Origin of the sequence: Rhizobium sp. YTUHZ045, from assembly GCF_051124255.1 — a bacterium.
In the GTDB taxonomy this organism is placed as follows: domain Bacteria; phylum Pseudomonadota; class Alphaproteobacteria; order Rhizobiales; family Rhizobiaceae; genus Rhizobium.
On the sequence record NZ_CP101433.1, the window covers coordinates 1 to 56,314 of the forward strand.

General features: G+C 61.0%; 54 protein-coding genes and 4 pseudogenes (1 of these 58 cut by a window edge). 38 read left to right on the plus strand and 20 right to left on the minus strand.

Going from position 1 to position 56,314, the window contains the following annotated elements; all coding sequences use genetic code 11:
* From repA to repC, 3 genes are all read left to right on the plus strand, one after another.
* Complete coding sequence (gene repA / locus NMA58_RS22035) at window positions 1–1,194, plus strand: plasmid partitioning protein RepA (protein ID WP_097600607.1); 1,194 nt, start codon at window positions 1–3, stop codon at window positions 1,192–1,194.
* Between the two features lies 1 nt (window position 1,195).
* Window positions 1,196–2,197 (plus strand): plasmid partitioning protein RepB, encoded by a 1,002-nt coding sequence (gene repB / locus NMA58_RS22040; RefSeq protein WP_430957433.1) that lies wholly within the window; start codon window positions 1,196–1,198, stop codon window positions 2,195–2,197.
* A gap of 154 nt (window positions 2,198–2,351) precedes the next feature.
* Window positions 2,352–3,656: a plasmid replication protein RepC gene (repC, locus tag NMA58_RS22045; RefSeq protein ID WP_430957434.1), complete on the plus strand. Its 1,305-nt coding sequence runs from the start codon at window positions 2,352–2,354 to the stop codon at window positions 3,654–3,656.
* A gap of 45 nt (window positions 3,657–3,701) precedes the next feature.
* Here the strand turns inward: repC and NMA58_RS22050 are convergent, their stop codons facing one another.
* On the minus strand, window positions 3,702–4,715 hold the full coding sequence (locus NMA58_RS22050) for a substrate-binding domain-containing protein (protein WP_430957435.1): 1,014 nt from the start codon (window positions 4,713–4,715) through the stop codon (window positions 3,702–3,704).
* A 269-nt stretch (window positions 4,716–4,984) separates the two neighbouring features.
* On the opposite strand from NMA58_RS22050, the gene NMA58_RS22055 reads away from it, so the two are divergent.
* The 6 genes from NMA58_RS22055 to NMA58_RS22080 all read left to right on the plus strand — a co-directional run bounded on the left by NMA58_RS22055 (window position 4,985) and on the right by NMA58_RS22080 (window position 11,080).
* Window positions 4,985–6,247 carry an ABC transporter substrate-binding protein gene (locus NMA58_RS22055; RefSeq protein WP_430957436.1) on the plus strand — a complete coding sequence of 421 codons (1,263 nt, stop codon included), beginning with the start codon at window positions 4,985–4,987 and terminating at the stop codon, window positions 6,245–6,247.
* A gap of 66 nt (window positions 6,248–6,313) precedes the next feature.
* On the plus strand, window positions 6,314–7,300 hold the full coding sequence (locus NMA58_RS22060) for a carbohydrate ABC transporter permease (protein ID WP_430957437.1): 987 nt from the start codon (window positions 6,314–6,316) through the stop codon (window positions 7,298–7,300).
* On the plus strand, window positions 7,300–8,130 hold the full coding sequence (locus NMA58_RS22065; protein ID WP_221127071.1) for a carbohydrate ABC transporter permease: 831 nt from the start codon (window positions 7,300–7,302) through the stop codon (window positions 8,128–8,130). The genes NMA58_RS22060 and NMA58_RS22065 overlap by 1 nt, the downstream gene beginning before the upstream one ends.
* A gap of 11 nt (window positions 8,131–8,141) precedes the next feature.
* Window positions 8,142–9,167 (plus strand): ABC transporter ATP-binding protein, encoded by a 1,026-nt coding sequence (locus NMA58_RS22070; RefSeq protein WP_183698316.1) that lies wholly within the window; start codon window positions 8,142–8,144, stop codon window positions 9,165–9,167.
* A gap of 62 nt (window positions 9,168–9,229) precedes the next feature.
* Complete coding sequence (locus NMA58_RS22075) at window positions 9,230–10,015, plus strand: ThuA domain-containing protein (RefSeq protein WP_430957438.1); 786 nt, start codon at window positions 9,230–9,232, stop codon at window positions 10,013–10,015.
* A gap of 27 nt (window positions 10,016–10,042) precedes the next feature.
* Entirely contained in the window at window positions 10,043–11,080 is a 1,038-nt protein-coding gene (locus NMA58_RS22080) for a Gfo/Idh/MocA family protein (RefSeq protein ID WP_085781620.1), read from the plus strand.
* Between the two features lie 28 nt (window positions 11,081–11,108).
* On the opposite strand, the gene NMA58_RS22085 is transcribed toward NMA58_RS22080, so the two are convergent.
* From NMA58_RS22085 to NMA58_RS22105, 5 genes are all read right to left on the minus strand, one after another.
* Window positions 11,109–11,501, minus strand: a complete 393-nt coding sequence (locus NMA58_RS22085) for a DUF4112 domain-containing protein (protein ID WP_434713938.1) — start codon at window positions 11,499–11,501, stop codon at window positions 11,109–11,111.
* 156 nt (window positions 11,502–11,657) lie between these two features.
* Window positions 11,658–12,731, minus strand: coding sequence for an alcohol dehydrogenase family protein (locus tag NMA58_RS22090; protein ID WP_434713939.1), 1,074 nt, complete (start codon window positions 12,729–12,731; stop codon window positions 11,658–11,660).
* Window positions 12,732–12,744: 13 nt separating this feature from the next.
* Complete coding sequence (locus NMA58_RS22095) at window positions 12,745–14,124, minus strand: aspartate aminotransferase family protein (RefSeq protein WP_434713940.1); 1,380 nt, start codon at window positions 14,122–14,124, stop codon at window positions 12,745–12,747.
* Between the two features lie 25 nt (window positions 14,125–14,149).
* Window positions 14,150–15,646: an NAD-dependent succinate-semialdehyde dehydrogenase gene (locus tag NMA58_RS22100; protein WP_434713941.1), complete on the minus strand. Its 1,497-nt coding sequence runs from the start codon at window positions 15,644–15,646 to the stop codon at window positions 14,150–14,152.
* 120 nt (window positions 15,647–15,766) lie between these two features.
* Window positions 15,767–16,264 carry an Lrp/AsnC family transcriptional regulator gene (locus tag NMA58_RS22105; RefSeq protein WP_434713942.1) on the minus strand — a complete coding sequence of 166 codons (498 nt, stop codon included), beginning with the start codon at window positions 16,262–16,264 and terminating at the stop codon, window positions 15,767–15,769.
* A 100-nt stretch (window positions 16,265–16,364) separates the two neighbouring features.
* Here NMA58_RS22105 and NMA58_RS22110 point away from each other — a divergent pair, with 100 nt between their 5' ends.
* The 10 genes from NMA58_RS22110 (at window position 16,365) to doeB (ending at window position 25,968) form a co-directional block, all read left to right on the plus strand.
* The gene (locus tag NMA58_RS22110) at window positions 16,365–17,750 is read left to right on the plus strand and encodes a PLP-dependent aminotransferase family protein (protein ID WP_434713943.1); all 1,386 of its coding nucleotides are present in this window, start codon (window positions 16,365–16,367) and stop codon (window positions 17,748–17,750) included.
* Window positions 17,751–17,872: 122 nt separating this feature from the next.
* Entirely contained in the window at window positions 17,873–18,658 is a 786-nt protein-coding gene (gene ehuA / locus NMA58_RS22115; protein ID WP_210631913.1) for an ectoine/hydroxyectoine ABC transporter ATP-binding protein EhuA, read from the plus strand.
* Between the two features lie 56 nt (window positions 18,659–18,714).
* On the plus strand, window positions 18,715–19,563 hold the full coding sequence (ehuB, locus tag NMA58_RS22120; protein WP_221127062.1) for an ectoine/hydroxyectoine ABC transporter substrate-binding protein EhuB: 849 nt from the start codon (window positions 18,715–18,717) through the stop codon (window positions 19,561–19,563).
* Between the two features lie 76 nt (window positions 19,564–19,639).
* Window positions 19,640–20,299: an ectoine/hydroxyectoine ABC transporter permease subunit EhuC gene (ehuC, locus tag NMA58_RS22125; protein WP_434713944.1), complete on the plus strand. Its 660-nt coding sequence runs from the start codon at window positions 19,640–19,642 to the stop codon at window positions 20,297–20,299.
* Window positions 20,300–20,303: 4 nt separating this feature from the next.
* Window positions 20,304–20,963 (plus strand): ectoine/hydroxyectoine ABC transporter permease subunit EhuD, encoded by a 660-nt coding sequence (gene ehuD / locus NMA58_RS22130; RefSeq protein ID WP_434713945.1) that lies wholly within the window; start codon window positions 20,304–20,306, stop codon window positions 20,961–20,963.
* 1 nt (window position 20,964) lies between these two features.
* Window positions 20,965–21,744 carry an ectoine utilization protein EutA gene (gene eutA, locus NMA58_RS22135; RefSeq protein ID WP_434713946.1) on the plus strand — a complete coding sequence of 260 codons (780 nt, stop codon included), beginning with the start codon at window positions 20,965–20,967 and terminating at the stop codon, window positions 21,742–21,744.
* A gap of 4 nt (window positions 21,745–21,748) precedes the next feature.
* On the plus strand, window positions 21,749–22,750 hold the full coding sequence (eutB, locus tag NMA58_RS22140; RefSeq protein ID WP_434713947.1) for a hydroxyectoine utilization dehydratase EutB: 1,002 nt from the start codon (window positions 21,749–21,751) through the stop codon (window positions 22,748–22,750).
* Window positions 22,747–23,739, plus strand: coding sequence for an ectoine utilization protein EutC (gene eutC / locus NMA58_RS22145; RefSeq protein WP_434713948.1), 993 nt, complete (start codon window positions 22,747–22,749; stop codon window positions 23,737–23,739). Before eutB ends, eutC begins: the two co-directional genes overlap by 4 nt.
* A 32-nt stretch (window positions 23,740–23,771) precedes the next feature.
* A complete protein-coding gene (gene doeA, locus NMA58_RS22150) occupies window positions 23,772–24,953 on the plus strand; it encodes an ectoine hydrolase DoeA (protein WP_434713949.1) in 1,182 nt (393 codons plus the stop codon).
* A gap of 7 nt (window positions 24,954–24,960) precedes the next feature.
* Window positions 24,961–25,968, plus strand: a complete 1,008-nt coding sequence (gene doeB / locus NMA58_RS22155; protein WP_434713950.1) for a N(2)-acetyl-L-2,4-diaminobutanoate deacetylase DoeB — start codon at window positions 24,961–24,963, stop codon at window positions 25,966–25,968.
* Window positions 25,969–26,011: 43 nt separating this feature from the next.
* Here the strand turns inward: doeB and NMA58_RS22160 are convergent, their stop codons facing one another.
* A complete protein-coding gene (locus NMA58_RS22160; protein WP_434713952.1) occupies window positions 26,012–27,829 on the minus strand; it encodes a methyl-accepting chemotaxis protein in 1,818 nt (605 codons plus the stop codon).
* Between the two features lie 239 nt (window positions 27,830–28,068).
* Between NMA58_RS22160 and NMA58_RS22165 the strand changes: the two genes are divergently transcribed.
* Together NMA58_RS22165 and NMA58_RS22170 are read left to right on the plus strand one after the other, a co-directional pair.
* On the plus strand, window positions 28,069–28,317 hold the full coding sequence (locus tag NMA58_RS22165) for a type II toxin-antitoxin system VapB family antitoxin (protein WP_430957442.1): 249 nt from the start codon (window positions 28,069–28,071) through the stop codon (window positions 28,315–28,317).
* Window positions 28,314–28,727, plus strand: coding sequence for a type II toxin-antitoxin system VapC family toxin (locus tag NMA58_RS22170; RefSeq protein ID WP_430957443.1), 414 nt, complete (start codon window positions 28,314–28,316; stop codon window positions 28,725–28,727). The genes NMA58_RS22165 and NMA58_RS22170 overlap by 4 nt, the downstream gene beginning before the upstream one ends.
* Before the next feature lie 105 nt (window positions 28,728–28,832).
* Here the strand turns inward: NMA58_RS22170 and NMA58_RS22175 are convergent, their stop codons facing one another.
* From NMA58_RS22175 to NMA58_RS22210, 8 genes are all read right to left on the minus strand, one after another.
* Window positions 28,833–29,081: a hypothetical protein gene (locus NMA58_RS22175; protein ID WP_430957444.1), complete on the minus strand. Its 249-nt coding sequence runs from the start codon at window positions 29,079–29,081 to the stop codon at window positions 28,833–28,835.
* A gap of 243 nt (window positions 29,082–29,324) precedes the next feature.
* Window positions 29,325–30,410: a DUF5666 domain-containing protein gene (locus NMA58_RS22180; RefSeq protein WP_430957445.1), complete on the minus strand. Its 1,086-nt coding sequence runs from the start codon at window positions 30,408–30,410 to the stop codon at window positions 29,325–29,327.
* Complete coding sequence (locus NMA58_RS22185) at window positions 30,407–31,300, minus strand: DUF6502 family protein (protein WP_430957446.1); 894 nt, start codon at window positions 31,298–31,300, stop codon at window positions 30,407–30,409. The genes NMA58_RS22180 and NMA58_RS22185 overlap by 4 nt, the downstream gene beginning before the upstream one ends.
* 152 nt (window positions 31,301–31,452) lie before the next feature.
* The gene (locus NMA58_RS22190) at window positions 31,453–31,827 is read right to left on the minus strand and encodes a DnaT-like ssDNA-binding protein (protein WP_430957447.1); all 375 of its coding nucleotides are present in this window, start codon (window positions 31,825–31,827) and stop codon (window positions 31,453–31,455) included.
* A gap of 10 nt (window positions 31,828–31,837) precedes the next feature.
* Window positions 31,838–32,884, minus strand: a complete 1,047-nt coding sequence (locus NMA58_RS22195; RefSeq protein WP_430957448.1) for a flagellar hook-associated family protein — start codon at window positions 32,882–32,884, stop codon at window positions 31,838–31,840.
* Between the two features lie 2 nt (window positions 32,885–32,886).
* Entirely contained in the window at window positions 32,887–34,347 is a 1,461-nt protein-coding gene (flgK, locus tag NMA58_RS22200; RefSeq protein WP_430957449.1) for a flagellar hook-associated protein FlgK, read from the minus strand.
* 13 nt (window positions 34,348–34,360) lie between these two features.
* Entirely contained in the window at window positions 34,361–35,653 is a 1,293-nt protein-coding gene (locus tag NMA58_RS22205) for a flagellar hook protein FlgE (protein WP_430957450.1), read from the minus strand.
* Between the two features lie 317 nt (window positions 35,654–35,970).
* Window positions 35,971–36,840, minus strand: coding sequence for an EF-hand domain-containing protein (locus tag NMA58_RS22210; protein ID WP_434713954.1), 870 nt, complete (start codon window positions 36,838–36,840; stop codon window positions 35,971–35,973).
* Window positions 36,841–37,002: 162 nt separating this feature from the next.
* Here NMA58_RS22210 and NMA58_RS22215 point away from each other — a divergent pair, with 162 nt between their 5' ends.
* The 11 genes from NMA58_RS22215 (at window position 37,003) to NMA58_RS22265 (ending at window position 47,316) form a co-directional block, all read left to right on the plus strand.
* Window positions 37,003–37,650 (plus strand): TetR/AcrR family transcriptional regulator, encoded by a 648-nt coding sequence (locus NMA58_RS22215; protein WP_430957452.1) that lies wholly within the window; start codon window positions 37,003–37,005, stop codon window positions 37,648–37,650.
* A gap of 209 nt (window positions 37,651–37,859) precedes the next feature.
* Window positions 37,860–40,043, plus strand: a complete 2,184-nt coding sequence (locus NMA58_RS22220; RefSeq protein ID WP_430957453.1) for a DUF1217 domain-containing protein — start codon at window positions 37,860–37,862, stop codon at window positions 40,041–40,043.
* A gap of 357 nt (window positions 40,044–40,400) precedes the next feature.
* Complete coding sequence (locus NMA58_RS22225; protein WP_430957454.1) at window positions 40,401–41,240, plus strand: transporter substrate-binding domain-containing protein; 840 nt, start codon at window positions 40,401–40,403, stop codon at window positions 41,238–41,240.
* Window positions 41,241–41,402: 162 nt separating this feature from the next.
* Complete coding sequence (locus NMA58_RS22230) at window positions 41,403–42,065, plus strand: amino acid ABC transporter permease (RefSeq protein ID WP_085781605.1); 663 nt, start codon at window positions 41,403–41,405, stop codon at window positions 42,063–42,065.
* A 5-nt stretch (window positions 42,066–42,070) separates the two neighbouring features.
* The gene (locus NMA58_RS22235) at window positions 42,071–42,730 is read left to right on the plus strand and encodes an amino acid ABC transporter permease (protein WP_430957455.1); all 660 of its coding nucleotides are present in this window, start codon (window positions 42,071–42,073) and stop codon (window positions 42,728–42,730) included.
* Between the two features lie 11 nt (window positions 42,731–42,741).
* Window positions 42,742–43,512 carry an amino acid ABC transporter ATP-binding protein gene (locus NMA58_RS22240; RefSeq protein WP_430957456.1) on the plus strand — a complete coding sequence of 257 codons (771 nt, stop codon included), beginning with the start codon at window positions 42,742–42,744 and terminating at the stop codon, window positions 43,510–43,512.
* A gap of 156 nt (window positions 43,513–43,668) precedes the next feature.
* The gene (locus NMA58_RS22245; RefSeq protein WP_430957457.1) at window positions 43,669–44,418 is read left to right on the plus strand and encodes a GntR family transcriptional regulator; all 750 of its coding nucleotides are present in this window, start codon (window positions 43,669–43,671) and stop codon (window positions 44,416–44,418) included.
* 4 nt (window positions 44,419–44,422) lie between these two features.
* The gene (locus NMA58_RS22250; protein ID WP_430957458.1) at window positions 44,423–45,208 is read left to right on the plus strand and encodes a transporter substrate-binding domain-containing protein; all 786 of its coding nucleotides are present in this window, start codon (window positions 44,423–44,425) and stop codon (window positions 45,206–45,208) included.
* Window positions 45,209–45,285: 77 nt separating this feature from the next.
* Window positions 45,286–45,957 carry an amino acid ABC transporter permease gene (locus NMA58_RS22255; RefSeq protein ID WP_085781600.1) on the plus strand — a complete coding sequence of 224 codons (672 nt, stop codon included), beginning with the start codon at window positions 45,286–45,288 and terminating at the stop codon, window positions 45,955–45,957.
* On the plus strand, window positions 45,954–46,613 hold the full coding sequence (locus tag NMA58_RS22260; protein ID WP_183698308.1) for an amino acid ABC transporter permease: 660 nt from the start codon (window positions 45,954–45,956) through the stop codon (window positions 46,611–46,613). Before NMA58_RS22255 ends, NMA58_RS22260 begins: the two co-directional genes overlap by 4 nt.
* Window positions 46,591–47,316 (plus strand): amino acid ABC transporter ATP-binding protein, encoded by a 726-nt coding sequence (locus NMA58_RS22265; protein ID WP_434713956.1) that lies wholly within the window; start codon window positions 46,591–46,593, stop codon window positions 47,314–47,316. The genes NMA58_RS22260 and NMA58_RS22265 overlap by 23 nt, the downstream gene beginning before the upstream one ends.
* A 244-nt stretch (window positions 47,317–47,560) precedes the next feature.
* On the opposite strand, the pseudogene NMA58_RS22270 reads toward NMA58_RS22265, so the two are convergent.
* A pseudogene (locus NMA58_RS22270) lies at window positions 47,561–47,851 on the minus strand (PspA/IM30 family protein); the annotation flags it as partial.
* On the opposite strand from NMA58_RS22270, the pseudogene NMA58_RS22275 reads away from it, so the two are divergent.
* A pseudogene (locus NMA58_RS22275) lies at window positions 47,845–48,084 on the plus strand (glutathionylspermidine synthase family protein); the annotation flags it as partial. The pseudogenes NMA58_RS22270 and NMA58_RS22275 overlap by 7 nt on opposite strands.
* 42 nt (window positions 48,085–48,126) lie before the next feature.
* On the opposite strand, the pseudogene NMA58_RS22280 reads toward NMA58_RS22275, so the two are convergent.
* From NMA58_RS22280 to NMA58_RS22295, 4 genes and pseudogenes are all read right to left on the minus strand, one after another.
* Window positions 48,127–48,421 (minus strand): annotated as a pseudogene (locus tag NMA58_RS22280) (type II toxin-antitoxin system RelE/ParE family toxin).
* Window positions 48,418–48,648, minus strand: a complete 231-nt coding sequence (locus NMA58_RS22285; protein WP_183698306.1) for a type II toxin-antitoxin system ParD family antitoxin — start codon at window positions 48,646–48,648, stop codon at window positions 48,418–48,420. The pseudogene NMA58_RS22280 and the gene NMA58_RS22285 overlap by 4 nt, the downstream one beginning before the upstream one ends.
* Before the next feature lie 133 nt (window positions 48,649–48,781).
* Window positions 48,782–49,129: pseudogene (locus tag NMA58_RS22290) on the minus strand (PfkB family carbohydrate kinase); the annotation flags it as partial.
* A gap of 50 nt (window positions 49,130–49,179) precedes the next feature.
* A complete protein-coding gene (locus tag NMA58_RS22295) occupies window positions 49,180–49,632 on the minus strand; it encodes a helix-turn-helix domain-containing protein (protein WP_434713958.1) in 453 nt (150 codons plus the stop codon).
* A gap of 346 nt (window positions 49,633–49,978) precedes the next feature.
* On the opposite strand from NMA58_RS22295, the gene NMA58_RS22300 reads away from it, so the two are divergent.
* From NMA58_RS22300 to scpA, 5 genes are all read left to right on the plus strand, one after another.
* On the plus strand, window positions 49,979–51,181 hold the full coding sequence (locus tag NMA58_RS22300; protein ID WP_430957460.1) for an MFS transporter: 1,203 nt from the start codon (window positions 49,979–49,981) through the stop codon (window positions 51,179–51,181).
* Window positions 51,182–51,474: 293 nt separating this feature from the next.
* On the plus strand, window positions 51,475–52,314 hold the full coding sequence (locus tag NMA58_RS22305) for a MetQ/NlpA family lipoprotein (RefSeq protein ID WP_434713959.1): 840 nt from the start codon (window positions 51,475–51,477) through the stop codon (window positions 52,312–52,314).
* 88 nt (window positions 52,315–52,402) lie between these two features.
* On the plus strand, window positions 52,403–53,488 hold the full coding sequence (locus NMA58_RS22310) for a methionine ABC transporter ATP-binding protein (RefSeq protein WP_434713960.1): 1,086 nt from the start codon (window positions 52,403–52,405) through the stop codon (window positions 53,486–53,488).
* Window positions 53,469–54,122, plus strand: a complete 654-nt coding sequence (locus tag NMA58_RS22315) for a methionine ABC transporter permease (RefSeq protein ID WP_434713961.1) — start codon at window positions 53,469–53,471, stop codon at window positions 54,120–54,122. Before NMA58_RS22310 ends, NMA58_RS22315 begins: the two co-directional genes overlap by 20 nt.
* Window positions 54,123–54,238: 116 nt before the next feature.
* Window positions 54,239–56,314, plus strand: the 5' portion of a protein-coding gene (gene scpA / locus NMA58_RS22320; RefSeq protein ID WP_434713962.1) for a methylmalonyl-CoA mutase. 63 nt of this gene lie beyond the right edge of the window; the window shows 2,076 of its 2,139 coding nt (coding positions 1–2,076); the start codon lies at window positions 54,239–54,241; the stop codon falls past the right edge of the window.

Consider the following 56,314-nt stretch of genomic DNA (forward strand, 5'->3'; position numbering starts at 1 on the left):
ATGCAGCCGAGGCTTGCTCTCCAAGACGATCAAGAGCATCTCCCGTCACTTCTGGCAACAGATGCGCAGGAGTTGTCCTATCAACTTCAGCAGCATCAGGCGAAAATCTTTCCCCCTTTGTCGCAAAAGACGATCAGGACATTTTCTCCGGCGGAGGCTGCGGCCTTCATCGGCATCGGCGAAGGTTATCTCCGGCAGGTGGCCGCTGATGGCCATGGTCCGGATCCGCTGGCAAACGGTCGACGGCTCTATAGCGCAACCGACATGGACCGGATCCGCCGGGTCCTCGACGAGCGGAACGGCACGCCGAAATATGTGCCGGCCCGCAGGCCGGGCGAAAAGCTCCAGATCGTCTCCGTGATGAATTTCAAGGGCGGCTCGGGCAAGACCACGACCGCGGCCCACTTCGCGCAATTCATGGCGCTCCGGGGCTACCGCGTCCTTGCCGTTGACCTCGACCCGCAGGCGTCCCTGTCTGCTTTGTTCGGCCATCAGCCGGAATTCGACGTCGGTGAGGGCGAAACGATCTACGGCGCGATCCGCTATGACGATCCGCGCCCGATCGCCGACATCGTGCGCGCCACCTATACGCCGAACCTGCATCTCATTCCCGGCAATCTCGAATTGATGGAATTCGAGCACGAGACACCGAAGGCCATGACGTCGGGCAGGGCCGAGACGATGTTCTTTGCCCGCATCGGCGAGGTGCTGACCGATATCGAGAGCCTTTACGACATCGTCGTCGTCGACTGCCCGCCGCAGCTCGGCTTCCTGACAATGTCGGCGCTCTGCGCCGCGACCTCGGTGCTGATCACGGTTCATCCGCAAATGCTCGACGTCATGTCGATGTCGCAGTTCCTGACGATGACCAGTGAACTCATGTCTGTCGTCGAGAAGGCCGGCGGGCGCACCAGCTATGACTGGATGCGCTATCTTGTGACGCGGTTCGAACCGAATGACGGGCCGCAAAGCCAGATGACCGGCTTCATGCGGGCGATCTTCGGCAATCGCATGCTCCACAACGCGATGGTGAAATCGACGGCCGTTTCCGATGCCGGCGTCACCAAGCAGACACTCTACGAAGTCGAGCGCTCGCAATTCACACGCGGAACCTATGATCGGGCGCTCGAGTCGCTGAACCTCGTGAACGGTGAGATCGAAGCGCATATTCGCTCCACCTGGGGAAGGAGATAGGATGGCGCGCAAGAACCTGATCGAATTTTCCGCACCGAGCCCGGCGAGGGCGGAAGCGGTCGCGCCGCGCGAAAATCGTCCGATTGCCGGCTTCGTGCCGCAGGAGCGCAGTGGCGGGCCGGTCGGCGGCATTACCAAGACACTCGGCAACATCACCGAGAAGATGGAGCGCGCCAGCGCGCTGGAGCGGCAGCTTGCCGCGGGCCAGATGATCGTCGAGCTCGATCCCGGCGTGATCGACGCGTCTTTCGTCAGCGATCGCCTGGCGATCGATGCTGGCGAACTCGCCGAGCTGGTCGAACAGATCCGCGAGCATGGGCAGCAGGTCCCGATCCTCGTGCGTCCGCATCCGGAAGCCAAAGGCCGCTATCAGGTTGCCTATGGCCATCGCCGCCTGGCGGCCACGAGAGAGATCGGCATCAGAGTCCGCGCGGTCGTCCGTGACCTGACCGACGGCCAGCTGGTCGTCAGCCAAGGCCAGGAAAACAGCGCCCGCACCAATCTCTCCTATATCGAGCGCGCGCTCTTCGCGTCGCGGCTGGAAGAACGCGGCTTTGCCCGCGACGTCATCATGGCGGCGCTGAGCGTCGACAAGGCGGCGCTGTCGAGGATGCTGATCGTAATACGGCAGGTGCCGTTGGCGCTCATCAACGCCATAGGTGCTGCGCCTGATATTGGCCGGCGGCGATGGCTGGAACTCGGCGAGCAGCTCGAAAATGCCGATGTCGAGAAGATCATCGCGGAGTTGTCCGCGGACGACGCGCGGAAGATGACGAGCGACGAGCGGTTTCACCGGGCATTCGTTCTGGCAAAGAAAAAGGCCGCGGCATCGAAGCCGGCAGTCGTCAAATCCGAGGTCAGCGGCGTGCCGGTGACCGTTAAAAAAACAGCATCCGGCGCAACCTTTGTCTTCGACGGCAAGACTGCGCCCGGTTTCGACCAATTTGTCCAGGAACGGCTACAGGGCCTGTTCCAGGAGTTCAAAAAGCACAGAGGAGCGTAGCGCGCAAAAGAAAAAGGCCCCCAACGACGCCGTCGTGGAAGCCCTTCTCAGATCTTAAGCACATCGAGAATCGCATTTCCACGAATCACAGTCAAGCGTCTTAGGCACCAAAGTGGTGGACTGTTTTCTTTTGCCTGAACGAAGGTGAAGGCAAATGGAGAGTGGATATGTGACGACGCCCTTTGGGCGGCGGCCGATGTCGCTTGGCATGCTGGCAAGCCAGCAACTGGCCGAGAGCATCGAGCCGGGGATAAGACGCAGCAAGTGGAAACTGTTCAGGGCGATCTGCGAGGCGCGGCCGGCGCTTGGTGTGACCGATCGGGCGCTGACGGTGCTCGATGCGCTGCTGACCTTCTATCCCGATGACGAGATTTCCGAGGAGAAGGGCCTGATCGTCTTTCCCTCGAATGCGCAGCTTTCGCTTCGCGCCCGGGGTATGACGCCGGCGACGCTGCGGCGGCATCTTGCCGTGCTGGTCGAGGCTGGCCTGATCCTGCGCAAGGACAGCCCGAACGGAAAGCGCTATGCGCGTCGCGACAGGGAAGGGGAGATCGGTGAGGCCTTCGGCTTCAGCGTCGCGCCACTGCTGGCGCGCGCGGTTGAAATCGAAAACCTGGCCGCCGAGGTGGTTGCCGATCGAGAACTCATCCGAGCGACCAGGGAGCGCCTCACCGTGTGCCGGCGGGATATCTCGAAGCTGATCGCAGTAGCGATCGAGGAAGGTGTGCCTGGCGACTGGGAGCAGATGTCGCTGATGTTTCGCGGTCTCGTACGCAGGATTCCACGCGTCGCGGGGGCCGAGGAATTGGCGTTACTGCTCGACGAGATGGGGCTGCTGCGCGACGAAGCCGTCAACCTGCTGGAAAGACATATAAAATTACAAAAATTAGACGCCAATGAGTCTCAAACTGAGCGTCACAAACAGAATTCAAACCCCAACTCCACTTCTGAACTTGAACCAAGCTTCGACACGAAGCAGGGCGCGAAGCCGGCGACCGATAACGACCCGGTCGCCGGCCCGCAGGACGAGCGAAGATTGAAACATCCGGCATCGGCCGGCGCAATAAGCGGCAGGAAATCCGGCGCGGCTGAACCAGCGGCGGGACATACGCTGAAATCCTTCCCGCTTGGTCTGGTTCTTCAGGCCTGCCCGCAAATTCTCGACTATGGGCCGGGCGGAACGATCGGCAACTGGCGCGACCTGATGTCGGCTGCCGTCGTCGTCCGCTCGATGCTCGGCGTCAGCCCCTCGGCCTATGAGGAAGCCTGCGCCGGCATGGGGCCGGAAAACGCCGCGACGGTGATCGCCTGCATTCTGGAAAGGGGCGGACACATCAATTCGCCCGGCGGTTATCTCCGCGATCTCACCCGCAGGACCGAGAGAGGCGAATTTGCGATCGGCCCGATGCTGATGGCGCTGGTGCGGGCAAATGGTGGAGTGCGGCGCGATGCCGGCTGATGGACTTCGGCTGCAGCACAGTCGTGCATCGAGTGGTTGCTCTCATCAGGGCGGCGGCGCGGTACTCTCCCGCAGGATCAGCTCGACTGGCCACAATTCGTGGATCTCGTCTGCGGGGCGGCCAGCGATGAGCTGTAGTGTCAGCTCGGCGCAGCGCGTGCCCGCGGCACGCATGGAAGATCGTGTGGTCGAAAGCGACGGGACCATATTCTCGGCCGTCAGATAGGGGAAGACGTCGTCATGGGCGATGACGGAAACATCCTGCCCCACTGTCATCCCAAGCGAACGGACGGCACGGTAGACACCAAGAGCTGTCATGGTGGAACCGGCAACGATGGCGGTCGGGGCATTGGCGCTCTCCAGAAAAGAGCGGGCGTGGCGAAAGCCGCTCTCGTCGGAAAATTTATCGCAGACCATCAGGCTGGGATCTGCGGTGAGCCCACGCTCCTGATGGGCTATCCGAAAACCCTGTTCGCGATGGATTGAATAGGTCTTGCCACGCAGGCCATTGATCATCCCGATGCGCCGGTGCCCGAGATCGAGCAGGTGTTCGGTCACTCTGCGCACGGCATTTTCATTGTCGATATCGAGCCAGGCATGAACGTGCTCGGTCTCCGAGCGGCCGTGGACCAGAAAAGGCACGCCGAGGCTGTTCAGCATTTCGATCCGCGGGTCTCTGGGGCGTGGCGAATGAATGATCACGGCGTCTACCCGGCGGCTTTCGACCAGGCGCCGGTAGGCCTGTATCTCGTCGTCGTCATTATGCGCGGTAATAGGTGTGATGAGAATATCCGTATCGGTCGTTTCCAGGCGCTGCGCCATCCCCGACACGAATTCGGCAAAATGAATTTCTCCTGAACGCCCCATCATGACGCCGATCGCTCCGGCTCTTCCAGTCTTCAGGCGCACGGCATTGATATCGGGGCGATAGCCAAGCCGCATTGCTTCGCTCGCAACCCGGGCGCGCGTGGCTTCGCTCACCTCCGGATAGCCGCTAAGTGCGCGGCTTACCGTGGTCGGAGAAAGCCCAAGCTGCTTTGCAAATTCACGAAGTTTCATCGATGTCTTCTTTGTCCGGGAAATCAATGGACGATGCGTTGATGATGCGCAACGGGCAAGTGCTGATTCAGTTCAGATTGAAAACGGTTTCAATTATGTGACGTTTAAATGTCGGCTGCGGATGCCGAATATACGCCCTTATCCGCGCAGCATGGCTATTATTATCATACAAATACAACCTCCAGAAGCTGGTTTTGGTGTCTTGACGTCATCAAAGCCTTCTGCGATGTTCCGTTTGCCAAATCGATTTCAATTTCTGGGAGGAGATTATGAAAAACTTTGCTCTGGCCTTATCCGCGATTGGACTTGCTTTCGCGGCCGGCCCCATCCACGCCGCAGAAATTTCGTTTGCCGCGAACACCACCGGGAAAAACGTCGAATTCCTGAACAAGCAGCTCGCGATTTTTGAGAAGGAGACCGGCAATCAGGTGAAGCTCGTCACCATGCCATCGTCGAGCAGCGAACAGTTCTCGCAATATCGCTTGTGGCTTGCCGCGGGGAACAAGGACATCGACGTCTATCAGACCGATGTCATCTGGGCGCCGCAGCTTGCCGACCAGTTCATTGATCTGAAGGAGGCCACCAAAGATGTGGCTGGCCAGTTCTTCCCGTCGATCATCGCTTCGCAGACCGTAAATGGCCGGCTGGTGGCGCTGCCGTTGTTTACCGATGCTCCGGCGCTGTACTACCGAAAGGACCTGCTCAAGAAATATGACAAGCTGCCGCCGAAGACCTGGGACGAGATGGCCGCAACCGCCAAGGAGGTCCAGGATAAAGAGCGTCAGGCCGGCCAGAAGGATCTTTGGGGCTACGTCTTCCAGGGCAATTCCTATGAGGGGCTGACCTGCAACGCGCTGGAATGGGTGAAGTCGTCGGGGGGCGGCCAGATCGTCGAGCCGGACGGCACGATCTCGATCAACAATGAGAAGGCGGCAGCAGCGCTCGAACGCGCCAAGGGATGGATCGGCACGATCTCGCCGCCGGGCGTGCTCGCCTATCAGGAAGAGGAATCGCGTGGTGTCTGGCAGACCGGTAACGCCGTCTTCATGCGAAACTGGCCCTATGCCTATTCCCTCGGCAACGGCGCCGACAGCGCCGTGAAGGGCAAGTTCGACGTGATGACGCTGCCGGTTGCGGCCGCCGGCGACAAGCCATCCTCGACACTCGGCGGCTGGAACCTGGCGGTGTCGAAATATTCGGAAAAGCAGGAAGCAGCCATCGCGCTCGTCAAATTCCTGGCGTCGAAGGACGTGCAAAAGGCTCGCGCCATCGAGCTGTCCAATCTGCCGACACTGACCGACCTTTATGACGACAAGGATATTGCCGCCGCGCAGCCCTTCATGCCCAACTGGAAACCCATCTTCCAAGATGCGGTGCCGCGTCCTTCGGCGACAGCCAAGGTGAAATACAACGAAGTGTCCTCGAAGTTCTGGACGGCAGTGCACAATACGCTGTCCGGCAGCGGCTCGGCCGCCGAGAACCTCGAGCTCCTGGAAGCCGACCTGACGGCCCTTAAGGGCGACGCCTGGTGAGTGGCGGGACCGGCGGCCGAGAGGGCGTCGGTCCAGTCTCCGGAGGGCTAAACGGAAAGGCGTTTCATGACTGAAATCGTAGTTCCACAAGCAATTGAACCCAGGGTTTCCAAGCTCAGAGCCTCTACCGAGCTGCGATCCGAGCGCGTCCGGTCCGCCTGGATTTTTCTGGCGCCGACGCTGTTGATCCTGGCAGTTGTCGCGGGCTGGCCGCTGTTCAGAACCATCTATTTCAGCTTTACGAATGCGTCGCTCAACAACCTTGGCAATGCGCAGTTCGTCGGCTTTGCCAATTATTTGTCGTGGGTGACGCTGAAGAGCGGAAAGACCATCTATCGCGGCCTGCTGGCCGATCCGATCTGGTGGACTGCCGTCTGGAACACTGCCAAATTCACCCTCCTTTCGGTCGCGATCGAGACTGTGCTCGGCTTGATCGTCGCGCTGGTGCTGAACGCGCAGTTCGTCGGGCGTGGCATCGTTCGGGCCGCAATCCTCATCCCGTGGGCGATTCCGACCATCGTCTCGGCCAAGATGTGGGCCTGGATGCTCAATGATCAGTTCGGCATTCTCAATGATATTTTGCTCGGTTTCGGCCTGATCAGCGAGAAGATCGCCTGGACCGCAAATCCGGAAACGGCGATGGTGGCCGTGCTGATCGTCGACGTCTGGAAGACGACGCCCTTCATGGCGCTTCTGATCCTCGCCGGCTTGCAGATGGTTCCGGGAGATATTTACGAAGCGGCGAAGATCGATGGCGTCAATCCGGTCAAGGTTTTCTGGCGTCTGACGCTGCCGCTGATCCGGCCGGCCATCATGGTTGCCGTGATCTTCCGGATGCTGGATGCAATGCGCATCTTCGATCTGATCTATGTTCTGACGCCCAACAATGCTCAGACGAAGACCATGTCGGTCATGGCGCGCGAGAACCTGTTCGACTTCGACAAGTTCGCCTATGGCGCCACCGCCTCGACGGTGCTTTTCCTCATCATCGCCTCTGTCACCGTCCTCTATATCTGGTTCGGCCGCGTTAAGCTCGGCGGGGAGGAACGCTGATGCTGCTTTCGATCACCAGGAACACGCTTTTCTACCTGCTTGTTGCGACCATCGTCATCATTGCGGTTTTCCCGTTCTACTATGCGATCCTCACCAGCCTGAAGACCGGCACGGCCCTTTTCCAAGTCGATTATTGGCCGACCTCGATCTCCTTCGGCAACTATGCTTCCGTCATGGGGCAGGGCAGTTTCGTTCGCAGCCTTGCGAATTCCGCGATGATCGCCTGCGTCGTCGTTTCAGCATCGCTGCTGCTCTCGATCACCGCTTCGTTCGCTTTGGCCCGGGTTCACTTCCGCGGACGGGCACTCTTGATGCTGACCATCCTGTCGGTGTCGATGTTTCCTCAGATTGCCGTGCTTGCGGGCCTCTTCGAACTGATCCGCTGGATCGGCATCTTCAACACGCCCTTCGCGCTGATCTTTTCCTACGTGATTTTCACGCTGCCATTCACTGTCTGGGTGCTGACGACCTTCATGCGGGAATTGCCGATCGAGATCGAGGAGGCGGCGATCGTCGACGGCGCGTCGCCATGGGTCATCGTCACTCAGGTCTTCATGCCGCTGATGTGGCCGGCGCTGGTGACAACAGGGCTGCTCGCTTTCATCGCCGCCTGGAACGAGTTTCTTTTCGCGCTGACGTTCACATCGTCCGATACGCAGCGGACGGTGCCGGTCGCCATCGCCCTGCTGTCGGGCAACAGCGCGTTCGAAATTCCCTGGGGCAACATCATGGCGGCTTCGGTGATCGTCACCGTGCCGGTTGTCGTGCTTGTTTTGATATTCCAGCGCCGGATCATTTCGGGGCTGACTGCCGGCGGCGTCAAGGGTTGAGGGAGTAGGACATGGCAGAGATCCGACTGGAGAACATCCGCAAGAGCTTTGGCGCTTTCGAGGTGATCAAGGGCGTGACGATGGAGATCCGCAGGGGCGAGTTCATGGTGTTCGTGGGGCCGTCCGGATGCGGCAAGTCTACGTTGCTCAGGCTTATCTCCGGGCTCGAGGACATTACCTCGGGAACGCTCGCCTTCGACAATGAGACGGTAAACCGGCACGCGCCGTCGAAGAGAGGGATCGCCATGGTCTTCCAGTCCTACGCGCTCTACCCGCATATGACGGTCTTCGACAACATGGCGTTCGGCATGAAGCTTTCCGGGAGCAACAGAGACGAATGCCGCCGGCGCGTCGAGCAGGCGGCCGGCATGCTGCAGCTCTCATCCTATCTGGACCGCTTGCCGCGACAGCTTTCCGGCGGGCAGCGTCAGCGCGTCGCAATCGGCCGGGCGATCGTGCGCGATCCCAAGGTCTTTCTCTTCGACGAGCCGCTGTCCAATCTCGACGCGGCGCTTCGCGTCGCGACGAGGCTTGAGATCGCCAAGCTTCATCGCAGCATGCACGGTACGACGATGATCTATGTGACGCATGATCAGGTCGAGGCCATGACTCTGGCTGATCGGATCTGCGTGCTGAGGGACGGCGTCGTCGAGCAAATCGGCACGCCGCTGGAACTTTACGAAAGCCCGAACTCGGTCTTTGTCGCCGGCTTCATCGGTTCGCCGAAAATGAACTTCCTGTCGGGTGGGCTGGCGCAGCCCTATGACAGCCATACGATCGGCGTGCGCGCGGAGCATGTTCGCATCTCGGCCGAGTCTCCTGTTTGGAGAGGCACGGTCATCCATTCCGAAATCCTCGGTTCCGATAGCTTTGTCTATCTGGATATCGGGGAGGATGAGCCGCTTGTCGTGCGGGAGGCCGGCGTCTGCCGTCACGAGCCGGGCCATACGCTTGGCCTCGCGCCACTTGCCGGTCACATCCACCGTTTCGACCGGTCGGGCCGGGCGCTCGAACGTGAATCCATGCGGGCAGCCTGATCTTCCAGGCATCGATGTCTTTCCCGAAGCTCGATCCGCTTCAACTACAAGGAGAAAACGACGTGACCATACGCACCGTTGTCTGGGGCGAAAACATTCACGAGAATACCAATGCGATCGTCCGGGGCATCTATCCGGAAGGCATGCATATGACGATCGCCAATGCGCTGAATACCGATCCTGGCATCTCGGCGACGACGGCTACGCTGCAGGAGCCGGAGCACGGGCTGAGCGAAGCCCGGCTTGCCGAAACCGATGTCTTGACCTGGTGGGGCCACAAGGATCACGGCGCGGTGTCAGACGTCGTCGTCGAGCGCGTCGCCAAACGCGTCTGGGAAGGCATGGGCCTTCTCGTGCTGCATTCCGGCCATTTCTCGAAGATCTTCAAGCGGCTGATGGGAACACCCTGCGCGCTGAAATGGCGCGAGGCGGGTGAGCGCGAGCGGTTGTGGACGATCAACCCGCGCCATCCGATCGCCGCCGGCATCGGCGAGCATTTCGAGCTTGAGAACGAGGAAATGTATGGCGAGCAGTTTTCGGTGCCGGAGCCGCTCGAAACCGTGTTCATCTCCTGGTTCCAGGGCGGCGAAGTGTTCCGCTCGGGCCTGACCTGGCGCCGCGGCGCCGGCAACATCTTCTATTTCCGCCCCGGCCATGAGACCTATCCCACCTATCACGACGCCACCGTCCAGAAGGTGCTGATCAACGGCGTCAAGTGGGCCTACAACCCCGAAGGCGCGTTGACTGGCATTGCCGACGCTCCAAATGTGCCGGTGGAAAAGGCATTGGAGCAGATCGTCGAACGCGGCCCGAAACTGCACCAGGCCGGCGAAGCCGGTTACCGCTGAACTCGATAAAGGATCATGAGGACAAAAATGCGCTTGATCATTCTCGGAACCGGAGGATGGGCAAATACCCATGCCATGAATTTTTCGGAAATCGCCGGCGTCAAAATTGTTGCTGCCGTCGATACAGACGAGGTCCGGCTGCGGGCCTTCGCGCTCAGGCATGGCATCCCGCTTACTTTCACATCGCTCGATGACGCCCTTGCCTGGGGGGAGTTCGACGCCGTGACCAATGTCACGCCCGATCGAGCGCATTATTCCACGACGATGAAGATACTCGGCGCCGGCAAGCATGTGCTCTGCGAGAAGCCCCTGGCGGTCAACTACCGCGAGGCCAAGGAGATGGCCGACGCCGCGGCGGCGTCCGGAAAGGTCACGATGGTAAACCTTACCTATCGTAATGTGGCGCCGCTGCAGGCGGCGCGAAAGATGGTGCTGGATGGCCGTCTCGGCGCGATCCGCCACTTCGAAGCGTCCTATCTCCAAAGTTGGTTGGTGTCCAAGGCTTGGGGCGACTGGACCAAAGAGTCGCAGTGGCTTTGGCGGCTGTCGACAAAGCACGGCTCCAACGGTGTGCTGGGCGATGTTGGTATCCACATTCTCGACTTCGCGGTTTTTGCCGCCGGCAGCGACGTCAAGGCGGCGGCATCGCATCTCAAGGTTTTCGACAAGAGCCCCGGGAACCGGATCGGCGAATACGAGCTCGATGCGAATGACAGCTTCCTGATGATGGCCGAGCTCGAAAACGGCGCGGCCGGCGTCATCCATGCAACGCGCTGGGCAACCGGCCATCTGAACGAATTGCGCCTGCGCCTGCATGGAGACAAGGGGGCGCTGGAGGTGGTGCATACGCCTGAAGGTTCGACCCTCAGGGCCTGCGAAGGCGCCGATGCCGACAAGGCGATCTGGCGCAAGATCGAGGTCGAACCGGTCATCACCAATTTCCAGCGATTTGCAAACGCCGTGGAAAAAGGGAAGCCGGATGAGCCAGGTTTCGGCCATGCCGCCAAGCTGCAGTTTGTTCTTGATCACGCAGTCAAGACGGCCGGCGCCCTGACTGAGCTTTAGACAGGTTCCTCGGAGGGGCCGAGCATCGTCAGATGCGCTGGTTCAGCTCGTCTTCGCTGATGCCGAAATGCTCGAGGATGATGCCGACGTTCCGGCGGTGAGATTTGAAATAAACGTCGAAGAGAACGCCGACCAGCGGAACCGTGCCGCAGGCGGCGTCGACGCCGAGATTGACCGCCATGCGGGCGAGCTTATGGGCAGGAAGGCCGAGACGCCTTGCTTCATCGATGATGAAGAGACCGATGAGGGATCCGGCAACGTCGCCGACGGCTGGGATGAGGCCGAGAACCGAGTCTGCGCCGATCCGGACGCCGAAAGGCAATCTGACTGCGGTGTCCATGAGCCGAGCGATCGCAGCAGCGCGCCGAATTCTGATGACTTCGGCTGAGGTCGGATATCTGGCGGCACGGGAAACTGGCATCAGCGATCCGGCCGAACGATGGATCGCCGCGCCTCCATCACGAATGCAGGGTCGCCTTCCATTGTCCGAGGCCGCGAGTACTCGTTGTGATCGAAAGCGTATTCCATGGCGGTGGAACGCCGCAAAACCGATAAGGTTCGTGCTTCGCGACGGAGATCATCTCGCGTCGGGAACGACGACCAGTTTGCCTACAAAATTCTTCGCCATGAATTCGGTCTGCGCCCGGTGGAAGTCGGACAGCGGATATACGCCGCCGACGAGGGGCCGGATTTTGCGGCTCTCGATATAGCCGATGAGCCTGCGGAAATCGGCGCGGCTCCCCTGGCTCGATCCATGCAGCTCGAGCTGCTTCAGATACATGGTCCGCAGATCGAGCTGGACAACGGGGCCGGCGATGGCGCCGGCCGTGGTATAGCGGCCCTCCGGACGCAGAATCTTCAGAAGATCGTTGAACAGCGGTCCGCCGACCAGATCTGCGACGACGTCCATCGGCTGGCCGCGACTTGCGGAATGGACGGCTTCGACAAGATCCCCCTTGCCGCGGGTGACGACCGCTTCCGCGCCGATATCGATCATCGCCGCCTCCTTGCCGGGGCCCGCGACCGCGATCGGGATGGCGCCGCGGGCGCGGGCGAGCTGGATGATCGCCGAACCGACGCCGCCGGAAGCGCCGGTGACGAGAACGCGCTCGCCGGCGACAAGCCTTGCCCGTTCCAGCATCCGTTCGCCGGTCAGATAAGCGCAGCAGAAGGTGGCGAGCTCCACATCGGTCAGATCGGTCGCGACGACATGAGCGTTCTCGGCCGGCAGCACCATATATTCGGCATAGCCGCCATCCCGCCCGTGGCCCATGTAATCGATGTCGGCAAGACTGTCGTCGTCGCGATTATAGATCGAGAAGTCGACCATGACGCGTTCGCCGATGCGTCTCGGATCAACGCCGGCGCCGACGCCGACGATATGACCGACAGTATCGGTGCCCTGGATGCGCGGGAATGTCAGCGTATTGCCCTGTCTGCGCCAGGTGGAGACGGCGGAGGGATCATCCTCTGTGCCGTAGGCGCCTTCGCGCACCCAGACGTCGGTGTTGTTCATGCCGCAGGCGGTGACACGGATCAGCACCTCGCCCTCAGTCGGCGCCGGGACAGGCACATCCGTGGCATAGATGAGCTTTTCCAGGCCGCCATGGCCGGTGAGCAACACCGCCGCCATCTTTTCCGGGATCGTCATGCGGCTCTTCTCCTCAGATGGTTTTGAAAACACTTTCGATCGCGTCTGCAGCCGCCTTGACGACGACGTCTGCTTCTTCGCGGGTGAGGCAGAGCGGCGGAGCGAAGCCGAGAATGTCGCCCTGCGGCATGGCGCGGCCGATGACGCCGCGTTCCAGAAGAGCGGATGCGACCTGTGGCCCGACCTTGCGGCCGGGATCGAAGAACCGGCGGTCGTCCCTATCCTCGACGAATTCGACAGCGGCCATCAGCCCGTCGCCGCGAACTTCACCGACATTCCGATGGCCGCCAACCGCCTGTTGCAACTGCGACCGGAAATAGTTGCCGGTCGTGCCGGCATTGTCGACGATGCCGAGTTCGTCGATCAGTTCCAGATTGGCGATGCCTGCGGCAGCGCAGATCGGATGGGCGGAATAGGTCCAGCCATGGCCGATTGCGCCAAGCTGATCGGAGCCCTGCACCAGCACCTGCCACATCTTGGTCGAAACGATCGAGCCGGAAAGCGGAGCATAGGCCGAGGTCAGGCCTTTGGCGATGGTGATCAGGTCCGGCTTCATGCCGTAGTGATCCGAGCCGAACATCGTGCCCAGGCGGCCGAAGCCGGTGACGACCTCGTCGGCGACGAGCAGGATGTCGTATCTGTCGAGCACGGCCTGGATCTTCTGCCAGTAGCCTCGCGGGGGCGGAACGATGCCGCCGGTGCCGAGGATCGGTTCGCCGATGAAGGCGGCGATGGTATCAGGCCCCTCGGTGACGATCATCTCCTCCAGTCTGTCGGCGCAATATTGCGAGAATTGTTCCTCGCTCATCGACCGGTCGGGCCGGCGGAAATAATAGGGCGCTTCGGTATGGAGGATCGGGGCGCGTGGCAGATCGAAGGCATTGTGAAAAAGCGCAAGACCGGTGAGGCTGCCGGTCATGACGCCGGAGCCGTGATAGCCGCGCCAGCGCGAGATGATCTTCTTCTTTTCCGGCCGGCCGAGAATGTTGTTGTAATACCAGATCAGCTTGATGTTGGTCTCGTTGGCATCCGAGCCGGAAAGGCCGAAATAGACGCGGCTCATGCCGGCGGGCGCGCGATCGATAATCATTTTCGCAAGCGTAATCGATGCTTCGGTGCCGTGGCCGACATAGGCGTGGTAATAGGCGAGATTCTTCGCCTGTTCGGCGATGGCGTCGGCGATCTCCTGGCGGCCGTAGCCGACATTGACGCAATAAAGCCCGGCAAAGGCATCGAGGCTTTTGCGGCCGCTGGTGTCGGTGATGTAGACACCTTCGCCTCCGGCAACGACGCGCGTCGGCGTCTCGCCGCGCGCATGCATGCCCATATGGGTCGAGGGATGAAAGAAGTGGTCGCGGTCCCAGGCGGTGAGTTCGTTGCTTTTCTCGAGCATATCCTGTCCTCTTCTAAAATGGCGTCTAGGCGGCGGTGTCGATGCAGAGGTATTTGAGCTCGGTGAAAGCCTCGAGCCCGTGGCGGGAGCCTTCCCGGCCGAGGCCGGACTGTTTCCAGCCGCCGAAGGGGATGGGACCGCCGGTGATCTTCACGCGATTGACCGCGACCATACCGTATTCCAGAGCGCGGCCGAGGCGCATCTGGCGGGCGCCATTCTCGGTGACGACATAGGCGACCAGGCCATATTCGGTATCGTTGGCACGGGCGACGACCTCTTCTTCCGTGTCGAAGGTGGCAAGCGCCGCTACAGGCCCGAAAGTCTCCTCACGCATGATCAGCGCATTCGCCGGCACATCCGTCAAAAGCGTCGGCTGATAGAAGAGCGGGCCGGCTTTGTGGCGGTTGCCACCGGCAATGAGCCGCGCGCCACGCGCCAAGGCGTCGGCGACCTGGTCCTCGACCTTGGCGACGGCGCGTTCATGCATCAGCGGCCCGATTTCGCTTTCGGCCTCGATGCCTGCGCCGACCTTCAGCGCGCCGATACGCGCGGTAAAAGCCGTGGCGAAGGCATCGGCAATGGGCCGCTGGACAAAAATGCGGTTGGCGGCAAGGCAATCCTGGCCCGATGTGGCAAACTTCGCGCCGACGGCGATCTCGACGGCTTTCGCGACATCGGCGTCGTCGAAGACAATCAGCGGCGCGTGCCCGCCGAGTTCCATTACCAGCCGCTTCATGGTCGGTGCGCATTGGGCGGCGATCAGGCGGCCAACCTCGGTCGAACCCGTGAAGCTCATGGCGCGCAGGCGGCTATCGCTGCACATCCGTCCGACGATCGTTGCAGCATGGCCGGTGACCACGTTGAAGACGCCGGCAGGAATGCCGGCCCGTTCGCCGAGCTCGGCAAGCGCCAGGGCAGAAAGCGGCGTTTCCGAGGAGGGGTGGGCGACGACCGTGCAGCCGGCGGCGAGTGCTGCGGCCGTCTTGCGGGTGAGCATGGCGGAAGGGAAATTCCACGGCGTGACGACGCCGACGACCCCCAGCGCCTCGCGCCGGACGATCATTTCCGCGCCGGCCAGGTGGCTGGTGACGCTTTCGGCATTCAGCCGTTTGCCTTCCTCGGCATACCATTCGAGGAAGGAGGCGGCATAGTCGATCTCGCCGCGCGCTTCCGCCAGCGGTTTGCCCTGTTCGAGCGTCATGATCAGCGCCAGATCCTCCTTGGCGGCGAGCATCAGCTCATGCCATTTGCGCAGGATCGCTGAACGCTGCTGCGGCAGCATGGCGCGCCATGTGGCGAAGGCCTTTGACGCAGCGTCGATCGCGGTTTCCGTCTCCGCCGCGCCGAGGCTCGCAACCCAGGCAAGCGTCGCCGAAGACGCCGGATCCGTGACCTCGAAGCTCTTCCCTGCGGCACCGGTGATCCAGCGGCCGCCGACATAGGCGAGATCGCGCAGGAGATGACGGTCGGCAAGTCGCGACAGCGCGTCATGAAAGGCGGGGCGGGCAAAAACGGCGGTCATGTCCAATCTCCTCGTTGCGGATGAGCCAAGTCTTCCACGGAAGCGGACGAGAGATTGTCTGTTGGAGGATGCGGAAAGAGAGAGATGGTCTAAAGAGCAGCGCTCCCGTAGAGAGATTGTCTACAGCGCGTTTTGTTCCTCTCCGTCGGCGACGAAGGAAGAGACTGGAAGCACCGTTTCCTCCTTCACCACCTTGGTGACGATGTAGGTGAAGTAGCGGTCGATGCCGAGTTCGCGGTCGAGAAGCCCGTCGACCAGCCGCTGATAGGCGTCGATATCGGGTGCGATGATCTTCAAGATGTAATCGACGCCGCCCCCGACCGACCAGCAGGCGACGATCTCCGGGGTGGCGGTCACGGCGCGCTCGAAGCGCTCGAAATCCGCCTGGCGATGATTGGCGAGCGTCACTTCCATCATCACGCTGGCGACCGGCGCGATGCGTCGCGGCGCCAGGCGTGCGTGATAGCCGGTGATGACACCCGCCTTTTCGAGCTTGCGCAGCCGCATCCAGCACGGCGTCGGCGACAGACCGGCCTTTTCGGCCAGCGCCAGCTTGGTGATGCGGCCGTCGCGCTGGACGGCGTCGAGAATACGCAGATCGATGGCGTCGAGCTTCATGGTGCTTTCTTTGAAAGAAATCATTTCAAACGCTGCGAAACGACAATGGAAGCGCATTTTGGCATTGTCAATTGAACTGATTTTCAGCAGTGTTAAAATCATGACAAAGTGGCGCCCCGACCCCTCGCAACTTCGCCGACCGGCCTACCTCTCGCTCGCCGAGCAGATCGCCAATGCGATTACCGACGGCAAGCTTGCTGACGGCGCGCAATTGCCGCCGCATCGCAAGCTGGCGGACGATCTGCATCTTTCCGTGCAGACGGTGAGCCGCGCCTATGAGGAACTCAGCCGCCGAGGGCTGATCTCCGGCGAGATCGGGCGCGGCAGCTTCGTGCAGACGCGGCCGCGTGAGCCGGAACCGCCTTATCTGCCGGAACGGCTGGGCGAGGTGATCGATCTCTCTATCCTGAAGCCCGTCTGCGAGCAGATTCATCTGGAAAGGCTGCGCCAGGCCTTTGGCTGGCTCTCCGAAAATCTGCCGTCCAGCTCGGCCCTGTCGTTCCGGCCGAACATGGTCTTTCCGCGCCATCGCGTCGTTGCCACGGAATGGCTGGCGCGCTGCGGGCTCGAGGCGTCGCCGCTGAACATCAGCCTGACGAATGGCGCGACTTCGGGCATGACGGTGGCGCTGATGAGTGTCGCCCCGCCTGGTTCGACCATTGCCACCGAGGCGATCAGCCATCATACGCTGGTGCCGCTCTCCAGCTATCTCGGCCTGCATCTCGAGGGACTGGCGATCGACGAGGAAGGCATGATCCCCGACGCGCTGGACGAGGCCTGCCGGACGGGCCCCATCCGGGCGATCTTCCTTCAGCCTTCGGTGATCAATCCAATGGCCGCGCTGATGAGTGCAGAACGCCGGCAGGCGCTCGCCGCTGTGGCCGCCAAGCACGACATAGCGATCATCGAAAATGACATTCTCGGCCCGATGGTCGAGGATCGAGCGCCGCCGATGGCCGCCTTCGCGCCGGAGCGCACGCTCTACGTCACGAGCTTCACGAAGATCACCGTTCCGGGTCTCAGGATCGGCTATCTTGTTGCGCCGGACCGCTATGTCGCCGCCGTTGCCAACCGGCATCTGGTCTCCAGTTGGATGGCGACGCCGGCTATGGCCGAAATTGCCACGCGCTGGGTCAGCGACGGCACGGCGATGGAACTCGTCAACTGGCAGCGCCGCGCCCTTGTTGGGCGCCATGCGATCGCGGCGGAGATGCTGGCCGGCCTGTCCTATCGAACGCACCCGCAAAGCCTGCATGTATGGCTGCCGCTTTCCGGCAGCCATACGGAGGATGGTTTCGTGTCGCAGGCAAGGCTGCGCGGCGTGGCGATCGCGCCGGGCAAATCCTTCCGCACCGCCGATCACGGCTGGACGCCGGCGGTGCGCATCTCGCTCGGCTCGACGACGGAAGGCGAGCTGCGGACGGGACTGGGGATCGTTGCCTCACTGGCACAGGGAAATCCCGAAGAGCTGCTGCTCGCCATTTGAGGTCGGCGCCTCATTTGCGGGCAGGCGCAGAATAATTGTCATGATATTATTTTACGAATTGACATGATTTTCCAGCGCCGTCATCGTTAGGCCATTGCTTGTCTCAACAAGGAGAGACATGAATGCCTGCGCCCATCATTCGCATCGACAACATCGTGAAGAGATACGGCCCTCTGACCGTGCTCGACGGCCTGTCGATGAATGTCATGCCGGGTGAGAAGCTGGCGCTGATCGGGCCGTCCGGCTCGGGCAAGACGACGATCTTGCGCATTCTGATGACGCTCGAGACGATCAGCGGCGGCCATATCGAGGTTGATGGCGAGCAGCTCTATCACATGCCGAACGGCAACGGGCTGGTGGCGGCCGATGAACGGCATCTGCATCGCATGCGCGAGAAGATCGGCATGGTCTTTCAGCACTTCAACCTGTTCCCGCACAAGTGCGTGCTCGACAATGTGACGCTGGCGCCGATGTTGACCAAGGGTATCAAGCGGCCCCAAGCCGAAAAGCGGGCAATGGAGCTTCTCGACATGGTCGGTCTCGCCGATAAGGCTAGAAGCGTCCCGGCTCAGCTTTCCGGCGGGCAGAAGCAGCGAGTCGCCATCGCCCGGGCGCTGGCGCTGTCACCGAAGATCATGCTGTTCGACGAGGTGACCTCGGCGCTCGACCCGGAGCTGGTCGAGGAGGTGCTGAACGTCATGCGTCGTCTCGCCTCCGAGACCGACATGACGATGCTTCTCGTCACCCATGAGATGGGCTTTGCCCATGATTTTGCCGACCGTGTTCTGTTCTTCGATCGCGGCAGGATCGTCGAGGAAGGCAAGCCCGGCGACATTTTTCGCAATCCGACGCAGGAGAGGACGCAGATCTTCCTGCGCAAGATCATCGCGGCAGGGCACCGCGTCTGAGATCCGACATTGCCCGCAAAAATAAAGCGCAAGGAAAGCCAGAGGAGTTGGGAACGATGAAAGCAGGATATATTTTGAGCGCCATCGGCCTGTCTGCGCTGCTGATGACAGCAGCCGGCCAGGCTTGCGCCGGCGATGACAAGCTCGAACAGCTGAAGGAGCAGGGCTTTGCCCGTATCGCCATCGCCAACGAGCCGCCGTTCACGGCCGTCGGCGCCGACGGCAAGGTCTCGGGTGCCGCGCCCGATGTGGCGCGGGTGATCTTCGAGAAGCTCGGCGTCAAGGAAGTGGTCGCCTCGATCTCCGAGTACGGCGCGATGATTCCCGGCCTGCAGGCCGGCCGGCACGATGCAATTACGGCGGGCCTCTTCATGAAGCCCGAACGCTGCAATGCCGTCGCCTATTCCGAACCGATCCTGTGCGACGCTGAAGCCTTTGCCCTCAAGAAGGGCAACCCGCTGAAGCTGACCAGCTACAAGGATATCGCCGACAACCCGAACGCCAAGATCGGCGCGCCGGGCGGCGGCACGGAAGAGAAACTGGCGCTGGAAGCCGGCGTGCCGCGTGACCGCGTTATCGTGGTTCCGGACGGGCAGAGCGGCATCAAGATGCTGCAGGACGGCCGCATCGACGTCTATTCGCTGCCGGTTCTGTCGATCCACGACCTGTTGACCAAGGCGAACGATCCGAACCTCGAAACCGTCGCGCCCGTCGTCAATGCTCCGGTCTATTGCGACGGCGCCGCCTTCCGCAAGCAGGACGTTGCGCTTCGCGATGCCTTCGACGTCGAGCTGAAGAAGCTGAAGGAATCCGGCGAATTCGCCAAGATAATCGAACCTTACGGCTTCTCGGCCAAGGCGGCGATGTCGACGAGCCGCGAAAAGCTCTGCGCGGCCGCCAAGTGACCTGATGTAAGCAGCCGGCCATGCTCCCGCCATGGCCGGTTGCCCTTCGCACCACCTCCAGAGAAGTGAGCTGCCGATGTCGGTGTGGTCCGGCTATTTGACTCTGATCCTTCAAGGCGCCCTGGTGACGCTCGAGCTGACGATCATGGGCTCGGCGCTGGCGCTCGTCATGGCCTTCCTGGCCGGCCTCGGCCGCCTGTCGCGCTTTTTTGCCGCCCGGGCCTTGGCGACTGCCTATATCGAATTCTTTCGCGGCACCTCGATCTTCGTCCAGCTCTTCTGGGTCTATTTCGTCCTGCCCTTCGCGGGATTGACGTTGACGCCGCTGCAGGCGGGCGTGCTGGCGCTCGGTCTGAATGTCGGCGCCTATGGCGCGGAGGTAGTGCGTGGCGCCGTCAAGGCCGTCGGGCGCGAACAATCGGAAGCCTGCATCGCGCTCAATCTGTCGCGATACCAGCGCATGCGCCATGTCATACTGCCGCAGGCCTTGCCGCTGATGCTACCGACCTTCTGCAACAATGCGATCGAGCTTTTGAAGGGCACGGCGGTCGTGTCGCTGATCTCGCTGACCGACATGACCTTTCAGGCGCAAGTGGTGCGGGCGCAGACCGGCAATACGCTGGTGCCCTTCGCCACGATCCTCATCCTCTATTTCCTCATGGCCTCCGCCATCTCGGCGGCGATGCGCCTCTTGGAACGGCGGATGACACGCGGCCTCGACGGCATGAGGACTTGATCATATGGAATGGGATTGGAACTTCGTCTGGCAGATCATGCCGACCCTTCTCGAAGGGTTCAAGATCACCATTCTCGCGACCATCCTCGGCGCTGCTGTCGCCATGGTCGCAGGCCTCGCGCTTGCCATCGCGCGGCGATCGCCGGTCGTCGCCATTTCCAGCACGGTCGGCTTCGTCTCGGAATTCATCCGCGGTACGCCGCTGCTGGTGCAGCTCTACTTCATCTTCTACGTCCTGCCGGATATCGGCATCCGGCTGTCGCCGCTCACCGCCGGGGTCATCGGCATCGGCATTCACTATGCGACCTATACGGCGGAGGTCTATCGCGCCGGCATCGAGAACGTTTCGCGCGGACAATGGGAGGCGGCCAAAGCCACCAACCTGACGACGCGCCAGGCCTGGATCCATGTGATCTTGCCGCAGGCGATCCCGCCGATGATCCCGGCGCTCGCCAATTACTTCATCGCCATGTTCAAGGAAACACCGCTGCTATCGGCCATCACCGTGCTGGAACTGATGAACCAGGCCAAAAGCATCGCCAACAGCAACTATCGCTATATTGAACCCATGACGCTCGTCGGCGTCTTCTTCCTCGTTATCAGCCTGATTTCGGTTGTGGGATTGCGCTGGCTCGAGGAACGCTATGCCAGGGTGGATGACTGACATGACGGCATCGACCGAGATCATTCCCGCCGGCCGACTGCCACGTCTGGACGACCGGCCGCTGGAAAAGCGCATCGGCCTCGTCATCCTGGCGACCGATCACACGACGGAGGCCGACTTCCGGCGGATGGTCGCCAGCGACCGTATCGGCGTCTATGTCAGCCGCATCCACTACGCCAATCCGGTGACACCGGAAAATCTCCTGAAGATGCAGCCGTCGCTGACCCAAGGCGCAGGGCTCATTCTGCCGGGTGAGACGCTGGATGCCGTCATGTATTCCTGCACCTCGGCCTCTGTTGTCATTGGCGACCGCAAGATCGAGGAAGCGATCCAGGCGGCCAAGCCGCGTGCTTCAGTGGTGACGCCAACGGCGGCTGCTGTGAAAGCCCTGAAGGCGTTCGGCGCCAGGCGGATTTCCGTGCTGACCCCTTATACAGTCGAAACCAGCCGGCCGATGGCGGATTATTTCACCGGTCTTGGTTTTGCGATCGACCGCTTTACCTGCCTCGGTCTGAGCGACGACCGCGAGATGGCACGGATTGCGCCGGATGAAATCGCCGCCTTTGGCCGCCAGGCGCTGGCGCCGCAATCCGATGCACTGTTCATTTCCTGCACCGCCGTGCGCGCCGCACAGGTCGCCGCTCGCATCGAAGCGGCGACCGGCAAGCCGGTGGTGACCAGCAATCTCGCCACCGCCTGGGCCTGTCTGCGGCTCTGCGGCGATGATCAGGCGCGGCCCGAGTTCGGTCAATTGATGACCAGATCCTATGGGGAAGGCTGAGCACATGAGGGGCCTCCTGCCAGTTTCGATGGAGGATATCCGCGCGGCGGCGCATCGGATCGCCGGCCGTGTTGTGGAAACGCCGATCGTGTTGTCGGCATCGCTCGGCGAGATTGCGGGCGTTCCGGTTTGGCTGAAGCTCGAACATCATCAGACGACGGGCAGCTTCAAGCTTCGCGGGGCGACCAATGCGGTAGCGTCATTGTCGCCGGCGGAACGCGTGCGCGGCGTCGTCGCCGCCTCGACGGGAAATCACGGCCGGGCGCTTGCCCATGCGGCGAAGGCACAAGGCATGGTCGCGACGATCTGCATGTCGCGGCTGGTGCCGGCGAACAAGATTTCAGAAATCCGCCGTCTGGGCGCCGATGTGCGCATCGTCGGTCAATCACAGGACGAGGCGCAGGAGGAGGTTGACCGTTTGATGCGAGATCAAGGTCTGGTGATGGTTCCGCCTTTTGACCATCCGGCTGTCGTCGCCGGGCAGGGGACGCTGGGGCTCGAGATCGTCGATGCATTGCCGCAGGCAGCCACGGTTCTGGTGCCGCTCTCGGGCGGCGGACTTGCCGCGGGCGTTGCCGCTGCGATCAAGGGCGTCAATCCGAAAACGAGAGTGATCGGCCTGACGATGGAACGGGGCGCGGCGATGAAAGCGAGCCTCGATGCCGGACGGCCGGTGCAGGTGGAGGAAGTGAGAAGTCTTGCGGATTCACTCGGCGGCGGCATCGGCCTCGACAATCGAGTGACTTTCACCATGTGCCAGGCGCTTCTCGACGACGTCGTCCTGCTGACGGAGGCGGAGATTGCCGCAGGCATGCGCCATGCCTATGCCTGCGAGCGCGAGATCGTCGAGGGAGCGGGAGCGGTCGGAATAGCAGCGCTGCTGGCGGGAAAGATCAGCTCCGGCGGCCCGGTCGTTACGATCCTTTCCGGGTGTAATGTCGACATGGAACAGCACCGCCGAGTGATCAACGGGGAGGGTGCGGCATTCGAGGAGGATCGCCCATGAACCGCATGATCATTCTGACGGAAGCGGAATTGCGCAAGATCGTGATGCTCGATCGCGATGCGGTCGCCTGTATCGAGCAGGCTTTCGCGGCGCTTGCAACGAAGGCGGTCGCCATGCCGCCGATTTTGCGGCTCGACATTCCGGAGCATCGGGGTGAGGTCGATGTGAAGACCGCCTACGTTCCGGGCATTGAAGGTTTCGCCATCAAGATCAGCCCCGGTTTCTTCGACAATCCAAAGATCGGCCTGCCGAGCACCAATGGCATGATGGTGCTGCTGTCCAGCCGGACCGGCCTGGTACAAGCGCTGCTTCTGGACAATGGTTACCTCACGGACGTCCGCACCGCAGCCGCCGGCGCCGTCGCGGCGCAATACCTATCGCGGAAAAATTCCGGCGTCGCCGCAATTTTCGGTGCCGGCATGCAGGCACGGCTGCAGCTCGAGGCACTGACGCTGGTACGGCCTATCGCCCAGGCCAGGATCTGGGCGCGCGATGCCGCCAAGGCGCGGAAAGCAGCAGCCGAATTGACCGGAAAACTCGGCTTTCCCGTGATTGCGACGTCGGCGCCGAGAGACGCAATGACGGGCGCCGATATTGTCGTGACCACCACACCTGCGGAAAATCCGATCGTCGAAGCGGGGTGGCTCGAATCCGGGCAGCATCTGACGGCCATGGGATCGGATGCGGAGCACAAGAACGAAATCGATCCCGCGGCCATCGCCCGCGCGAGCCTTTACGTCGCCGACAGCCTGAAACAGACGCGCCGTCTCGGCGAACTGCACCACGCAATCGAGGCCGGTCTGGTCGCACGCGATGCCGATTTCGCCGAACTCGGCCGTATTGTCGCCGGTCAGATGCCGGGCAGGACGAGCAACGATGAGATCACCATCGCGGACCTCACCGGCACCGGCATTCAGGATACCGCCATCGCCACGCTCGCCTTCGCCCGCGCCGGCGCGGCGAAGGCCGGCACCACATTCGAAAGCTGACCGGCGCGGCGCCGGAAAAGAAGGGAAGAAACATGACCCAGCCCAATCTGAAGTTTTCGCTCGGTGAATATGCCGCGCGGCTGGAAAAAACACGGCGCGCCATGGAGGCGAAGGGTGTGGACCTGCTTGTTGTCAGCGACCCCTCGAACATGGCCTGGCTGACCGGCTATGACGGTTGGTCCTTCTACGTGCACCAGGCGGTGATCGTGCCGCCGCAGGGCGAGCCGATCTGGTTCGGCCGCGGTCAAGATGCCAATGGCGCCAAGCTCACCGCCTATCTCGCGCACGACGATATCGTCGGCTATCCCGATCACTACGTGCAGTCGACCGAGCGTCATCCAATGGATTACCTCTCCGGCATCCTGACGGAGCGCGGCTTCGCCAAGCTGACGATCGGCGTCGAGATGGACAATTACTGGTTTTCTGCCGCCGCCTTCGCCGCGCTGCAGAAGCATCTGCCGAATGCGCGCTTCGTCGACGCGACCGCGCTGGTCAACTGGCAGCGCGCGGTCAAGAGCGAGACCGAAATCAAGTACATGCGCAATGCGGCCCGGATCGTGGAAGCCATGCACGCCCGCATCTTCGACAAGATCGAGGTCGGCATGCGCAAATGCGATCTGGTGGCGGAAATCTATGACGCCGGCACGCGCGGCGTCGACGGCATCGGCGGCGACTACCCGGCCATCGTGCCGCTGCTGCCGTCCGGCGTCGAAGCATCTGCACCGCATCTGACCTGGGACGACCGGCCGTTGAAGAAGGGGGAGGGCACCTTCTTCGAGATCGCCGGCTGCTACAACCGTTATCATCTACCACTGTCGCGCACCGTCTTCCTCGGCAAGCCGACGCAGGCCTTTCTCGACGCCGAAAAAGCGACACTGGAAGGCATGGAAGCCGGTCTTGCTGTCGCCCGACCCGGCAATAGCTGCGAGGATATCGCCAATGCCTTCTTCGCGGTGCTCAAGAAATATGGAATCGTCAAGGACAACCGCACCGGTTACCCGATCGGGCTCTCCTATCCGCCGGATTGGGGCGAGCGCACCATGAGCCTGCGGCCGGGCGATCGGACCGAGTTGAAGCCCGGCATGACCTTCCATTTCATGACCGGCCTCTGGCTCGAGGACATGGGTTTCGAAACAACGGAGAGCATCCTCATCACCGAGAGCGGTGTCGAATGCCTCGCCAACGTGCCGCGCAAGCTGTTGGTCAAGGAGTGAGGCTGTCATGACAGACACTGGCTTGCGGCCGTCGCCGATCAGCGCGACGGTGGATTTCGCCGCCGAGGGCGTTCAGCACGGGTTCCTCAGGCTGCCCTACAGCCGCGACGATTCCGCTTGGGGCTCGGTGATGGTTCCGATAACGGTCGTCAGGAATGGCAAGGGACCGACGGCGCTCCTGACGGGCGGCAATCATGGCGACGAATACGAGGGACCGATCGCGCTCTTCGATCTCGCCCGCTCGCTGCAGGCAGAGGAGGTGAGCGGCGCTGTCATCATCGTGCCGGCAATGAATTACCCGGCATTCCTTGCGGGAACCCGGACCTCGCCGATCGACAGAGGCAACATGAACCGCAGCTTTCCGGGTCGTCCGGACGGCACGGTGACCGAAAAGATCGCCGATTATTTCCAGCGTGTGCTTCTGCCGATGGCGGATCTCGTGCTCGATTTCCACTCCGGCGGCAAGACGCTCGATTTTCTCCCGTTCTGCGCAGCGCACATACTGCAGAACAAACAACAGGAGGCGCAGGCTTTCGATTTCGTCACAGCCTTTGCCGCACCCTATTCGATGAAGATGCTGGAGATCGATGCGGTCGGCATGTACGACACGGCGGCCGAAGACATGGGTAAGATCTTCATCACGACCGAGCTCGGCGGTGGAGGTACTGCCACGGCCAGAACTGCGGCGATCGCAAAACGTGGCACCATGAACGTGCTGCGACATGCCGGTATCGTCGCCGGCGCCGTCGATACCGGGCCAACAACCTGGCTGGATATGCCGGATGGCCGCTGTTTCTCTTTCGCGGAGCAGGGCGGATTGATCGAGCCCACCATCGACCTTGGCGAAGCGGTCGCCAAGGATGCCGTGATCGCTCGCGTCTATCCGACGGGCAGGACGGGTGAGGCGCCGGGCGAGATCCGTGCCGCCATGGACGGCATTCTCTGTGCGCGGCATTTCCCGGGGTTGGTCAAATCAGGCGACTGCGTTGGGGTCGTGGCGATTGTGACGAACTGAACGACGACTGCTGTGTGAGATGAACGTCACCCTCCGATCAACATCAAGCCGCCTTGCGCGCTCTTGACCCGGCAGTTGCCGCGTCGGTCTGGAAGCGACCGACAATCCCTTCCAGCGTCTGCGTCTGGCCGCCGAGCGCACGACAGGCTGAGACCGTTTCCGCGGCCATGGCGGCATTGCGCTGCGTGACCTCATCGAGCGCATTGACGGAGGCATTGATTTCCCCGATCGCCACTGCCTGCTCGGAGGAAACCGAAACGATGCGGGCGATCAGGCCGGCGACCTGCTCGACCTGGCCTTCGATTTCCATTAGCGCCTTGCCGGTGCGGTTGACGAGCTCCACGCCAGTGGAAACCTGAGACGATGACGTGGAAATCAGAGATCTGATCTCCTTGGCGGCATTGGCCGAACGGAGGGCGAGCTCACGTACTTCCTGCGCTACAACGGCGAAGCCTTTGCCCGCTTCGCCTGCGCGGGCAGCTTCCACACCGGCGTTGAGCGCCAGAAGGTTGGTCTGGAACGCGATCTCGTCGATGACGTTGACGATCTCGCCGATCTGGGCGGACGAACCTTCGATCTTCTGCATGGCGGCGATCGCATCGCGAACGATGGCTGCCGAATGTTCGGCGCTGCTGCGCGTCTCGGCCATCATACCGGTCGCCTTGCCGGCATGGTGGGAGGCGTCCTTGGTTTTAGCGTTCATCTCCTTGAGCGCGGCGGTGGCCTCTTCTAGCATAGCCGCCTGCTGCTCAGTGCGGGATGCGAGACTGTCGGCGGCATTAGTGATGCCGGTCGAGGAACTGCCGACCTGCCGGGAGGTCTGGGCGACCTCCGCCATTGAGGCGGAAAGAGCATCCAGGCTGTCGTTGAATTTGGCGCGCAAGCTCTCATAGGCGGCGGCAAAGGTTGTCGTGATACGGCAATCAAGATTGCCGTGCGACAGCTGGTCCAGGCCATATGTCAACTCGTTGATAACCGTTTCGCGTGTCCGCTCCTCGGCCGCCTTTTCGGCCATCTGGCTGCGCTCGCGCTCGAATTCGGCATCGCGAAGCGCCGTTTCCCGCTTCTGCGCGTCCTGCCGTTCCAGCGCATTACGGCGGAACACCGCAACCGCCTTGGACATGGCGCCGATCTCGTCGGAACGGTTCGCATAGGGAACTTCGGTCGAAAAATCGCCTTCGGCAAGATTGCCCATATAGGCCTTCATGCCATCGAGCGGCACGATTGCCCGGCGGCGCAGAAGATAGAGTCCCGCCAGCAGCAGAGCGAAGGAGCCGAAGCCTGCAGCTCCCGCATAGATCGTCCAGGTCACGATTTCCGAAGCTGCGTTCGTTTCCTCGCCCTTCAGGAAAGCGTCGGAATTCGCGACGAGCTTCTCCACAGCATCCTGGTGCGTATGGAAGGCGACGCGCAACTGCTCGATCGCGCCGTGCGCCTTGTCTTCGTCCTTTGCTTTCAGCGCCGGAATGATCTCGCGGTTCATCACGTCCCAGAATGCATCGCCCTTGGTCAGCACATCGTTTTCGAGCTCGTCCTTCAAAGCCTGCGGCAGCCGGGTGGACTTCCAATAGGCGCGGCGGTCGTCGTAAGCGGCCTTCAGATTGGCGATCTTCGCCAGATTGGTCTCGGTGAGTTCGGGAAATTTGCTCGCCTCGAAGGAGAGCATGTAGGATTCGACCACGAAGAGCGGCGGCGGCAATATGTCGGCGATGAGATCCTTGCCGTAGACCACCTGCTCATAAACCGGGCCGTTGACTTTCAGCCTTTCAAGCGCCGATTGCTGCAATCCAATCGACATGAAAAGACCGGCTGAAACGGCGATGCCAAACGCCACCAGGCTGCGCGCAATGGTAAATGCCAAGACTCTCTCCAAATACTTTGCGGCTCTCTTCTTCGAGTCGCCGGATTTATACGGAGCATTATTTCTCAAGAACCCTGAGATATGGTTAATTCTGGAATGTGTGAGGCTCCAAAAGATCTTCCCAGACTGCCCAAAATTCGGGTGGTTCATGAAATGTGAGCTATTTAGGTATCAAGCCATCAATTGCCATCTTGATGGCTTATGGGGAGCGCACTATATCTGTCGTAAAGGAAATTAAGATGGCCGAACCCCAGCTTTCCGTACGAAGTGCAAGGGCACGTGACCTTGCTCATCGACTCGCCCGCCGCGAAAACCGCTCGATAGCCGATATCGTCGAGCGGGCGCTCGAATCCTATGAAATACGCGAGGCCGGCCGTGAGCCGGCATCGTCTTTCTACAGCAGGCTGTCGCAACAAAGTGGGACGGATATTGACCTTGAGGCCGTCGTGAAGGAAGACCGGCAGGCGCACAAAGGCATCGAGCTTTGATTTTTATCGATACCAACGTCGTTTCGGAGACGTTGAGAAAATCGCCTGATAAAGCGGTAATCGCATGGCTGGTTCGTCATGATGCTGAACTGGCACTGCCCACGGTGACGATTGCCGAGATCGCTTTCGGTATCCAGAAGATCCGGCCCGACCAACGAGCCGAACGCCTCGAACAGGGACTTTCCGACTGGCGGCGCCGCTTCGCGGACCGGATTTTTGGCCTGACCGAAGAAGCCGCTCTTGCCTATGGCGAGATCATGGGGACCGCAGCTCATCAGGGGCGCGGCATGTCAGCGCCGGACGGCATGATCGCAGCTATTGCGAGGGTTAATGGCGGTCGGCTCGCGACGCGAAACCTGAGCGATTTCGTGACTACGAACCTTGAATTGATTTCCCCGTGGGAGTTTTGATCTGAGCAGCACCGCAGCCACGAACCTGAAGCCAAGCCGACCAGTTTTGTAAATTGCAGAGAGACGATTGCGATCGTCGCAATACTTCATTGACAACGGCGCCACTCAAGCCAATCGCATCAGCATCTCGTTGAGGTTGCCGATCTCTCGCAGCAGTTCGATCAGCCTGTCCGTGTCGTCTTGGCCGAGTCGGCCGCTGCCGCCGCTTTTATCCCAGAGAGCCTGGAATTCCTGGCTCATCTCACGCGCGCTATGCATGATTTCGATGATTTGCGTGCGGTTTTCCCAGGTTGTAACGACGGTCGGTTCGTCCATCTCCATCGGCATCTCGGGTTCGCGTTGCAGCAAAAGCAATGTCTGTTTCCTCTTGGGCGACGAGGGTTTGGTTCGGATCGGCCTTCGGCGGCCATTCATCGTGAGCTTACGCGGGAACGCGGTATTCACTTGAAATCAAATGAGAAATGAACAATTGGCTAGCGGGTGTGGGGCGGTACCCGTTAGCCAATCGGCAAGCCCTATTTCGGAATCATCCGAACGAAGGATCGCAGGGCCAATAAATGGGAAATTTTCCCATTTGTCAAATGTTCAATTACATCGTCAGGGCTGGCCCGGAAAATCCGGTGGTGGTCCTGGTGGCGGCCCCGGCGGCGGACCATTCGGCCCCGGCCCTGGTCCCGGTCCGCCCGGGCCGGAAAAGCCGTCAGGACCGGCTCTGCCAAAGGGCGGGTGATCATGCGGTGGACCATCCCAGAAGCCGCGTGGCGGCCGGGCATCGATGCCCCCGGGAGGACCCAGGTTTGGAAAGCCGGTTATTCTGTTCGAATCCCGCACGCCGATATCAACGAAGCCGTGACCATCCGAGGATAGCCGCATCGACCCGAAGGGCGGCGAACCCCCGGGGCCTGATCTCGGTCTGTCCTTGTCGGTCGCCCGGAAGGTCTCGATGTTGACGGTACCGCGTTTGAGGCCCGGCACTATGGGTTCGGGCTGAATGCGGGTGATCGCCAACCGATCGGCCGCTATCTTGAGATGCACGACGGTCTGCTTGCCGACCAGTTGACGGTGCGCGCCTCCGAGCGAAAGGCCGCCGATCAGGACGCGATTGCCGCTCTTGACGGGGATCCCGCGGACATGGGCGCCATCCGAGACGGAGCGGGGTTCGATGCGCCGGGCTACGATTGTGCCGTCTGGTTTGCGGATGCCGAAGACGGCGACCCGCTTGCCTTTCCGCAGGCCCTTCGTCGCCAGACCGGATATGTCGACGGTTTGCGAAAGGATCGTTATCGAAGCCTTGCTAAACCGGTCGATACGCCCCTGAACCTCGCTGACGATCGTGATGCGGGCGGCGCGCTTTCCCTTCAGCAGCACACGGACGACATGACCGACCTTCATCGCGCTCGCGGGAACATGCCGTCCATCGATCTCGATCGGCGTCGTCGCGCTGAACGGTATGTGGATGCCGTTGACGATAATGCTTCCAAAACCCTGGATGGTCCCGACGATGCCGGTTCCGCCGATGCCGTGGTCTTCATTCTCGCCGCCGCCCTGGATGGAGGTGCCGGACCCGCCGATTCCATGATCGTTGGTGCTGGTCGACTGCGCGGCGGCAAATCCCGGCTTCAAGATCTGAAGCGCTATGCCGGCCAGTAGAAACTGTCTTCTCGAGATCACCGACGGGCTCATTCATCCGCCTCCGTCTTGGAAGCGGCGTCTGCCTGGAGACCCGTCTCACCCTCTTCGGTCATGACATAGAGCCCCGCGATCCAGCGGCTGTTGCCGCCGGGATCGTCCTTGATCGCCTGATGGGCTACCTTATTGAGCTTCAGGAGCAGCGCCATCGCTTCCTCGCGGGCAAGCTCGTCGAGCCGGGCCGCCAGCGCGGGCGATATGCCGTCATAATGAACCGCGCGTTCGAAAAAGGGCGGAGGGTCGTTCATCAGGTTGGTGACCGCCGCCTGCACGTGGTCGCGAAGGTTGCGGGTGAAATAATGCCGGCGGGCGTCGTCGCCGGCATTCGGGACGATCGATGAGAGGTCGAGCCGGACGCAGCCGTCCTCATCGAGAACGACGATGCCCCTGTCCAGCCATTCGTCCAGGATGGAGCGGGGGTGGACATCCTTGGTGATATCGCTCACCAGGCTTTCGAATGAAGGGCTGCCATCGCTTGTGGTTCGGGGCAGGGCGCTTGGCCTGTCCTCGGCATCGCAATAGAGCGGGTCGGCCAGCCATCGGGCAAGGATGCGGCTCGTTTGCGAAACACCGACGGTCAGCAACGATGTCGAAATCTCCTGTCCGCGCAGCCGGTTGACGTCCTTGCGGTGGACGCCTGTCAGAAGTGAGATGCGGCTGTCCGTCTGCTGCTTGTTCGGCAGCGCAAATTCCTTCTCGGCAACTTCGATATAGAGCCGGCGAAGAATGGCCGAAAAGGCGGTGAAGTTGAAGCCGGAAGCGAGCGCGAGCTTGACCAGCGGACGCAGCACGCGGACAAGCATGGCCTGCAGGGTCTCTTCGGAGAAGGGTAGCTTCGCGCGCGGCTTCGACATCAAAAACACACTCGGTCTCTGAAAGACCATTGCCGGCAGACTTCGATAGCCGCCTTCACTCTCCTATGGCAAAGTCCGGAATGCCGCAACGGACTAGCCTTATGCAAGATCGGCCTAGGCTGTACTTCCTGCCAGCCTGGCCGCGATCGTGCCGCCATAGGGAAGATATTTCGCGCCTTCTGTCAATGCGTTACCGGATGCGGCTCGGGCGAGAGCACCGCCCCGTGGCTCCAGTCGATCAGGCGGTCGATCCGCGCAATCTTGTGGAAAACCTCGAAGACGTCGAATGCCGCACCCTTTTCGATATGGCCTGCCAGCAGCTCGCAAAGCTCGAATATTTCAGGCGGCGTGGTGGTCATTTCGACGCCGTCATCGGTGAAGACACCTGATCGCGGCCACGCCCGCGCCTGCTGCTCATCGAGCTTGCAACCGACGAATGGGATCGTATCGATGATGCCGGAGGCAAGCGCGAAGGCTGCTTCCGCCACGATTTCGGAGCAGGACGTGTTTGGCCCGTTTCTTAAGGCCGGTATCTGCGGCCGCTTGAGTTCGCGCATTTTCAATCCGTCAGAGATAGTTGACCAGGCTGAGATTCTGGAGTTTCGAGACGAGCGTGTAGGCGGTTTCCAGCTGCGTCTGCAGCTGATTGACGAGCGTCGAAGCCTCGTAGGTGTCGACGCCCTGAAGGTCGACGAGCTTTCCCTGCAGCAGGCTCGACTGGGCGTCGAGCGCGTCATTTGCCTTTTCGAGCCGCTCCTGCGAGAGGCCGAGCTCGCTCTGCTGCGTCACGATGCCCGAAGTCGCCTGGGCCGCGTAGCCTATCGCCTTGGATGCGACGGTGCTCTGCGCGTCCGAGCTCAGATCCTGGCCGAAGAGGGCGGAGACGACGACGGAGGCAAGTGCCAGGTAACGCATGCCTTCGGAATTGGCGTTGGTCGACGAGGTGATGGTTTCCGATGCGCTGATCCGGCTGGTCATGTCGGTGCTGGATGCGCTCGACCAGCCGCTCGAAGCGTCCGTCCAGCTGCTTTCGGAGAACATCGGCTCGACCGTATCGGTGATGAAGCTGCCGATTTCCTCGCCCGTCAGCTCGCTGACGTCCTTTCCGAGACCGGTTGCATAATCGGTGAGCGCCGTGACGATCGTATCCGAGACTGCGGAAGACTGGTCGGTGAGGGGCTGGCTGTCGAGGTTCGTTCCGCCGAACAGGAACTCGCCATTGACCGAGGTGTTGGCCGTCGAGATCAACTGCGAAATTGTGGCGCTTGCCGATTGCAGGGCAACAGCGATGCTCGTCGTATCCTGGCTTGCCTGAAGCGCGGTCAGGTTGGAGACCAGGCTGTCGCCGGCATCCTTGAGGCTGGAAAGAGCGGTTTGCGACGCTTCCATGCGCAGCGCGACGACGGAATTGCTTGTCTTGAACGAGGCGGCCTGTGCGATCGCGCTGGTGAGATTGATCGATTTTGCGGCGCCGCTCCCAAGGGAAACGCCGATATCGGCGTAAGTTCCTGTGGTCGCTTCCGTCGAGGCCTGCTGCAGCTTGTTCTGGGACTGGCTGATGGTGAGCCGCAAAACGTTCTGCATCGCCGATGATGAGACAAAAGATGCTTTCATGACTAGCTCGCTATGTCGAGGAGCGACTGGAACATCTCGTCGATGACGTTCAGGATCTTCGTCGCAGCCTTGTAGGATTGTTCGATGTCGAGAAGGAGCGTCAGCTCCTCGTCGAGATTGACGCCGGCTTCGTTGGAATAGGCCTCGTCGGAGCGAGATAGTGCGGCGGCCGTGGTTTCCGAGGCCGACGTCGCATCGCTTCGATATTGTTCGAGCCAGCCGATAGAGGCGCTGGCATAGTCCGTCAGGCTTTGCGTTGTGGAGAGACCGGCGTCGGCGGAGAACGAGCGTTGTTCCGTCAGCGCCTGATAGAGGGCGTCGAGATTGTCGGAGAAACCGCTGTCTCCGGAGGTGTTGAGATCGGTGATGCCGCTGACGGTTCCGTCGCGCAGCTTGGTCGCATCGCCGCCTTCGCTCGTGACGACGGCAAGATTGACCGAGATGGTGGAGGCAATCCCGGTGATATCGTCGGTATCAGACGGTGTTTCTCCCGTTGTCCCCGATGCCGTCGTCCAGGTAAAAAGTCCCGGCGCGCTCGTACTGCCGTCGGTTTCCGAGAAGACCTGGACGAGGGCCTTGGCGATCTGGTCGAGCTGGTCCTGAAATGTCGGGGCGATCTCGTCGCGGAGCTGCAGCAGGGCCTGCAGGCTGCCCGAGGCACTCGTCGTCGAACCCTCGCCGACATCGAGCGCCACGCCGTCGATATAGATGGCATTGCCCTCGGTTCCTGCGACATAAGTTGCCGTCGACGCGAATGTGACGGTGCGCGGTATGGTCTCGAACAGCACGGTGCCGTCCGAGGTATAGAGCGCCATGTCGTTATTGTCGCGCACGACGGAGGTGACGCCGACGATCGAGGAGATCTGCTTCAGGAGCTTCTCACGCTCGTCGAGCGCCGAGGATGTATCGGCGCCGGTCGATGTCGCGAGCTTAACCGCGTTGTTGGCCGCCTCGAACTGCGACAGCAGCGTATTCAGCGTGGAGACCTGCGTGGCGATCTCCGCATCCGCCTCGGCCCTGATCGACTGGACGCCGTCGCTCGCGGTATTAAGCGAATTGGCGAGATCCTGCGCGGCGGTGACGGCCGATTGCGCGGCGGTCGTATTGCTCGGCGACGTCGCATATGTCTGGAGCGCCTCCTGGAAGGCTGCGAGATAGGTGCTCGGGGATGTCTCGTAGTCATTGCCGCCCATCAGCGACTGCAGGCTTTCGAGGCCGGTCACGAGCGTCTGCTGGGCGCTGTCCTTGGCGTTGGATTGCAGGTACTGGGCGAGCAGCGCAGTTTCTTGGGCCCGGCTGATGCTGACGACCTGAGCGCCGGAAAGAGACGTCGTGATCGACGCCTCCCGCCTGACATAGTCGGAATTTCCGACATTGGCGATGTTGGTCGAGACGACGCTGCTCTGCTGGCCGGTATTGTTGAAAATACTCTGCACGCTGTTCAAGGCTGACGTGAGCGACATCCAGGCGTTCCCTCTATCGCTTCAGGTTGACGAGGACATCCATGATGTCGGAGCCGGTCTGAAACACCTTCGAATTGGCGGTGTAGCTGCGCTGCGCCTCGATCATCTCGGTCAATTCGCCGGCGAGATCGACATTCGAGCTTTCGAGCGCGCCGGACTGGATGGAGCCGAGCCCGTTCGTCTGCGGGAAGCCGGTGACGGTGACGCCGGAAATACCGTTGGCGGTGTAGACGTTGCCGCTGAGCAGCGTCAGATTGTCGGGGCTTGCGACCGTCGCGAGAGGGATCTGATAGAGGGATTTCGTCGTGCCGTTGGCATAGGAGACCGACACCACGCCGTCCGTGCCGATCGAAACTGAGCTCACCGCGCTTGCGGCCTGGCCGTCGGCGGAACCTGTCGCCGAGAAGTCGGAGGCAAGCTGGGTGAAATCCGAATAGTCCATATCGATCGTCTGTGCCGTGGTCGGATCGACGATGTCGGTGTTTGCCTGCGACGTCAGCTGGCCGTCGGCGTCGAAGGAGAGCGTCGCGACGCTCACGGCGTCGGAGGAATAGGGGAAGGACGTCGTGCCGCCGGTAGATGCATCGGCATTGCGGTAGACCGCGACCTCCCAGGTGCTGCCGGTGACCGCGCCGTTGGCATCCGTGGTCACGCCCGTCTTGGTGAAATAGTAGTCGTACTGGACGGTGGCGCCGAGGCTGTCATAGGCGACCAGTGACATTTTCTGCGTGTCGTCGGTGACATCGGACGTGTTGGCGCTCGGCAAGGTCGTCGAATCGGTGACGACGGTCGCTTCGGAGTTGAGGTTGCCGCTGAAATAGGCGCTGGTCGACGCGACCGCGCTCAGGCCCGATTGGGCGACGTTGACCGGCACTAGGCCGTCGAAACCGTTGACAACAACCGCCGGCACGCCGGAATCATAGGAATAGCCCATCAGCGTGTAGCCGGCGCTGTTGACGAGATTGCCGTCGCTGTCGACCGAGAAATCGCCGGCCCGGGTGAGCACCGGCGTACCGTCGGCGCTTTCGACGATGAAGAACCCGTCTCCGGAGATCGCGAGATCATAGGCCGAAGTCGTATAGGAGATATCGCCCTGCTGTGAAATCGCCTGGCGCACGGATGTCTGGACGCCACCGGAATTGTAATTGCCCGAGGAAGAGGGCAGGACCAGCGACGAAAAGGAGGTGGAAACGGCCTTGTAGCCGACGGTGTTGGCATTGGCGATGTTGTCGGAAACCGTGCTCAGTCGGTTTGCCTGGGCGCTCATGCCGGAGACGGCGGTTTTCATGCTTCCAAAAATGCTCATGGCTCGATCCTTGAAGGTTTGGGAACATGCCATGTGACGACAGGCTTCCAGGGCCCGGATGGTGGGCGCAAGACATCGTCAGGCGCCGAGCATAGGCCGGCTCCGGTCGATAATCTGATTGTCTGGACTGACCCCGTGATGGCTCTCGTCGCGTCGGTTCATCCGAGCGTGTGACATCGTGCGCCTGATGCAGCGCACCATTCGAATAATAAGAAGCGGCCCGGCCGAAGGCTCTGCCGGCTCAACTGCCGGGCCGCTTCAGACCGTCGCCATTGCAGTCCTCCAGAAACCGCAACGGCGACGACGTCTTGCCGGCGTCAGGCCGCGGACTGTGTGGACAATGAACCGGTGCCTGAGGTGTCGAGCAGATCGAAGAGCTGGCTCGCCTGGCTTTCGGTGACATCGTCAGGCTTGCCGGCCATGAACTCGTCGAGGCTCACCACCCCATCTCCATTCGTATCGAGATCGGAAAGCAGGGAGGCGAACTGGTCTTCGTCCTCGGACGGCGGCGGTCCCTGGGGGTGTCCCGGCTGCTGGGCGGACATGGCCTCGGTCAGCGCATCGACCGACAGCGAACCGGCGCCCTCACTGTCAAAGCTGTCGAACAGCGTTCCTGCCTGATCTTCGCTGACATCGGACGGACGGCCTGCGACGAATTCGGCCTTGCTGACGAGTCCGTCGCCATCGGTATCGAGATCGGAGAGCATGGACGCCAGCTGATCATCATCGCCTGGCGGCGGCGGGGGCGGGCCATCGGGACGTTCCGACCGCTGAGCGGACATCGCCTCGGCAAGTGCATCGACCGACAGCGAACCTGCGCCTTCGCTATCGAAGCTGTCGAACAGTGTTCCGGCCTGATCCTCGCTGACATCGGACGGCCGGGCCGCGACGAACTCGGCCTTGCTCACATAGCCGTCGCCGTCGGTATCCAGATCAGCAACATCCATACCTGTGCCGCCGTCCCCTTCGCCGGTGGAGCCGGACTGGTCGAAACGGTTCATTGCCAGCGTCATCAGCTGGGCCATCAGTTTGTCGGCGCTGCTGGACGTGTCTTCGTCGAGCTGCCCGCTTGCGGTTGATTTTTTTGCTGAAACCGTACTACAGGATAGGATGTCCTGGGATGCGGATGTCGAGCTCTTGTTATAGGAATAGGAAGAGACTGACGTGGCGGCCGAAATGGTCGTCATAAGCGCTCCATCGCTTGAGGGTGGGGATGCAACGCATTACAGAACTGATGAGTTCTCTAAATCGAAATTGCTAATGCCACAACCGAAAAAATCACCCCTCAGAAATAATAGGCTGCTGTTCACGATCGTCGGCATGCACGTCGGCAAAGCGGTCTGATCGTCGTGGATATCGTCGACGAGCCCGCAGATGAGCCGCGCAAAAGAGGCCGGCCTAAAGTCTCCAGCGATGAAGACAAGCGGACGCATATCGTCGAGGTCGCCCGCCGCGTTTTCGTAAAATACGGCTATGCCGGAAGCACGACCGCAGTCGTCGCCTCGGAGGCGGGTGTTTCCAAGCAGACGCTCTACAAGCTGTTTCAGAGCAAGGAAGAGCTGTTTGCCGCCGTCGTCGGCGCGCATCGGCGGCTGATGCTCGACTTGCCGCGGCCTGCCGAAGATATTCCGATCGCGGAAAGTCTCGAGCGGATCTTCATGATCGACATGGATGACGATACGGATTCGGAACGCGCCGGTTTCCTGCAGCTTGTCTTTCGCGAAGCCGCGCAGTTTCCCGAGCTTATCGACATTCTCCAGCGCGAAGGCATACTCGCCAGCCGGCAGCATCTCGCCGACTGGCTGAACGATCGCCGGGCGGAAGGCAGGCTGTCGCTGGATGATCCGGAGAGCGGCGCCCGCATGCTGATGGATATGATCTTTGGCGGCATGGGCCCGCCGGAAGGCCGCGTGCAAGCCTGGCCCGACCGGGCCCTGATGTTGGCCCATCTTCACCGCTGCATCTCGATCTTCGCCGCCGGCGTCGGGGCCGCTTGAACTGATGGTGTAGATCCGTCCATTTCAAGCTTCCAATTCCCGATTGAATGATTTATAGAACTATGGAGTTCCATTAAGTCGATTCGGCCACATGTAGGTGGCTGTGCTTCGCCATGACCGGCGACGACATTCCCGTAAAGACGAAAAGTTCCACCGTGGCCGCCGGCAGGCTTTCGCGCGCGTTGACGCGCCTATGAAGAGGACAGACGTTGGTTTCAACCTATGTAAGCTATCTCGCGGTCGCGCGGAATCTCAACGCCAGTCTCTCCAGTGTGGCTTCCCAGGCAACGGTTGCCCGCGACAGCGCCTATTACAGGGAAAACATCGACAAGGTCACCACCGTCGACGAGTTCATGAGCGATTACAAACTCTATTCCTACGCCATGAAGGCCTACGGCCTCGAAGACATGACCTATGCCAAAGCCTTCATGAAGAAGGTGCTGGAGAGCGACCTCAGCGATTCATCGAGCTTCGCCAACAGCTTGAGCGACGGTCGTTATGCCGAGTTCGCCGCCGCCTTCAAATTCTCCGGCGAGACGAAGACGGCGCAATCAGATGCGCAGCGGGACAGCCTGCTTGACGCTTACGAAGAGTCCTTCGATACCGAGGCCGAGAACATCGAGGATGAGACCGATTATTTCGAGGAGAATATCTCGTCGATCACATCGGTCGACGATTTGCTGTCGAGTTCGCGCCTGAAGAACTATGTGCTGACGGCTTTCGGCCTCAGCACCGAATATACTTCGACCAGCTTTCTGAAGAATGTTCTGACGAGCGATCTCGACGACTCCGAGAGTTTCGTCAACCAGCTCGACGACGATGTCTATGTCAGCCTGGCAGAGGCCTTCAATTTCAGCGAGGACGGCTCGGTCGACGGCGAGGTGATGTCGGAAGACCAGCTATCGCTGGTGACAAGCGCTTATGCCGTGGCATCATCGACGATCGCTTCCACGGAGACCGGGGAGGCTTATGATACTTATTTCGCTGCTCAGATCGGAAACATCACCTCCGTCGATCAATTAATGAGCGACGAGAAGCTGGTGTCCTATCTCAGAACGGCCTACGGTCTTTCCGACACCGAAACAGACAACTTCATTTCCGCGGCCCTGAAAAGCGCCGACACCGCCGACGCGATCGGCTTGTCCGACCTGCACGATGCCTTTAATTTCGATGAGGACGGCGCGCTTGCCGACGGCGACACGGCCCAGACGTCGGAACAGACGGCCGCGACCACGGCGGTCTTCGATGAAAACTACCAGGTGCTGATCGCCAATACCGACACGGAAGATGCGGTTGACAACTATACGACGCGCATTGCCAGCGTCACCTCGATCGACGATTTCCTGGTGTCGAACGCCGATGATGACGATGACGACAACGACGATCTTCCTGAATTATGGGAGATGGCGCTGCGGGCATTTGGCATAGACTCCGGCGAGGTTTCGAAAAGCGAAGTCCGGAAGATCCTCGAAAGTGATCCCAGCGATCCGAAGAGCTATGTCAACAGCTTGAAGGACGATCGGTTCGAGGCGTTTCGCAATGCCTTCAACTTCGACAGCGAAGGCGATGTGACCGTCCCGCTGCAGGCGATGTCGGAATCCGTCGTCGACGACTATGCCGCCTATTACAAGCAGAACAAGATCCGATATCTCGAAGGCGACGAACTGACCGAGGCGGCCGACGCCGCGGACGACGAGATCACCTATTTCCGCGACCAGATGGCGACGATCACCTCTGCCAGCGAGTTTCTCGCCGATGACCGCCTGGTTGCCTTTGCGCTCGAGGCGAAGGGCTTGGATCCGGAGGACGTAACGTCGGACGACCTGGAGAAGATGTTTTCCTCCGATCTCGATGATGAGGACAGCTACGTCAACAAGCTGGATGATCATCGTTTCGCCGAACTCGTCGGCGCGTTCAATTTCGATCAGGACGGCAATATTTCGGCGGACGCTACGGGGACGGTGCAGCAGCGCGGCGATGTGCTGGAGACGGTCGACGCCTATGTCAGGCTGACGCTCGAGGATGATCAGGGTGACAGCAACACCGGCGTTCGCCTCGCACTTTATTTCGAACGCAAAGCGCCGGACATCTCGAGTGCCTATGACATTCTGGGTGACAGCGCGCTGTTCGAATTTTTCACGACGAGCTTCAATCTCTCCAGTTACGTCTCGAACATGGATGTCGATAAACAGGCCGAGATGATCGAGAATTTCATCGACATCAAGGACCTCGCCGATCCGGACAAGGTCGACGATCTGATCAAGCGCTTTACCGCCATGTACGACATGGCCAACGGCACAGGCACCACGTCGACGGCACTTTCCATCTTGACCGGCTCGGCGACGATCAGCGCCGATACGCTGCTTGCGATGGCACAATTGAAAAGCGGCTGAGAAAGTCGCCTCTCCGTTAAAACCCCTTCAAAAGAGACCACGTGGTTAAACCCATCAAGGGCCAGTGAATACTCGCGCTGCACGCCGGCCTGGCGTGCGATGACGCCTATTGCGGTGCCTGAAAGGCTTCCGCTTCCTATATCCTGCCGCCTGGTGCTGGGGCGCCGCTGGTGGGGGTTACCCAAAAATCAACCGCAAAATGCTGCGCTGCCGAAAAAATCGCCAAGCACTCTGCTGCGCGTTTTTTCGGCATGCCCCATTGACAATTCACCGCCGATAGCACTTGATATCGAAATCCAATAAAATAGACAGGTGTCCGGTATATTGGATCATCGAAACATCTACAAGGGGAACGCCATGATCATTTCCTTTCGCACCGGCCTGATGTCGCTGGCCGTCGCCGCCCTGGTGTCGACGCCTGTGCTCGCCGAGGGCAGCAAGCTCGACGAAGTGCTGACCCGCGGCCATCTCGTGCTCGGCACTGGCAGCACCAATGCGCCGTGGCACTTCAAGAGCGCGGACGACAAGCTTCAGGGCTTTGATGTCGACATGGGCCACATCGTCGCCAAGGCCCTGTTCGGCGATCCGGATAAGATCGAATATGTCAACCAGTCTTCGGATGCCCGCATTCCGAACATCACCACCGATAAGGTCGACATCACCTGCCAGTTCATGACCGTTACCGGCGAGCGCGCCCAGCAGGTTGCCTTCACCATTCCCTATTATCGTGAGGGCGTCGGCCTGATGCTCAAGGCGGACGGAAAATATGCCGATTATGCCGCCCTGAAGGCTGCCGGCTCGTCGGTCACCATCTCGGTTCTCCAGAACGTCTATGCCGAGGCTATGGTGCACGCGGCATTGCCGGAAGCGACCGTCGACCAATACGAATCCGTCGACCTGATCTATCAGGCGCTGGAGTCCGGGCGCGCCGATGCCGCCGCCACGGACCAGTCGTCGCTCGCCTGGTACATGACGCAGAACCCGGGACGCTACAAGGATGCTGGTTACGGCTGGAACCCACAGACCTATGCCTGCGCCGTCAAGCGCGGTGATCAGGACTGGCTGAACTTCGTCAACACCGCTCTTCACGAAGCGATGACCGGTGTCGACTTCGACTTTTACGCCAAATCCTACAAGACCTGGTTCGGCAAGGATCTGACGCCGCCGCAGATCGGCTTCCCCGTCGAATTCAAGTGACCGCGATGCGGGACGGGAGCTCGCTCCCGCTCCGCTGAGACAGGATGGTCTTGGTCCAGGTGGGGCTAAGATCTGAGTGCGCTTCTGAATCGAGTGGTGGAGTATGACGCCGTCCGGGCCGCTCACAGGTTCGGCGGCATTCTCCGGTCTGAAAGGACCCGCATGGGTTACACGCTGAATTTCGCTGCCGTCTGGCGCAATTTCGACTTTCTCTTAAGCGGACTTGCCCTCAGCCTCGGCCTTGCCGTGATCTCGATCCTGATCGGGGCCGCAATCGGTCTTGTCGTGGCTTTCGCGCTGACGTCGAGGAGCCGCTTCGCGCTCGTGCCGGCGCGCATCTATGTCACTATCATTCGCAACCTGCCGATTCTCGTCCTGGTGCTTTTCGCCTTTTTCGCGCTGCCGCAGATGGGCTTGCGCCTCGACAAGATGAAAAGCTTCGTGCTGGTTCTCTCGCTCTATTCCGGCGCCTATCTGGCCGAGGTGTTCCGCGCCGGACTGCTGTCGATCCCGAGAGGTCTGACGGAAGCCGGCCTCGCAATCGGCCTGACGGCAATGCAGATCCGAAGCTCGATCATCGCACCGCTGATGTTGCGCAACGTGCTGCCATCGCTCTCCTCGACCATCATCTCGCTCTTCAAGGACACCTCGCTCGCCGCCGCCATCGCCGTGCCCGAGCTGACCTTTGCCGCCCGCAAGATCAATGTCGAGAGCTTCCGCGTCATCGAAACATGGCTGGTTACATCAGCCCTCTATGTCGCGACCTGTTTCCTCATCGCCGCCTTGATGCGCCTCGTCGAGCGCCGTCTGGCCCTGCCGAGATAGTTCCGATGTCTCACACCTTTCTCGAACAACTCTGGATCGCCCGCTACGTCATCATGAACGGCATTGCTATGACCGTGTCGATCTCGCTGCTGGCCATTCTCGCCGGCTCCGTCCTTGGCGTCTTTGTCGGCTTGGCATTGGTTTACGGCGGCTTCGTTTTACGTCTCCTCGTGCGGGCCTATACGGATATCATCCGCGGCACGCCGGTGCTCGTGCTCGTACTGGCAAGCTATTACGTCTCCGCTGCAGTCGGTCTTGATCTCGGACCGTTCTCCGCCGGCGTCCTCGCCCTTGCCGTCTTCTGCTCTTCCCATGTCGGCGAAATCGTGCGCGGAGCGCTTCAGGCGATCCCGAAGGGGCAGACCGAAGCCGCCAAAGCGATCGGTCTGACCTTTACCCAGACCTTCACCTCGGTGCTGTGGCCGCAGGCCATGCGCCAATGTCTGCCGGCCTGGGTGAATACGGCGGCCGAGATGGTGAAAGCCTCGACTCTGCTCTCCGTCATCGGCGTCGCCGAGCTTCTCCTGCGCACGCAGGAGATCATTTCCCGCAATTTCATGAGCCTGCAGTTCTATTTTCTGGCCGGCGGTCTCTATTTCATCGTCAACTACGGCATCGAGCACTTCGGCAAATATGTCGAGCGCAAGACCGCCCTGCCGTCCTGAGGAGCCTACCGATGGCCAAGACCATTCTCGACATCAAGGGTCTGCGCAAGACTTACGGTATCCACGAAGTTCTCAAGGGGGTCGATTGCGCCGTGCAGGAAGGCGAAGTCATCTCCATTATCGGCTCATCCGGCTCAGGCAAGACCACCTTGCTGCGCTGCGTCAACATGCTCGAGGAATTCCAGGGCGGCGCGATCAGACTCGACGGCGAGGAAATCGGCTATCACGTCGACGGCGCGTCGCGGCGGCGCAAGAGCGAGAAGGAGATTGCGCGCCAGCGCGCCCTGACCGGCATGGCTTTTCAGCAGTTCAATCTCTTCCCGCATATGAGTGCGGCCGAAAACGTCATGCTCGGCCTCGTCAAGGTGAAGAAGATGACGAAGCCGGACGCCCGCATCATTGCTGAAAAATGGCTGGACCGGGTCGGCCTTGCCGCCCGCGCCAACCATTATCCCGGTCAGCTCTCCGGCGGCCAGCAGCAGCGTGTCGCAATTGCCCGCGCCATCGCCATGTCGCCGCGGCTGATGTTGTTCGACGAGGTCACCTCAGCCCTCGACCCGGAACTGGTGGGCGAAGTGCTGCAGGTGATCAAGGGGCTGGCCGCCGACGGCATGACCATGCTGCTCGTCACCCACGAGATGCGTTTCGCCTATGAGGTTTCATCCCGCGTTATCTTCATGAACCAGGGCGTCATCTGCGAGGAGGGCGATCCGAAGGAAATGTTCCTGCGTCCGAAGACCGAACGATTGGCAGAATTTCTCAAAACATCGAGCTTCAATTAGACGACGGCGCGGCGATAGGGCAGGGGGAGGGGGGCGCGCTCGCCCAAATTACGTTCAGTCTGCATCCCCGGCAGGCAGATTTCCCGCCAAAAGTCCGAGACAGGTTGATGATCCAGAGCGGGGGGTTTTTGGCACGGGCTTTGCTTTCTGCCTTGTATGCAAGAGAGCCACACATCCGAGACCACGCAGAAATCCATTGAGGCAACGATCGTCTCCGGGATCCTTTCTGCCAAGATCCGGCCGGGCACTCGACTTGGCGAAAATCAGCTGGCAGCGCTCTTCGGCGTGTCGCGAACCCGCGTCCGTGAAGCGATGATGCGTCTGGAGACGCGCGGCATCGTGCATGTCAGCCCCCGGCGCGGCTGGTTCGTCGTCGAGCCCTCCGCTGAGGATGCGATCGCCGTCTATCAGGCGAGGCGTGTCGTCGAGGCCGGATTGCTGCGCAGCATGGCCGTGCTGACGGAGGAGGGACGCAAGGCTCTCGACGCCCATCTGAATGAGGAGAGGAATGCCATGGCGGCGGGCGACCGCCAGCGCCTGACCTATTTGATGGGCGATTTCCATATCCGCATCGCGGAATTGAGCGGGAACCCGATCATCGTCGATATCCTGCGCGACCTGACCGCAAGGACGATCCTCATTTCGATGCTCTATCAATCCGAATTTCATGCGGCGCAGTCCCACGGCGGTCACTGCCGCATTTTCGAGGCCATGCAGGCAGGTGATTTCGTCAGCGCTGCGGAGCTCTCCGTCCAACATCTTGATGAGGTGGAAATGGGCCTCGACTTGACGGCGCGCCCAGATCCGCTCTCGGATCTGCGCAGTTCCCTGTCGCTTCCGCTAAAGGCCGCATCCTCCATCGCCCGGCAATCGGACCCCAAAACCACAACTTCAAAGGAGCAATGAACACATGCTGACAAGACGGATCTTCTTCGCAATCGCAGCCCTGGCCGCGACCTTCAGCTTCACCTCGCCGTCTCACGCCGATGCTCTCGCCGACATCACGGCGCGCGGTACGTTGCGTGTCGCAGTCCCGCAGGATTTCCCGCCTTTCGGCAGCGTCGGCACCGATATGGCGCCGATGGGCTACGACATCGACATGGCCAATCTCATCGCTGAAAAGCTGGGCGTCAAAGCCGAGCTCGTGCCGGTCACCAGCGCCAACCGCGTTCCGTATCTGCAGACGAACAAGGTCGATCTGGTCATATCGAGTCTCGGCAAGAATGCGGAGCGCGAAAAGGTGATCGATTTCTCGGTCGCCTATGCGCCCTTCTTCAACGGCGTGTTCGGGCCGGCCGATCTTTCGGTCGCCAAGGCGGAAGATCTCGCGGGCAAGAGCATCGGCGTCACGCGCGGCGCCGTGGAGGATCTCGAGCTGACGAAGATCGCGCCGGCCGATGCGACGATCAAACGTTACGAGGACAATAACGGCACTATCTCGGCCTTCCTGTCCGGCCAGGTCGATATCATTGCCACCGGCAATGTCGTGGCGGCCGCGATCCTCGCCAAAAATCCTCCCAAGCGCCCCGAGCTGAAGTTCCTCATCAAGAACTCGCCCTGCTACATCGGCCTCAACAAGGAGCAGTCCGCGCTTCTGGAGAAGGTGAACGGTATCGTCGCCGCCGCCAAAGCCGATGGCAGCTTGAATGCCATCTCGCAGAAGTGGCTCGGCGCCGATCTGCCGTCCGATCTTTAAGGAAATCCGGGTCTCGCGCATGTCATCCCGCCTCCGCGGGATGACATGCGCTCCGTCACCGCAAGAGGGGACATTCCTTGAGTTACCATTTCGAATTCGGCTGGCTGCTTGAATATTACCCCCAGATCATTAAGGGCATACTGATCACCCTGGAGCTTATCGCGATTGGCGGTGTGCTCGGCATTTCGCTCGGCATCGTCTGCGCCTGGGTGCGGGCGCTCGGCCCGGTCTGGCTGAAGCCGGTCGTTGCGGCCTATGTCGAACTGATCCGCAACACCCCATTCCTGATCCAGCTTTTCTTCATCTTTTTCGGTCTGCCATCGCTCGGCCTCCAGCTCTCCGAATTGACGGCCGCTAATCTCGCAATGGTCGTCAACCTCGGCGCCTATAGCTGCGAGATCATTCGCGCGGGCATCCAAGCAACGCCGAAAGGCCAGTTCGAGGCGGGCGAGAGCCTCGCCATGACGCGCTTCGAGACCTTCCGCCATGTCGTGCTCGTGCCGTCGCTGCAGCGCATCTGGCCGGCACTATCGTCGCAAGTGGTCATCGTCATGCTCGGCTCAGCGGTCGTATCGCAGATCGCCGCCGAGGATCTGACTTTCGCCGCGAATTTCATCCAATCGCGAACCTTCCGAGCCTTCGAGGCTTACATCGTCTCGACATCAATCTATCTCGCGCTGGCAATCCTGCTCCGGCAGGTGCTGGGCCTGGTTGGCTGGTTCATCTTCCCGAGGAGAGCAGTGCGATGATCACCTTCACGCTTTGGGACATCCTGCGCAACCTGCTGCTCGCCACTCGCTGGACCATTCTTCTATCGCTCGTCTCGTTCATCGGCGGCAGCGTGGTCGGCCTCGGCCTGCTATTCCTTCGCATCAGCAGGCGCAAGGCCGGTCGGGCATTTGCGAAATATTATATCGAGCTCTTCCAGGGTACGCCGCTGCTGATGCAACTCTTCATCGCCTTTTTCGGTCTCGGGCTCTTCGGAATAGACGTCCCGGCCTGGCTGGCGGCGGGACTGGCGCTGATCCTATGGAGCGCCGCCTTTCTCACCGAGATCTGGCGAGGCTGCGTCGAAGCGGTTGCGAAGGGGCAATGGGAAGCCTCCGCCAGCCTCGGCATGGGGCGTCTGCAGCAGATGCGCTACGTCATCCTTCCGCAGGCGCTGAGGATCGCCATACCGCCGACCGTCGGCTTCTCCGTTCAGATCATCAAGGGCACGGCGCTGACCTCGATCATCGGTTTCGTCGAATTGTCCAAGGCCGGCACCGTGGTCACCAACGCCACCTTCCAGCCCTTCACCGTCTATGGGCTCGTCGCGCTCATCTATTTCGCCCTTTGCTGGCCCTTGTCGAAAAGCAGCCAGATCCTGGAGAGGAAGCTCAATGTCACTCATCGAAATCACTGACGTCCGCAAGAGCTACGGATCCAACGAGGTGCTGAAAGGCATCAACCTGAATGTCGAACCTGGCGAGGTCATTGCCATTATCGGCAAGAGCGGTTCGGGCAAATCGACCCTGCTTCGCTGCATCAATGGTCTTGAGACCATTACCAGCGGTTCCATCTCAGTGGCCGGCGCACAGCTCATCGATGACGAAGTCCATTTAAAGGCGCTGCGCCTGAAGGTCGGCATGATCTTTCAGCAATTCAATCTCTTCCCGCATCTGACTGCCGGTGGCAACGTCGTGCTGTCGCAGGCTGTGGTCAAAAAGACACCCAAGGCCGAAGCCGAGGCCACCGCCCGCAAGATGCTGGAGCGTGTGGGGCTGGGTCACAGGTTCGACGCCTATCCTGACGAGCTCTCGGGCGGACAACAGCAGCGCGTCGCCATCGCCCGCGCGCTCGCCATGCAGCCGACCGCCCTTCTTTGCGATGAGATCACCTCGGCGCTCGATCCGGAACTGGTCGCCGAAGTTCTGGCCGTCGTGCGCGAACTTGCCGCCGACGGAATGACGCTGCTGATGGTCACGCACGAGATGAAGTTCGCCCGCGACGTCTGCAGCCGCGTCGTCTTTATGCATCAGGGCCGAGTCCATGAAGCAGGCCGGCCGGAGGACGTCTTCGCCAATCCGCAGACTGCTGAGTTAAAGCAGTTCCTCGGAGTCAGCTAAGTTTACGCAGTGGGATTTCGCCACATGCTGGCGCATGAATGGCCTGATCGAGTGTCGCAGGAACAGTCCGGTGGCCCAGCCTGAGACCAGCTAGGCCGAGCTGGTCGCTGTGAACAAGCTCGATCGGGCAGAGGGAGTGCCCGGATCTGAGATCCGGACGTTCCTGGGACAGCGTGGTGACTTTCCGCGTGCGGCCTCCGTCTTCAGGAATAAATCCGCCGACAGGGCCGCGGCTCCGGATATTATCGGTCCTTGTGGCCGGGCGGCGGGGGAGCAAGACGGGCTCGGCCGAGTGCTTTGGTGCCATCAGCTGTGCAAGGATGTCGTCGGCCGATTCACTTGAACCGCCAATGCCGGCCTCGCGCAGCTGACGATCGAGATCGCTGCCGTTTTCCAGCGCGGCCAGTTCCGCGCCGGCCTCAATGCGCCCGGCCGTCATTTCCTGGCGCGTTTTGATGCGTTCGAGACTTTGGACGGCGCTGCCGAGACGGGTATTGATGCCCGACTGGTTATGGGCAATCGCCGACTGAGCGCGAGAACGTCACGATTTTTCGAGATGGGCGGGAAGCGTTTTCCGCACCGGGCGATTACGCCGACGAAGGTTTTGTCAATCAGGCTTACACCCCGCTTTTCGAAAGCGATAACGGCTTTGCTGTGCTCGGCAGTTGGGTTGCCGGTGATCGCGCCTGCGGTCTTGCCGTTCGCGAAGACCGCTCGCGCATAACGGCCAATCTATCCCGTTTCGTGCCGCACGTTATAATGGAATAGCATTTTACTCCCGCTCAGCACGTAACAATCAAATACGCCGAGCTAATCCGATGCTCCTAAATCCTGCAGCCACGCTGGAATATCCTGCTTGACGTGCAGAACCCGCCACACGTCGACGTGGTCGGCTCGTTCAAGATAGAAGATCATATAAGGAAAACCCTTCAGCGCCGTACAGCGCAGATTGGGCAGACCGAGTTCATATGAGTAGCGCAGTGAACCCCAGTGCATCGATGAAGCCTACCGCTATCTGCGCTCCTGTCATGCGAGCGTAATAGTCCACGGCATTCTCGACATCCCCGCGAGCCGACTGGCGGGGGACGACCGGTTTTGCGGTCACTTGGAGCTTTTTTTCGTTGCGCGCTCGCGCAAGCTATCGAAATAGCTGGCATCGATGGGCTCGGTGGTCTCGGACGACGCACCCTCTAGCAGAAGATTGCGCAACTGCTGCCGATCCCTGTCGCGACGGATGAGTTCGCGCACATACTCGCTGCTCGTGCCATATCCTCGACCGGCGACCTGCTGGTCGACGAAGTGCTTCAAATTGTCCGGCAGCGAGATATTCATAGTGCTCACGGGACCAGGATAGCGAGCATGGCAAAATTTGACAAGGCCGGGCCTTCGTACAGCGGAGGCGCATCTCGCGGTTGGCGAGGACACGACGTCCGGCCTCACCTAATGAACTCGACATCGCTCGCTTCGAAACGCGGACGTTCCAATCCCGTAGAGCATCGCACGCCTCGGCCCGCGTGGGTGCGCCGATGCGTCCGCCGAACACCTGGCATTTGAGAGCCGCGGCGATGGATGACAATCGCATCGTCTCTTCGATCGGCATGCCTTCTGCGATTGCCAGCACGAAAGCGCCGTGGAAGATGTCGCCCGTCGCAAGCGTGTCGATCGCTCTCACCTTCGGAGCGGCAAGGTGACGGATGTCGCCGCTTGGGTCGTCGAACCACAGGGAGCCATTTTCGCCAGCCGTAACGCTGATGAAGGAATGTTCGAATTTCCGCTTCAGCAGACCAACGATCTCGACGAGATCCGCCGTTCCTTGCCAGATCACCCGAGCCCGAGCTCACAGGAGAATTGCCACTTGGCCAGCTACTCCAGAGGCGGACGGGTGATATCCGCTATCGAAGGCAAAGCCGGACCGCTTTCCGCCTGAGCCATCGCTTTCACCAATGCGATGATCGTTTCACGAATATCGGGATTGGCAATCTTCAGAAAGGCGCGGTTAAGCACCAACCCCTCTTTCGTTCGCAGGAATTCTGCGACGGGGTCGGCATTGTCCGGCAGCGTCAACCCCTGAAGGCTCAATGGCTGCGACTCGTTCTGCTCGAAGAAGAAGCTCGGAGAGGTGTGAAGCACTTCGGCGATTCGCTGCAAACGGCTCGCACCAATGCGGTTGATGCCCTTCTCGTATTTCTGAACCTGCTGAAAAGTCACGCCGATCTGCTCGGCGAGCCGCTCCTGGCTCATTCCAAGCAGCTGCCGGCGTGTTCTGATGCGCGCGCCGACGTAACTGTCTATGGCATTCGGTGTCTTGACATTCATCGCGTGTTTTCAGCCTCGATCGGATTTCAATCGGCGCAGCTGTAGTACCCCTGTAAGCAGTTTTCCACGGTTGTTTTCATATAGTATAGCATGCGTGCGATGATCTCGGCTGACTGTGATATGAAAACCCGCGTCCAACACACGGCCAGCGACGCAAGCGCCGGTCGGGCAATAGGCAAATCAAACAAAAGCCGTACCGATCCTGGCCAAACCGGGCTGGTGATCGTTGCCCGGCCTGCGGTAAATATCTTTCAGCGACCGTCGCTCGACAGTCTTGCCAGCCCCGATCGCCCAAATCCATCGAAAATGACGCGGCACTGATCGTGCCTGTGCAGGAGGGATATTGATGGCAACCGTTGCCGAGCGCGCGCCCCGTTTCGAAAAGACGACGATGTCCATTCTGATGGCCGTCAGTTTCTGCCACATGCTGAACGACATCATGCAGTCACTGCTCGCCTCGCTCTATCCATTGTTCAAGGCGAATTACGATCTCGATTTTGTCCAGATCGGCCTCCTGACCATGACGTTCCAGGTCACGGCGTCTCTGCTGCAGCCGGCGGTCGGCATCGTCACCGATCGCTGGCCGATGCCCTATTCGCTGCCAGTCGGCATGGCGAGTACCTTTTGCGGCCTCATTCTGCTCGGCAATGCCGGCAATTTCGCGCTGCTGCTGGTCGCGGCAAGCCTGATCGGTTTTGGCTCGGCGGTCTTCCATCCGGAATCCTCGCGTGTTGCCCGTCTTGCCTCCGGCGGCCGCCACGGTTTCGCGCAGTCCTTTTTCCAGGTCGGCGGCAATGCCGGCCAGGCGATCGGCCCGCTGCTCGCCGCCTTCATCGTGCTGCCGCTCGGGCAACACAGCGTCTCCTGGTTTGCCGCCATCGCCATGATCGGCATGGTCGTGCTGAGCTGGGTGGGCAGCTGGTATATGAGCCACAGGCGTCAAAACGCCAGCAAACCGGCTGTCAGCCGAACTCTGCCGCTGCCGCAGAACCGCGTCATCTGGGCGCTGCTGATCCTGGTGCTGCTGACGGCGACGAAAAATGTCTACATGGCGAGCGTCTCGAGCTACTTCACCTTTTATGTCATCGACAGGTTCGAACTCAGCGTGCAGCAGGCGCAGCTGATGCTTTTCCTGTTTCTCGGCTCGGTCGCCGTCGGCACGTTCCTCGGCGGACCGATCGGCGACCGCTTCGGTGCGCGTTTCGTCATCTGGTTTTCGATCCTCGGCGTCATTCCCTTCGCGTTGCTGCTGCCCTATGCCAATCTTTTCTGGACGTGCGTGCTCAGCATCGTTATCGGCCTGGTCTTCGCGTCCGCCTTCTCGGCGATCGTCGTCTTCGCGCAGGAACTGGTGCCCGGCCGCGTCGGGCTGATTGCCGGCGTCTTCTTCGGCTTTGCATTCGGGGCAGGGGGGCTAGGTGCTGCGCTGCTTGGCGATTTTGCCGACACTCACGGCATCGCCTTCGTCTACCGCATCTGCTCCTACCTGCCGCTGCTCGGCCTGCTGACCGTCTTCCTGCCGCGTATTCCGAAACAGACGCGGGCCTGAGGCCATCCCCGACGTCGCGATTGGCATATCGAGCTCCGGAAGTGGCTCGTCCTTTGGCCGCCGTGGATGGAAACGGCGACCGGAGGCGCGTTCTCCTTCTTTAGAATCTGCTCACAAGCCGCAATTAATCCATAAATTTGATGGAAAATTTATGCTGCCAGTATTGATGGCACGGCAAGAGTTTTTCCGACCCTTCCTGGACATCAGACAATCTTGCTTCGCCCGCGATCCAGCCTTTTGACATGATCAGCCGGCTCGGGGCGCTCGGCCTCATCAGTCAGACGGGATATAAAATGACCAAGAACAAAAAACTTCACGGCCTCCATTTTTCGCGCCGCGCGGCTCTTGCGGCCGCCGCTGTTTCCGCAGCTGCCCTTTTTATCTTTGCCGCACCGGCACCCTCCTTTGCCGAGGACAAGTCGATCAAGGTCGGAATCATGGCCGGCGAGGATGAGGATGTATGGCGGGTGGTGACCAGCGAAGCCACCAAAAAGGGCCTCAAGATCGAGACCGTCATCTTCAACGACTACACTCAGCCGAACGAAGCGCTGGAGCGCGGCGAAATCGACGCCAATGCCTTCCAGCACAAGCCCTATCTGGACAACCAGGTTCAGCAGCACGGCTATCATATCGTCCCCGTCGGCTATACCGGCGTCTGGCCGATCGGCCTCTATAGCAAGAAGCACAAGGCCGTCGCCGAGATCCCCGAAGGCGCCGTCATCGGCGTGCCGAACGATCCCTCGAACGAAGGTCGGGCGCTGCGGGTTCTACAGAATGAAGGCCTGATCAAGCTGAAGGACGGCACCGGCATTCTTGCGACCGTTGCCGATATCAGCGACAATCCGAAGAAGATCGAGATCAAGGAGCTCGATGCCGGCATCGTCGGCCGTTCGATCGACGACCTCGACGCCGGCGTCGTCAACACCGACTGGGCGCTGAAGAGCGGACTTTCTCCGGCCGAGCGCATTGCGCAGGAGCCGATCGCCGACAACCCGTACCGCAACTTCATCGCTGTCAAAGAAGAGAACAAGGATGCGGACTGGGTCAAAACGCTGGTATCATCCTACCAGAACGACACCGTCAAAGCCGAGTTCGACAAGGTATACAAGGGGACGGGTCTCAGCGCCTATTGATCCGAAACTGGGCCGCAGTTAAGGCCTGCCGAAAGGCGGCCCGGGCGTTCCTGCCGGGGCCGCCTTCAATATTTGCAGGGATAAGTACATGAACTCCGTTGTTTCCAGGGCGGCGATCGAGCCGCGGCCGCAGGCGGCAGCCGAAGAGGTGGTGAGGCTTATCGACGTGAAGCGTCGGTTCGGGACCACGCCGGCACTTGACGGTATTTCACTGAGCGTGATGAGGGGCGAGATCCTCGGCATTATCGGCCGTAGCGGCGCCGGCAAGTCGACGCTGATCCGCTGCCTGAACGGGCTGGAACGCGCCGACAGCGGCGAAATCCGCATCGACGGCCGCGATATAACCGGGCTTCAAGAGCAGGAACTGCAGCCGCTGCGCCGCCGCATCGGCATGATCTTTCAGCACTTCAACCTGCTTTCGGCCAAAACGGTGGAGGACAATGTTGCCCTGCCGCTGAAGATCGAGGGTATTGCCAAGGCCGAGCGCCTGAAGCGCGCCCATGAACTTCTCGAGCTCGTCGGACTCGCCGACAAGGCGCAAGCCTATCCCGCCTCGCTCTCCGGTGGGCAGAAACAACGCGTCGGCATCGCCCGGGCGCTGGCGGCGCGCCCGGCGCTACTTCTCTCGGACGAGGCGACATCGGCCCTCGACCCTGAGACAACACGATCGATCCTGACCCTGCTCAAGGATATCAATCGTAAGCTCGGACTGACCATTCTCCTGATCACGCATGAGATGGAAGTGGTGCGCGGCATTGCCGATCGTGTTGCGGTCATCGATGCCGGACGGATCGTCGAGGAGGGCCAGGTCTGGTCGGTCTTCGCCAATCCGCAAACTGACATCACCAGGAGCTTGCTTGGCGGCATCCGCCCGCAACTTCCCGATCACATTCTCGGCCGGCTGTCGGCGACGACGGGCAGTGAAGTGATCCTCAGTGTCGATCTTGCCGGGCCGCAAGCGCAGGGGGCGCTGTTTGCCGAACTCTCCGCGGCTCTGCCGCATTCCTTCCGCCTCGTCCATGGCGGCATCGACCATATTCAGAACCAGCCGGTGGCGCGGTTCTTCATCGCCGTTCCCGCGCGCGACCCAGCGCTTGCCGGAAAGGTCGAACAATTCCTGACGGCCCGGTCCGCCCGGGTGGAGGTGCTTGGTTATGACGCCGATCATGCTTGAACTGCTTCTTCGCTCCCTTTGGGAGACGGTCCTGATGACTGTCGCCTCGGGGGTGATTTCGCTCGTCGCAGGTCTGCCGCTCGGCCTTGCCCTCGTCGTCACGGCGCGCGGCGGCATCGCCGAAAACCTCTGGATCAACCGCATCCTCGGCGCCGTCATCAACGGCTTCCGCTCGGTGCCATTCATCATCCTGCTGGTGGCGCTGATCCCGCTGACGCGGCTGATCGTCGGCACCGCGCTCGGCACCGGGGCCGCCATCGTGCCGCTCGCCATCGCCGCGACACCCTACTATGCGCGCATCGCAGAGGTGTCGTTGCGAGAGGTCAACCGCGGGCTGATCGATGCCGTGCGCGCCATGGGCGGCAATCGCTGGACCATCATTCGCGAGGTGCTGGTGCCTGAAGCGCTGCCGGGCATCGTCGCCGGCTTCACCGTCACCCTGGTGACGCTGATCGGCGCCTCGGCCATGGCGGGCGCGATCGGCGCCGGCGGCCTCGGCGATCTTGCCATTCGCTATGGCTATCAGCGCTTCGAAACCAATGTCATGATCGCAGTGGTCGCCGTCCTCGTCATCCTCGTCTGCGGCATCCAATGGCTCGGCGACCGACTAATCGCCAAGCTCGACCACAGATAGGTCACAGTCGGAGGCTTGCGGCGGGTGAATGGCGTGCTGTGTTAATTGTCCTAAGGCTGTATCGCGTGATCCACCTATGAAGTGATAAGGTGGCGATGAAGCAGCCGGAGGAACGCATGACGAAGAAGACGCTGTCGGATTGGGCGGAGCTTGCGCAGAAGGAGCTGCGCGCCTCACCCGAGACACTGACCTGGCACACGCCGGAAGGCATCGCTGTCAAGCCGCTCTATACCGCTGAGGACCTCGAAGGCGCCGCGCACCTCGGCTCGCTGCCGGGTTTTGCACCCTTTACCCGCGGACCGCGCGCGACAATGTATGCCGGCCGGCCATGGACCATTCGCCAATATGCCGGCTTCTCCACAGCAGAGGAATCGAACGCCTTTTATCGCCGCAATCTCGCTGCCGGCCAGAAGGGCCTGTCGGTCGCCTTCGATCTTGCCACCCATCGCGGTTATGACAGCGACCACCCTCGCGTCGAGGGCGATGTCGGCAAGGCGGGCGTCGCGATCGACAGCGTAGAGGACATGAAAATCCTGTTCGACGGCATTCCGCTTGGTGACATGTCGGTCTCAATGACCATGAACGGCGCCGTCATTCCGATCCTCGCTTCCTTCATCGTCGCCGGCGAAGAGCAGGGCGTGCCGAGGGCCGAGCTGTCGGGAACCATTCAGAACGACATCCTCAAGGAGTTCATGGTCCGCAACACCTATATCTATCCGCCAGAACCTTCGATGCGGATCGTTGCCGACATCATCGACTATACGGCAAGGGAGATGCCGAAATTCAACTCGATCTCGATCTCCGGCTATCACATGCAGGAGGCCGGCGCGACGCTGGTCCAGGAGCTTGCCTTCACGCTGGCCGACGGCCGCGAATATGTCAGGGCGGCAATTGCCAAGGGTCTCAACGTCGATGATTTCGCCGGAAGACTCTCCTTCTTCTTTGCGATCGGCATGAACTTCTTCATGGAGGCGGCGAAGCTGCGCGCCGCCCGGCTGCTCTGGGCCCGCATCATGGAGGAGTTCCGGCCGAAGAAGGCATCCTCGCTGATGCTTCGCACCCATTGCCAGACCTCCGGCGTTTCATTGCAGGAGCAGGATCCCTACAACAACATCATCCGCACTGCCTTCGAGGCGATGTCGGCCGTGCTCGGCGGCACGCAGTCGCTGCACACCAACTCCTTCGACGAGGCGATTGCGCTGCCGACGGAATTCTCCGCCCGCATCGCCCGCAACACCCAGCTAATCCTCCAGCATGAAACCGGAGTGACCAAGGTGGTCGATCCGCTGGCGGGCTCCTATTATGTCGAGAGCCTGACGAAGGAACTCGCCGACAAGGCCTGGGCTCTAATCGAGGAGGTGGAAGCGCTTGGCGGCATGACGAAGGCTGTCAACGACGGTTTGCCGAAGCGGCTGATCGAGGAAGCGGCGGCGCGCCGCCAGGCCGCCGTCGACAAGGGCGAGGAGGTCATCGTCGGGGTTAACCGCTACAGGCTCGACAACGAACAGCCGATCGACATTTTGGAGATCGACAACAGCGCAGTGCGCAACGCGCAGATCCGCCGCATCGAGGAGACGAAGCGGCGGCGCGATAGCAGCGCCGTGCGCGAAACGCTGGCCGCCTTGGCAGAAACCGCACGCAGCGGCAAGGGCAATCTGCTGGCGGCCGCCATCGAGGCGGCGCGGGCCCGCGCCACTGTCGGCGAGATATCGGATGCGATGCGCGCTGCCTTTGGTGATCATGCCGCGACACCTGATGTCATCAGGGGAGTCTATGGCGAAGCCTATGACAATGAGCCGGAACTTGCCGTCCTGAGGGAGCGTATGGCAGAGGTGACGGAAGCGATGGGATACCGGCCGAAAATCATGGTCGCCAAGCTTGGTCAGGACGGGCACGACCGGGGCGCTAAAGTGATCGCCTCGGCCTTCGGCGACATCGGCTTCGACGTGCTCGCCGGTCCGCTGTTTCAGACGCCTGACGAGGCTGTCGAGTTGGCGCTTGATCGAAAGGTCAATGTCGTCGGCGTCTCGTCGCTCGCCGCAGGCCACAGGACGCTGCTGCCGCAGTTGGTCGAGAGGCTCAGGGAAAAGGGTGGCGACGATGTCATCGTCGTCTGCGGCGGCGTCATCCCACGACAGGACTATGAATTCCTCCATGAACACGGCGTTGCGGCCGTGTTCGGCCCGGGCACG

Excerpts from the sequence above, each read along its gene's own strand:
- NMA58_RS22295 (WP_434713958.1), bottom strand. The coding sequence starts at position 49,632 with ATGAATGTCAAGACACCGAATGCCATAGACAGTTACGTCGGCGCGCGC.
- NMA58_RS22205 (WP_430957450.1), bottom strand. The coding sequence starts at position 35,653 with ATGAGCATTTTTGGAAGCATGAAAACCGCCGTCTCCGGCATGAGCGCC.
- doeB (WP_434713950.1), top strand. The coding sequence starts at position 24,961 with ATGACAGACACTGGCTTGCGGCCGTCGCCGATCAGCGCGACGGTGGAT.
- NMA58_RS22195 (WP_430957448.1), bottom strand. The coding sequence starts at position 32,884 with ATGAAAGCATCTTTTGTCTCATCATCGGCGATGCAGAACGTTTTGCGG.
- ehuD (WP_434713945.1), top strand. The coding sequence starts at position 20,304 with ATGGAATGGGATTGGAACTTCGTCTGGCAGATCATGCCGACCCTTCTC.
- NMA58_RS22240 (WP_430957456.1), top strand. The coding sequence starts at position 42,742 with ATGGCCAAGACCATTCTCGACATCAAGGGTCTGCGCAAGACTTACGGT.
- NMA58_RS22090 (WP_434713939.1), bottom strand. The coding sequence starts at position 12,731 with ATGACGATCCCGGAAAAGATGGCGGCGGTGTTGCTCACCGGCCATGGC.
- NMA58_RS22055 (WP_430957436.1), top strand. The coding sequence starts at position 4,985 with ATGAAAAACTTTGCTCTGGCCTTATCCGCGATTGGACTTGCTTTCGCG.
- NMA58_RS22060 (WP_430957437.1), top strand. The coding sequence starts at position 6,314 with ATGACTGAAATCGTAGTTCCACAAGCAATTGAACCCAGGGTTTCCAAG.
- NMA58_RS22165 (WP_430957442.1), top strand. The coding sequence starts at position 28,069 with ATGGCCGAACCCCAGCTTTCCGTACGAAGTGCAAGGGCACGTGACCTT.
- NMA58_RS22310 (WP_434713960.1), top strand. The coding sequence starts at position 52,403 with ATGAACTCCGTTGTTTCCAGGGCGGCGATCGAGCCGCGGCCGCAGGCG.
- doeA (WP_434713949.1), top strand. The coding sequence starts at position 23,772 with ATGACCCAGCCCAATCTGAAGTTTTCGCTCGGTGAATATGCCGCGCGG.
- NMA58_RS22070 (WP_183698316.1), top strand. The coding sequence starts at position 8,142 with ATGGCAGAGATCCGACTGGAGAACATCCGCAAGAGCTTTGGCGCTTTC.
- NMA58_RS22185 (WP_430957446.1), bottom strand. The coding sequence starts at position 31,300 with ATGGTCTTTCAGAGACCGAGTGTGTTTTTGATGTCGAAGCCGCGCGCG.
- NMA58_RS22050 (WP_430957435.1), bottom strand. The coding sequence starts at position 4,715 with ATGAAACTTCGTGAATTTGCAAAGCAGCTTGGGCTTTCTCCGACCACG.
- NMA58_RS22210 (WP_434713954.1), bottom strand. The coding sequence starts at position 36,840 with ATGACGACCATTTCGGCCGCCACGTCAGTCTCTTCCTATTCCTATAAC.
- repB (WP_430957433.1), top strand. The coding sequence starts at position 1,196 with ATGGCGCGCAAGAACCTGATCGAATTTTCCGCACCGAGCCCGGCGAGG.
- eutC (WP_434713948.1), top strand. The coding sequence starts at position 22,747 with ATGAACCGCATGATCATTCTGACGGAAGCGGAATTGCGCAAGATCGTG.
- NMA58_RS22260 (WP_183698308.1), top strand. The coding sequence starts at position 45,954 with ATGATCACCTTCACGCTTTGGGACATCCTGCGCAACCTGCTGCTCGCC.
- NMA58_RS22095 (WP_434713940.1), bottom strand. The coding sequence starts at position 14,124 with ATGCTCGAGAAAAGCAACGAACTCACCGCCTGGGACCGCGACCACTTC.
- flgK (WP_430957449.1), bottom strand. The coding sequence starts at position 34,347 with ATGTCGCTCACGTCAGCCTTGAACAGCGTGCAGAGTATTTTCAACAAT.
- NMA58_RS22110 (WP_434713943.1), top strand. The coding sequence starts at position 16,365 with ATGACAAAGTGGCGCCCCGACCCCTCGCAACTTCGCCGACCGGCCTAC.
- NMA58_RS22245 (WP_430957457.1), top strand. The coding sequence starts at position 43,669 with ATGCAAGAGAGCCACACATCCGAGACCACGCAGAAATCCATTGAGGCA.
- eutB (WP_434713947.1), top strand. The coding sequence starts at position 21,749 with ATGAGGGGCCTCCTGCCAGTTTCGATGGAGGATATCCGCGCGGCGGCG.
- NMA58_RS22265 (WP_434713956.1), top strand. The coding sequence starts at position 46,591 with ATGTCACTCATCGAAATCACTGACGTCCGCAAGAGCTACGGATCCAAC.
- NMA58_RS22225 (WP_430957454.1), top strand. The coding sequence starts at position 40,401 with ATGATCATTTCCTTTCGCACCGGCCTGATGTCGCTGGCCGTCGCCGCC.
- NMA58_RS22065 (WP_221127071.1), top strand. The coding sequence starts at position 7,300 with ATGCTGCTTTCGATCACCAGGAACACGCTTTTCTACCTGCTTGTTGCG.
- NMA58_RS22180 (WP_430957445.1), bottom strand. The coding sequence starts at position 30,410 with ATGAGCCCGTCGGTGATCTCGAGAAGACAGTTTCTACTGGCCGGCATA.
- repC (WP_430957434.1), top strand. The coding sequence starts at position 2,352 with ATGGAGAGTGGATATGTGACGACGCCCTTTGGGCGGCGGCCGATGTCG.
- NMA58_RS22100 (WP_434713941.1), bottom strand. The coding sequence starts at position 15,646 with ATGACCGCCGTTTTTGCCCGCCCCGCCTTTCATGACGCGCTGTCGCGA.
- NMA58_RS22250 (WP_430957458.1), top strand. The coding sequence starts at position 44,423 with ATGCTGACAAGACGGATCTTCTTCGCAATCGCAGCCCTGGCCGCGACC.
- NMA58_RS22085 (WP_434713938.1), bottom strand. The coding sequence starts at position 11,501 with ATGCCAGTTTCCCGTGCCGCCAGATATCCGACCTCAGCCGAAGTCATC.
- NMA58_RS22230 (WP_085781605.1), top strand. The coding sequence starts at position 41,403 with ATGGGTTACACGCTGAATTTCGCTGCCGTCTGGCGCAATTTCGACTTT.
- NMA58_RS22315 (WP_434713961.1), top strand. The coding sequence starts at position 53,469 with ATGACGCCGATCATGCTTGAACTGCTTCTTCGCTCCCTTTGGGAGACG.
- ehuB (WP_221127062.1), top strand. The coding sequence starts at position 18,715 with ATGAAAGCAGGATATATTTTGAGCGCCATCGGCCTGTCTGCGCTGCTG.
- NMA58_RS22080 (WP_085781620.1), top strand. The coding sequence starts at position 10,043 with ATGCGCTTGATCATTCTCGGAACCGGAGGATGGGCAAATACCCATGCC.
- eutA (WP_434713946.1), top strand. The coding sequence starts at position 20,965 with ATGACGGCATCGACCGAGATCATTCCCGCCGGCCGACTGCCACGTCTG.
- ehuC (WP_434713944.1), top strand. The coding sequence starts at position 19,640 with ATGTCGGTGTGGTCCGGCTATTTGACTCTGATCCTTCAAGGCGCCCTG.
- ehuA (WP_210631913.1), top strand. The coding sequence starts at position 17,873 with ATGCCTGCGCCCATCATTCGCATCGACAACATCGTGAAGAGATACGGC.
- repA (WP_097600607.1), top strand. The coding sequence starts at position 1 with ATGCAGCCGAGGCTTGCTCTCCAAGACGATCAAGAGCATCTCCCGTCA.
- NMA58_RS22235 (WP_430957455.1), top strand. The coding sequence starts at position 42,071 with ATGTCTCACACCTTTCTCGAACAACTCTGGATCGCCCGCTACGTCATC.
- NMA58_RS22305 (WP_434713959.1), top strand. The coding sequence starts at position 51,475 with ATGACCAAGAACAAAAAACTTCACGGCCTCCATTTTTCGCGCCGCGCG.
- NMA58_RS22190 (WP_430957447.1), bottom strand. The coding sequence starts at position 31,827 with ATGCGCGAACTCAAGCGGCCGCAGATACCGGCCTTAAGAAACGGGCCA.
- NMA58_RS22105 (WP_434713942.1), bottom strand. The coding sequence starts at position 16,264 with ATGAAGCTCGACGCCATCGATCTGCGTATTCTCGACGCCGTCCAGCGC.
- NMA58_RS22285 (WP_183698306.1), bottom strand. The coding sequence starts at position 48,648 with ATGAATATCTCGCTGCCGGACAATTTGAAGCACTTCGTCGACCAGCAG.
- NMA58_RS22300 (WP_430957460.1), top strand. The coding sequence starts at position 49,979 with ATGGCAACCGTTGCCGAGCGCGCGCCCCGTTTCGAAAAGACGACGATG.